Origin of the sequence: Amycolatopsis arida (assembly GCF_900115565.1) — a bacterium.
Lineage (GTDB): Bacteria > Actinomycetota > Actinomycetes > Mycobacteriales > Pseudonocardiaceae > Yuhushiella > Yuhushiella arida.
Genome location: NZ_FOWW01000002.1, coordinates 746869 through 804539 on the forward strand (window position 1 = coordinate 746869; position 57671 = coordinate 804539).

At 73.3% G+C, this 57671-nt stretch carries 52 protein-coding genes and 1 riboswitch (2 of these 53 only partly in view); of the genes, 28 read left to right on the forward strand and 24 right to left on the reverse strand.

The window, feature by feature from the left end; all coding sequences use genetic code 11:
* The 3 genes from BM051_RS08335 to BM051_RS08345 all read right to left on the reverse strand — a co-directional run.
* Positions 1–446, reverse strand: the 5' portion of a protein-coding gene (locus BM051_RS08335) for a DUF742 domain-containing protein (RefSeq protein WP_092529418.1). It extends 301 nt beyond the left edge of the window; only the first 446 of its 747 coding nucleotides appear in the window; it begins with the start codon at positions 444–446; its stop codon lies beyond the left edge, outside the window.
* A 45-nt stretch (positions 447–491) separates the two neighbouring features.
* Positions 492–944: a roadblock/LC7 domain-containing protein gene (locus BM051_RS08340; protein ID WP_092529419.1), complete on the reverse strand. Its 453-nt coding sequence runs from the start codon at positions 942–944 to the stop codon at positions 492–494.
* A gap of 66 nt (positions 945–1010) precedes the next feature.
* The gene (locus BM051_RS08345; RefSeq protein WP_424923224.1) at positions 1011–4139 is read right to left on the reverse strand and encodes a sensor histidine kinase; all 3129 of its coding nucleotides are present in this window, start codon (positions 4137–4139) and stop codon (positions 1011–1013) included.
* Positions 4140–4753: 614 nt separating this feature from the next.
* Between BM051_RS08345 and BM051_RS08350 the strand changes: the two genes are divergently transcribed.
* From BM051_RS08350 to BM051_RS08370, 5 genes are read left to right on the forward strand one after another with little or no spacing between them, the layout of a single operon-like run.
* On the forward strand, positions 4754–5755 hold the full coding sequence (locus tag BM051_RS08350; protein ID WP_424923235.1) for an ABC transporter substrate-binding protein: 1002 nt from the start codon (positions 4754–4756) through the stop codon (positions 5753–5755).
* 12 nt (positions 5756–5767) lie between these two features.
* Entirely contained in the window at positions 5768–6547 is a 780-nt protein-coding gene (locus tag BM051_RS08355; RefSeq protein ID WP_092529421.1) for an ABC transporter permease, read from the forward strand.
* On the forward strand, positions 6544–7353 hold the full coding sequence (locus BM051_RS08360) for an ABC transporter permease (protein WP_092529422.1): 810 nt from the start codon (positions 6544–6546) through the stop codon (positions 7351–7353). Before BM051_RS08355 ends, BM051_RS08360 begins: the two co-directional genes overlap by 4 nt.
* Position 7354: 1 nt before the next feature.
* A complete protein-coding gene (locus BM051_RS08365; RefSeq protein WP_092529423.1) occupies positions 7355–8221 on the forward strand; it encodes an ABC transporter ATP-binding protein in 867 nt (288 codons plus the stop codon).
* Between the two features lie 5 nt (positions 8222–8226).
* On the forward strand, positions 8227–9444 hold the full coding sequence (locus BM051_RS08370; RefSeq protein WP_092529424.1) for an acyl-CoA dehydrogenase family protein: 1218 nt from the start codon (positions 8227–8229) through the stop codon (positions 9442–9444).
* 124 nt (positions 9445–9568) lie between these two features.
* Here the strand turns inward: BM051_RS08370 and mdlC are convergent, their stop codons facing one another.
* The gene (gene mdlC / locus BM051_RS08375; protein ID WP_092529425.1) at positions 9569–11161 is read right to left on the reverse strand and encodes a benzoylformate decarboxylase; all 1593 of its coding nucleotides are present in this window, start codon (positions 11159–11161) and stop codon (positions 9569–9571) included.
* Positions 11142–13793 carry a sensor histidine kinase gene (locus BM051_RS08380; RefSeq protein WP_092529426.1) on the reverse strand — a complete coding sequence of 884 codons (2652 nt, stop codon included), beginning with the start codon at positions 13791–13793 and terminating at the stop codon, positions 11142–11144. The genes mdlC and BM051_RS08380 overlap by 20 nt, the downstream gene beginning before the upstream one ends.
* A 204-nt stretch (positions 13794–13997) precedes the next feature.
* Here BM051_RS08380 and BM051_RS08385 point away from each other — a divergent pair, with 204 nt between their 5' ends.
* From BM051_RS08385 to BM051_RS08405, 5 genes are all read left to right on the forward strand, one after another.
* Complete coding sequence (locus BM051_RS08385) at positions 13998–14969, forward strand: ABC transporter substrate-binding protein (RefSeq protein WP_092529427.1); 972 nt, start codon at positions 13998–14000, stop codon at positions 14967–14969.
* Positions 14970–14989: 20 nt separating this feature from the next.
* A complete protein-coding gene (locus BM051_RS08390; protein ID WP_092529428.1) occupies positions 14990–16627 on the forward strand; it encodes a DNA repair helicase XPB in 1638 nt (545 codons plus the stop codon).
* Between the two features lie 359 nt (positions 16628–16986).
* On the forward strand, positions 16987–17742 hold the full coding sequence (locus BM051_RS08395; RefSeq protein WP_092529429.1) for a DUF4253 domain-containing protein: 756 nt from the start codon (positions 16987–16989) through the stop codon (positions 17740–17742).
* Positions 17743–17781: 39 nt separating this feature from the next.
* Positions 17782–18657, forward strand: coding sequence for a DUF72 domain-containing protein (locus tag BM051_RS08400; RefSeq protein ID WP_424923225.1), 876 nt, complete (start codon positions 17782–17784; stop codon positions 18655–18657).
* Between the two features lie 299 nt (positions 18658–18956).
* Entirely contained in the window at positions 18957–19619 is a 663-nt protein-coding gene (locus BM051_RS08405; protein WP_208325847.1) for a nitroreductase family protein, read from the forward strand.
* A 78-nt stretch (positions 19620–19697) separates the two neighbouring features.
* On the opposite strand, the gene BM051_RS08410 is transcribed toward BM051_RS08405, so the two are convergent.
* Positions 19698–20270, reverse strand: a complete 573-nt coding sequence (locus tag BM051_RS08410) for a type 1 glutamine amidotransferase domain-containing protein (RefSeq protein ID WP_208325834.1) — start codon at positions 20268–20270, stop codon at positions 19698–19700.
* A 210-nt stretch (positions 20271–20480) separates the two neighbouring features.
* Between BM051_RS08410 and BM051_RS08415 the strand changes: the two genes are divergently transcribed.
* Both BM051_RS08415 and BM051_RS30475 read left to right on the forward strand, forming a co-directional pair.
* Positions 20481–22223 (forward strand): elongation factor G, encoded by a 1743-nt coding sequence (locus BM051_RS08415; RefSeq protein ID WP_341770752.1) that lies wholly within the window; start codon positions 20481–20483, stop codon positions 22221–22223.
* Positions 22156–22404: a hypothetical protein gene (locus BM051_RS30475; protein WP_341770753.1), complete on the forward strand. Its 249-nt coding sequence runs from the start codon at positions 22156–22158 to the stop codon at positions 22402–22404. Before BM051_RS08415 ends, BM051_RS30475 begins: the two co-directional genes overlap by 68 nt.
* On the opposite strand, the gene BM051_RS08420 is transcribed toward BM051_RS30475, so the two are convergent.
* The 3 genes from BM051_RS08420 to BM051_RS08430 all read right to left on the reverse strand — a co-directional run bounded on the left by BM051_RS08420 (position 22371) and on the right by BM051_RS08430 (position 26317).
* Positions 22371–23174: a transporter substrate-binding domain-containing protein gene (locus BM051_RS08420; RefSeq protein WP_092529432.1), complete on the reverse strand. Its 804-nt coding sequence runs from the start codon at positions 23172–23174 to the stop codon at positions 22371–22373. The two genes, BM051_RS30475 and BM051_RS08420, sit on opposite strands and share 34 nt — an antisense overlap.
* Positions 23171–24031: a nucleotidyltransferase domain-containing protein gene (locus BM051_RS08425; protein ID WP_243859228.1), complete on the reverse strand. Its 861-nt coding sequence runs from the start codon at positions 24029–24031 to the stop codon at positions 23171–23173. The genes BM051_RS08420 and BM051_RS08425 overlap by 4 nt, the downstream gene beginning before the upstream one ends.
* Positions 24032–24670: 639 nt before the next feature.
* On the reverse strand, positions 24671–26317 hold the full coding sequence (locus BM051_RS08430) for a M14 family metallopeptidase (RefSeq protein WP_243859229.1): 1647 nt from the start codon (positions 26315–26317) through the stop codon (positions 24671–24673).
* Positions 26318–26598: 281 nt separating this feature from the next.
* Between BM051_RS08430 and BM051_RS08435 the strand changes: the two genes are divergently transcribed.
* Entirely contained in the window at positions 26599–26826 is a 228-nt protein-coding gene (locus tag BM051_RS08435; RefSeq protein ID WP_092529434.1) for a PspC domain-containing protein, read from the forward strand.
* Between the two features lie 148 nt (positions 26827–26974).
* On the opposite strand, the gene groL is transcribed toward BM051_RS08435, so the two are convergent.
* The 5 genes from groL to BM051_RS08460 all read right to left on the reverse strand — a co-directional run bounded on the left by groL (position 26975) and on the right by BM051_RS08460 (position 32144).
* Positions 26975–28603, reverse strand: coding sequence for a chaperonin GroEL (gene groL, locus BM051_RS08440; RefSeq protein WP_092529435.1), 1629 nt, complete (start codon positions 28601–28603; stop codon positions 26975–26977).
* 296 nt (positions 28604–28899) lie between these two features.
* Positions 28900–30465, reverse strand: coding sequence for a serine/threonine-protein kinase (locus BM051_RS08445; protein ID WP_243859230.1), 1566 nt, complete (start codon positions 30463–30465; stop codon positions 28900–28902).
* Positions 30466–30542: 77 nt separating this feature from the next.
* Entirely contained in the window at positions 30543–30749 is a 207-nt protein-coding gene (locus BM051_RS08450) for a cold-shock protein (protein ID WP_092529437.1), read from the reverse strand.
* Between the two features lie 112 nt (positions 30750–30861).
* The gene (locus BM051_RS08455; RefSeq protein WP_092529438.1) at positions 30862–31455 is read right to left on the reverse strand and encodes an AIM24 family protein; all 594 of its coding nucleotides are present in this window, start codon (positions 31453–31455) and stop codon (positions 30862–30864) included.
* A gap of 14 nt (positions 31456–31469) precedes the next feature.
* Positions 31470–32144 carry a TIGR00266 family protein gene (locus tag BM051_RS08460; RefSeq protein ID WP_092529439.1) on the reverse strand — a complete coding sequence of 225 codons (675 nt, stop codon included), beginning with the start codon at positions 32142–32144 and terminating at the stop codon, positions 31470–31472.
* Between the two features lie 86 nt (positions 32145–32230).
* Here BM051_RS08460 and moeA point away from each other — a divergent pair, with 86 nt between their 5' ends.
* The 4 genes from moeA to BM051_RS08480 all read left to right on the forward strand — a co-directional run bounded on the left by moeA (position 32231) and on the right by BM051_RS08480 (position 37768).
* The gene (moeA, locus tag BM051_RS08465; protein ID WP_177216898.1) at positions 32231–33460 is read left to right on the forward strand and encodes a molybdopterin molybdotransferase MoeA; all 1230 of its coding nucleotides are present in this window, start codon (positions 32231–32233) and stop codon (positions 33458–33460) included.
* Positions 33461–33737: 277 nt separating this feature from the next.
* On the forward strand, positions 33738–34481 hold the full coding sequence (locus tag BM051_RS08470) for a phosphatidylserine decarboxylase (RefSeq protein ID WP_092529441.1): 744 nt from the start codon (positions 33738–33740) through the stop codon (positions 34479–34481).
* Between the two features lie 5 nt (positions 34482–34486).
* Complete coding sequence (pssA, locus tag BM051_RS08475; protein WP_092529684.1) at positions 34487–35458, forward strand: CDP-diacylglycerol--serine O-phosphatidyltransferase; 972 nt, start codon at positions 34487–34489, stop codon at positions 35456–35458.
* A 66-nt stretch (positions 35459–35524) separates the two neighbouring features.
* Positions 35525–37768: an AAA family ATPase gene (locus BM051_RS08480; protein ID WP_092529442.1), complete on the forward strand. Its 2244-nt coding sequence runs from the start codon at positions 35525–35527 to the stop codon at positions 37766–37768.
* A 202-nt stretch (positions 37769–37970) separates the two neighbouring features.
* Here BM051_RS08480 and BM051_RS08485 read toward each other — a convergent pair whose 3' ends face one another.
* Positions 37971–38633: a LytR C-terminal domain-containing protein gene (locus tag BM051_RS08485; RefSeq protein ID WP_092529443.1), complete on the reverse strand. Its 663-nt coding sequence runs from the start codon at positions 38631–38633 to the stop codon at positions 37971–37973.
* Entirely contained in the window at positions 38630–38956 is a 327-nt protein-coding gene (locus BM051_RS08490; protein WP_092529444.1) for a DUF3263 domain-containing protein, read from the reverse strand. Before BM051_RS08490 ends, BM051_RS08485 begins: the two co-directional genes overlap by 4 nt.
* Positions 38957–39140: 184 nt before the next feature.
* On the opposite strand from BM051_RS08490, the gene BM051_RS08495 reads away from it, so the two are divergent.
* From BM051_RS08495 to BM051_RS08515, 5 genes are all read left to right on the forward strand, one after another.
* On the forward strand, positions 39141–39695 hold the full coding sequence (locus BM051_RS08495) for a peptide deformylase (protein WP_092529445.1): 555 nt from the start codon (positions 39141–39143) through the stop codon (positions 39693–39695).
* Between the two features lie 318 nt (positions 39696–40013).
* On the forward strand, positions 40014–41675 hold the full coding sequence (thiC, locus tag BM051_RS08500; RefSeq protein ID WP_092529446.1) for a phosphomethylpyrimidine synthase ThiC: 1662 nt from the start codon (positions 40014–40016) through the stop codon (positions 41673–41675).
* Entirely contained in the window at positions 41672–42496 is an 825-nt protein-coding gene (thiD, locus tag BM051_RS08505; protein ID WP_092529447.1) for a bifunctional hydroxymethylpyrimidine kinase/phosphomethylpyrimidine kinase, read from the forward strand. Before thiC ends, thiD (BM051_RS08505) begins: the two co-directional genes overlap by 4 nt.
* Positions 42497–42568: 72 nt before the next feature.
* Positions 42569–43411 carry a bifunctional hydroxymethylpyrimidine kinase/phosphomethylpyrimidine kinase gene (thiD, locus tag BM051_RS08510; protein WP_092529448.1) on the forward strand — a complete coding sequence of 281 codons (843 nt, stop codon included), beginning with the start codon at positions 42569–42571 and terminating at the stop codon, positions 43409–43411.
* A gap of 67 nt (positions 43412–43478) precedes the next feature.
* Positions 43479–44303 carry an ion transporter gene (locus tag BM051_RS08515; RefSeq protein ID WP_092529685.1) on the forward strand — a complete coding sequence of 275 codons (825 nt, stop codon included), beginning with the start codon at positions 43479–43481 and terminating at the stop codon, positions 44301–44303.
* Between the two features lie 402 nt (positions 44304–44705).
* Here BM051_RS08515 and BM051_RS08520 read toward each other — a convergent pair whose 3' ends face one another.
* From BM051_RS08520 to thiO, 4 genes are all read right to left on the reverse strand, one after another.
* The gene (locus BM051_RS08520; protein ID WP_092529449.1) at positions 44706–45140 is read right to left on the reverse strand and encodes a MarR family winged helix-turn-helix transcriptional regulator; all 435 of its coding nucleotides are present in this window, start codon (positions 45138–45140) and stop codon (positions 44706–44708) included.
* 95 nt (positions 45141–45235) lie between these two features.
* Entirely contained in the window at positions 45236–46012 is a 777-nt protein-coding gene (gene thiG / locus BM051_RS08525) for a thiazole synthase (protein ID WP_092529450.1), read from the reverse strand.
* A 1-nt stretch (position 46013) separates the two neighbouring features.
* Positions 46014–46214: a sulfur carrier protein ThiS gene (gene thiS / locus BM051_RS08530; RefSeq protein WP_092529451.1), complete on the reverse strand. Its 201-nt coding sequence runs from the start codon at positions 46212–46214 to the stop codon at positions 46014–46016.
* Entirely contained in the window at positions 46215–47360 is a 1146-nt protein-coding gene (gene thiO / locus BM051_RS08535) for a glycine oxidase ThiO (RefSeq protein WP_424923236.1), read from the reverse strand.
* Positions 47349–47454, reverse strand: a riboswitch (TPP riboswitch). (Overlaps the previous gene by 12 nt.)
* 62 nt (positions 47455–47516) lie before the next feature.
* On the opposite strand from thiO, the gene BM051_RS08540 reads away from it, so the two are divergent.
* Together BM051_RS08540 and thiE are read left to right on the forward strand one after the other, a co-directional pair.
* Complete coding sequence (locus tag BM051_RS08540) at positions 47517–48506, forward strand: o-succinylbenzoate synthase (protein ID WP_092529452.1); 990 nt, start codon at positions 47517–47519, stop codon at positions 48504–48506.
* A 45-nt stretch (positions 48507–48551) separates the two neighbouring features.
* Positions 48552–49229 (forward strand): thiamine phosphate synthase, encoded by a 678-nt coding sequence (thiE, locus tag BM051_RS08545; RefSeq protein WP_092529453.1) that lies wholly within the window; start codon positions 48552–48554, stop codon positions 49227–49229.
* 165 nt (positions 49230–49394) lie between these two features.
* Here thiE and BM051_RS28955 read toward each other — a convergent pair whose 3' ends face one another.
* From BM051_RS28955 to BM051_RS08560, 3 genes are all read right to left on the reverse strand, one after another.
* Positions 49395–50351, reverse strand: a complete 957-nt coding sequence (locus tag BM051_RS28955; protein WP_092529454.1) for a hypothetical protein — start codon at positions 50349–50351, stop codon at positions 49395–49397.
* A 159-nt stretch (positions 50352–50510) separates the two neighbouring features.
* Positions 50511–51932 carry an MFS transporter gene (locus BM051_RS08555; RefSeq protein ID WP_243859264.1) on the reverse strand — a complete coding sequence of 474 codons (1422 nt, stop codon included), beginning with the start codon at positions 51930–51932 and terminating at the stop codon, positions 50511–50513.
* Positions 51933–52009: 77 nt separating this feature from the next.
* Positions 52010–52768, reverse strand: coding sequence for a GntR family transcriptional regulator (locus BM051_RS08560; protein ID WP_092529455.1), 759 nt, complete (start codon positions 52766–52768; stop codon positions 52010–52012).
* Positions 52769–52958: 190 nt separating this feature from the next.
* On the opposite strand from BM051_RS08560, the gene BM051_RS08565 reads away from it, so the two are divergent.
* Positions 52959–54008: an SIS domain-containing protein gene (locus BM051_RS08565; protein WP_092529456.1), complete on the forward strand. Its 1050-nt coding sequence runs from the start codon at positions 52959–52961 to the stop codon at positions 54006–54008.
* Positions 54008–54979, forward strand: a complete 972-nt coding sequence (locus BM051_RS08570; protein ID WP_092529457.1) for an N-acetylglucosamine kinase — start codon at positions 54008–54010, stop codon at positions 54977–54979. The genes BM051_RS08565 and BM051_RS08570 overlap by 1 nt, the downstream gene beginning before the upstream one ends.
* Here the strand turns inward: BM051_RS08570 and BM051_RS08575 are convergent.
* The gene (locus BM051_RS08575; RefSeq protein WP_092529458.1) at positions 54976–55638 is read right to left on the reverse strand and encodes a DUF3159 domain-containing protein; all 663 of its coding nucleotides are present in this window, start codon (positions 55636–55638) and stop codon (positions 54976–54978) included. The two genes, BM051_RS08570 and BM051_RS08575, sit on opposite strands and share 4 nt — an antisense overlap.
* A gap of 292 nt (positions 55639–55930) precedes the next feature.
* On the opposite strand from BM051_RS08575, the gene BM051_RS08580 reads away from it, so the two are divergent.
* A complete protein-coding gene (locus tag BM051_RS08580) occupies positions 55931–56743 on the forward strand; it encodes an SGNH/GDSL hydrolase family protein (RefSeq protein WP_092529459.1) in 813 nt (270 codons plus the stop codon).
* Between the two features lie 505 nt (positions 56744–57248).
* On the forward strand, positions 57249–57671 hold the 5' portion of the coding sequence (locus BM051_RS08585; RefSeq protein WP_092529460.1) for a DUF6932 family protein. 84 nt of this gene lie beyond the right edge of the window; 423 of the gene's 507 nt are visible here — the first part of the coding sequence; the start codon lies at positions 57249–57251; its stop codon lies beyond the right edge, outside the window.

Below are 57671 nucleotides of genomic sequence, written 5' to 3' on the forward strand. Positions count from 1 at the left end.
CCGCGGGTGCGGAAGTACGGCCGCACCAGCCCGGAACCCTCCTCGTACTCCTCGCTGGCCTGCCGCGGCAGCGCGGGGCCGGAGTGCTCGACGGGGGACTCGGCGTTGAAGGCCCGCTCGGCGAACGCGGTGAACGCACCGGTGTCGGCCAGCGGATCCTCCTCGGGGGCCCGGCCGCTGGACACGCCGTAGAGCTCCGCGGCGGGTCCGCTCAACAGCCGGTCCCGGTAGTCGGCGACGTCGAACTCCGCCGGGTCCTGCCCGTAGCCGGTCGGGTGCAGCCAGTCCGCGTCGTCCCTCACCGGCGGGGTCACCGGCGGCTCGCCACTGATCCACCTGGGTCGCCGCGCCCGCCGCCCTTCCCCCGAGTCGTGATCCGATTCGTTCGGCCACCGTCCGACGGAGTCGTCGAGCCACCGATCGCCGCTCGAACGCCCTGAGCCCACATCCGTCTCCTCAGTGCTCGAACCAGTGCTCGAACCGAGCTCGGGTCATCGCCGTACCGCTCCCTGCAGTTGCGCGCGCAGTTCCGGGGTCAACTGCTGCCCGACCCGGTCCACCAGCAGGGTCATCTCGTACACGACCAGCCCGATGTCGCTGTCCGGCGCGCCGAGCACGGCGAGGCACGAGCCGTCGGACACCGACATCAGGAACAGGAAGCCGTTGGCCATCTCGATGACGGTCTGCGCCACCGCGCCACCCTCGAACACCTGGGCGGCGCCGCGGGCGAGGCTGGTGAGGCCGGACGCGACCGCGGCGAGCTGGTCGGCGCGGTCCTTGGGCAGGCCCCGGGACGAGGCGAGCAGCAGGCCGTCCGCGGAGACCACGACGGCGTGCGCCGCACCGGGCACCCTGTGCACGAAATCCGTGAGGAGCCAAGCAAAACTGCCCGGGCCGCTCTGCGCCTTCGACCCGTTCGGCTGCGTCGAACCAGGCTTGGTCACCGTGTCCCTCCCCCGGCCCACACCCGTGGGGCCATCGCTTTCGCTACTGACCACGCTTGCCGCATCTCACTCCTCCACCCGGTTGTCGGCGGAACGCCCTTCCACGCCGTTTCCGCTCACGGCGTCGGACCGCGCCGACATTGTGCTCTCCCGCAGTGCGTGCCGGCCGCTCTGGTAGCCCTGTTGGAAGCTCGCCATCCGGTTGCGCGCCGCGGCCGCCGAGCGGGCGATGGCGCCCTGCCCCGGCTGCCCCGTGGTGGTGTCGGTGAACGCGTCCACCGAGCTGGACCGGACCGAACCCGGCACCAGGTACGCGTTGGGCACCCGCTTGGGCAGCCCGGCCGGGGTGATCTCCTCGGCCCTGGACTCCAGCAGCGCCTGCGCGGCCTGCCAGCCGCTGTCCTCGGCGCCGCCCCAGCCGGCCGCGCTCGCGGGGCCGGCCGCGCTCGCGAGGCCGGCCGAGCTCGTGGCGACGTCCGGCGAGGCCGCCGGCGCGGGCTCCTCGGCGTCCACCGCATCGGCCGAGTCGTCGCTGTCAACCACGTCCTCCGCCTCCGCCTCGCTGAACCAGCGGGACAACACCGACTGGTAGATCGGCAGCCGCCGGGTCGGAACCTCGTCGTCGAGCGCGCTCGCCTCGTCGTCCTGGTCGTCCCGCCGTGGCTCGCCCCGGTCGGCCACCGGGACGTATCGGGGCTCCTCCTTGGGCAGGCTCAGCGCGAAGGTCTGCTCCGCGTCGCTCGGCGGGGCCGGCTCCTGATGGGACCGGTCCTGCCGGTCCACCGCGGGCACCGCGGGCACACCGATCCCGGCGGGCTCGGCCGGTTCCTCGCTGGGCCACTGCCGCTCCGGCTCCGGTGCGGGCGCGGAGCTGAGGAACGGACCCGCCGCGCTGGCGGACCCGCCGACCAGGTCGTCCAGCCGGATCGGCTGGTCGAGCGGCACCAGACCGTTCGATCCGCCGCCGGCCGGGGCCGGTTCCGGCGACCGCGGCTCGGCCGCGGTCGGTGCCGGCGGCGAGTCCGGGACGGACGCGGACGACGTGGACGGCAGGGCCGGTGCCGCGACCGGCGGCAGGGACGGCGACGACGTCTCGGCCGCGGTCTCCGCCGGAAACCGCCGGGACGGGTCAGTGCGCTCGGTGCGGGTCGGCAGCGGGGTGAGCAGCTCCGCGGGCACCACGATCCGGGCGATCACGCCGCCCTCGATGTCCTCGTTCTCCCGCAGCCGCACCTCGATGCCGTGCCGCTTGGCCAGCCGGGCCACCACGTACAGGCCCATCCGCCGGGTCACCGAGACGTCGAGGTCCGGCGGGTTGGCGAGCCGGTCGTTGGCCTCGGCGATCTGGTCCTCGTTCATCCCGACGCCACGGTCGGTGATCTGGATCGCCAGCTCCTTCTTCCTGGTGACCACGGCGCGGACGCTGACCTTGGTCTCCGGCTCGGAGAAGTAGGTGGCGTTGTCGAGCAGCTCGGCGAGCAGGTGCACGAGGTCGTGGATGGCGAGGCCCTGCACCGAGACCTCGGGGACCACGCCCACCTCGACCCGCGCGTACTGCTCGATCTCCGACACGGCGGCACCGATGACGTCGGCGGCGGGCACCGGTCGGGGCACGGACTTGGCCAGGCCGGCGCCGGAGAGCACCAGCAGGCTCTCCCCGTTGCGGCGCAGCCGGGTGGCGAGGTGGTCCAGCTCGAACAGGCTGGCCAGCTGGTCCGGGTCCTGCTCGTGGGCCTCCAGCCGGTCGATCACCCCGAGCTGGCGCTCCACCAGCCGCTGGCTGCGGCGGGACAGGTTGACGAAGATGCCGTTGACGTTCTCCCGCAGCAACGCCTGCTCGGCGGCCATCCGGATGGCCCGCTCGTGCACGACGTCGAACGACCGGGCCACCTCGCCGATCTCCTCGCGGGTCCGCACCGGGACCGGCGCGACGGCGCCGCGCGAGGCCTCGATCGGGTCGGGAGCGTCCAGGATGCGCCGGACGGTCTCCGGCAGCCGGACGTAGGCCACCTCCAGCGCGCTGGAGCGCAGCACCCGGAGCGGGTTGAGCAGCGCGCGGGCGATCACCAGCATCAGCACCAGCGCGGCGACCAGCGCGGCCGCCATGATCGCGGTGAAGATCCAGGCCGCCTGGTAGGCGTTGTCGGCGAGCCCCTGGGCCTGCGCCCGCAGGTCGCCGAGCAGCTCGCTCTCCACCTGGCGCATCCGGTCGGTGACGGCGAGCCCGACGTCGGAGAGCTGCCGCTGGTTGATCTCCAGGCCGGTGTCGTTGGCCTGGGCGTTGGTGGCAGCGTTGGTGCCGTTGTTCCGGCCCTGCCCGGGTGGGGTCTCCCTGGCCCGAACGAAGGCCGCCGCCTTGATCCGCTCGCGGGCGTCGACCTCCTCGCCGCTGACCGTGTCGGAGTACAGCTGCTGCTGCTCCGGTGTGGCGTTCGCCACGAAGTTGGCGATCGCGGCCCTGGCGCTGGCCTGCGCGGCGATGGTCCGGTCCAGCAGGTCCGCGGGGAACTGGTCGCGCACCGCGGCGATCTGCAGCGCGGCGTTCTCCCTGGCCACGAACTCCTTCGCCTCGCTGAGCGCCTGGACCGTGGTGCCCTGCCGGAGCAGCTCCCGATCGGTGATCGCGGTGTTCACCTCGCGACCGAGCTGGATCAGCGAGTCGAGGATGTTGCGGTAGGTGACGAAGACGGCCAGGTCCGGGTAGGACGTGGTGTTGACGGCGACCCGCAGCGGGGTGAGCGCGTCGAGCCGCTGCAACCCCTGCCGATAGCGTTCCCGCGTGGCCTCGTCGGTGTGCAGGTGGTTGGCCGCCTCCCTCAGGTCACGCACCGCGGCGTCCACCTTGGCGGTCTGGGCGTCCAGCGCCGCCCGGTCCGGGGCGCCGGTGGGGCCCTTGGCGACCGCCAGCGAGCGCTCCGCCTGCAGCGCGTCCACCACGGCAGTCACGTGCCGGGCGACGTCGAGCTGGTCCACCGTCTGGTGGAACTCCTCGTACCGGGTGAACTCGTCCGCGGCGCGCAGCCCACCGAACACCAGTGCGGTCAGCATCGGGACCACCAACACCGCCGCGAGCTTGGACCGCAGCGGCCAGTTGCGCAGCCGCCATCGGGAGCCGCCCGGCTCCGCCGGCTCCACACCCTCGGGCTGCTCCACCGCGGGGACTTCGTCTACCGCCGCGGTCTCTGTCCTCGGCACCGCTCTACCACCATCGTGTTTTTCGAGCCGGCTGTGACCCCGGCGTGGTACACCGGGAATCCCCGTACCCTGCGTGACATTTTGCCGCGAGCCGTCACCCGGACGGTCTCGGTTCAGCGGAAGCATTGCGTCGTGACACGGGGGAGGTCAACCCAGAGTCGACCGGAGCTCCCACCCGGTGCGGGTCCGCCCGCGGGAGCCCCGTCACCACCGGGTGCGTGTCCGCCCACTCGGCCATTCGGTCACTCTCTTCGTGCTGTGTGGTGGTCTATACCACGGAGTGGGTACAGAAGGTAGCGGAAACCGCCGAATGACGTAACCGGCATTGGTCGGATCTGGCTAAATCTGCCACCCTTCACCACCCACCCGTGGTCACCCACTTCGGGTAAACCGACAGTAAATTAGAGCACAGCCCAAACCACTCGTTCGGGCGGGTGGCGACACCCTGGGCCCAGGGGTAGGCACGCATTGTGATGAGGGGTTGTGATTCTCTACAGTGGCCGCGGGCTCCTGGGCCACCGCATCTCCGGTCCACCCCGGAGGACCCGGACCACCGGGCCTCGTCCCAACTCATCCCACGAGGAGTTGCTTTGCTTCGACACGGCACCAAGAGCATGTGGCGCCGGCGCACCAGGCTCGGCATGCTCGCGACCTCGCTGGCCCTGCTGGCCTCGGTCAGCGGGTGTGGCCTGCTGGGCGGCTCCGACGGTTCCGACGACGCCGCGGCGAACGGCGGGCCGCTCGAGAAGTCCAAGATCAAGCTCTCGATCATGCCCACGATCGACCTCGCACCGTTCCACCTGGCGACGAAGAAGAACTACTTCGCCGAGGAGGGCCTCGAGGTCGAGACGGTCACCGCGCCCAGCGGGCAGGCCTCGCTCACGAAGCTGATCAGCGGCGAGGTGGACATCGCCTACGGCAGCTACGCGCCCTTCTTCGTGGCGCAGGCGCAGGGCGCGGCCGACATCAAGTTCGTCGCCGATGCCTCCTCCGCCGCGCCCAACAGCACGGTGATCGTGGCGCTGCCCGACTCGTCGGTGAAGACGGTGGACCACCTCGCCGGAAAGAAGATCGGCATCACCGCGCGCAACACCATCATCGAGGTCCTGGTCAAGTCGACCATGCGTACCCACGGGGTGAGCTACGACGACGTCCAGTGGGTCGAGATCCCGTTCCCGGACACCGCGGCGGCACTGCAGCGCGGTGACGTCGACGCCGCGTTCCTCACCGAGCCGTTCATCACCCAGGCGGCGAAGAGCATCGGCGCCGTCACCGTGGTGGACACGGCGACCGGCCCCACCAAGGACCTCCCGACCGCGGGCTTCGGATCGACGGCCGAGTTCACCAACGAGAACCCCAAGACCGTGGCCGCCTTCCAGCGGGTGATGCAGCGGGCCACCAACGAGGCGCTCGCGGACCGCAGCAAGATCGAGCCGTTGCTGGTCGAGTTCGCCAAGGTGGACGCCGACACCGCGGCACTGACCACGCTGCTGAAGTTCGAGTCCAAGTTGGACCCCACCCGGTTGCAGCGGGTTCCCGACCTGATGCACGAGTTCAACCTGATCCCGAACAAGATCGACGCCTCGACGATGATTGCCCAGCCTTCGTCGTCCTGATCACGTTCCGACGTGCGACAGCTGACGCGAAACCTGGCCGGCCTGCTCGGCTTCCTCCTGCTCTGGGAGGCAGCCGTCCGGGCCGGTCTGGTCCCGCAGAAGTTCCTGCCCCCGCCGAGCGTCGTGCTCACCAGGATGGTCGAGCTGCTCGGTCAGGAGGCGTTCCTGCGTGACGTGATCGCCAGCGCGCTGGCGTGGGCGATCGCGCTGGGCATCGCGACCGCCATCGCGGTGCCGGCCGGGCTGCTGCTCGGCAGCATCCCCGGCCTGCGACTGGCCACGAGGTCCATTGTGGAGTTCCTCAGGCCGATCCCGTCGGTGGCGCTGATCCCGCTGGTGATCCTGCTCGTCGGCGGCGGCCCGGAAGCCAAGATCACCCTGGCGGTCTACGCCGCGACCTGGCCGATCCTCTACAACACCATCTATGCCTTCGACGAGATCGACCCACTGGTCATCGACACCGCGCGGACCTGCGGCACCCGCAAGGCCCGGATCCTCACCTCGGTGGCGCTGCCGCACACGGCGCCGTTCATCTTCACCGGGATCCGGATGTCCGGGGCCATCGCGCTCATCGTCGTGGTGAGCACCGAGTTCGTCGCCGGCGCGGACCGCGGGCTCGGCAACTTCATCCTGGAGGCCAGCAGCGGTGCCGGCCGGATGGACCTGGTGCTGGCCGGCACGATGGTGGCCGGCGTGCTCGGCTACCTGATCAACGAAGGGCTCGAACGGCTGGGCCGGCGGCTGTTCCGCTGGCACGCGGCCACGGTGGCCACCACGGAGGCGGTGTCGTGAACGTACTGTCCGCCTTCGCCCGCCGGTGGTCGTTGTTCCTCGGTGCCGTGTTGCTGTGGGAGATCGCCACCCGCGTCGCCGGCGACGTCTACTTCCCGCCACCGACCGGGATCCTCGGCGCCGCCGCGGAGATGTGGTTCACCGGTCCGGCGGCCCAACTGTTCCTCACCGACGTGGTGTACGAGCACATCGTGCCGAGCGTCGGCAGGGCGCTCGGCGGCTGGACGATCGCCGTCCTGCTCGGGGTCGGGCTCGGCACCGTGCTCGGCCGGTCGCGGACCGGGATGGACTACGTGGGGCCGCTCTTCGCCTTCAGCAGGGCCATCCCGCCGCCCACGCTGGTCCCGGTGTTCCTGGTGCTGTTCGGCATCGGCACCGGCATGCAGCTCACCACGATCGTCTTCGGGGCGCTGTGGCCGATCCTGCTCAACACCGTCGACGGGGTCCGCTCGGTGGATCGGGTCAAGCAGGACACCGCGCGGTCGTTCGGCACCCCACGGCACTACTGGGTACTCGGCGTGGTGCTGCCCGCCGCGTCCCCGAAGATCTTCGCCGGACTCCGGCTGAGCCTGTCGATCGCGTTGATCCTGATGGTGGTGTCGGAGATGGTCGGTGCGGAGAACGGCATCGGCAAGGAGCTCATCTTCGCCCAGCAGCGGTTCGACTTCCCGGCCATGTGGGCCTGGATCGTGCTGCTCGGCGTGCTGGGCTACGGACTCAACGCGCTGCTGCTGACCGTCGAGCGCCGGGTGCTCGGCTGGCAGCAGAGCCGCGACCAGCCAACCGCCAAGACCACGGGAGCCTGACATGTCAACCATGCTGGAGGTCAGCGGCCTCGAGCACCGCTACGGCAACGGCCCGACGGCGCACCACGCCGTGCGCGACCTGTCGTTCACCGTCGCGACCGGGCAGCTCGCGTGCATCGTCGGCCCTTCCGGCTGCGGGAAGTCGACCCTGCTGCGCTGCGTCGCCGGGCTGATCGAGCCGACCGGTGGGGAGGTCCGGCTGCACGGCGACCTCGTCCGCGGGGTGCCCGACGACCTCGCCGTGGTGTTCCAGGACTACAGCCGCTCCCTGTTCCCCTGGTTGACCGTACGGCAGAACGTGGAGTTCCCGCTGCGGTGGACCAGGCTGAGCCGGGCGCAGCGCCGGGAGCGGGCCCACGAGGCGCTGGGGTGGGTGGGCCTCGCCGAGGCGGGCGACAAGCACCCGTGGCAGCTGTCCGGCGGCATGCAGCAGCGGGTGTCGATCGCGCGGGCGCTGGCCCGCCGCCCGGCGCTGCTGCTGATGGACGAGCCGTTCGCGTCGGTGGACGCGCAGACCCGGTTCGAGCTGGAGGACCTCCTGCGTCGGGTCCAGGCCGAGCACGGCAGCACCATCCTGCTGGTCACTCACGACATCGACGAGAGCGTCTACCTTGGCGACCGGGTGCTCGTGCTGTCCCGCTCGCCGACGTCGATCCTCGCCGACCTGCCGGTGGACCTGCCGGCCGAGCGCGACCAGATCGACACCCGCGAGTCGCCGAAGTTCGTCTCCCTGCGCGGCGAGGTCGCCCGGCTGCTGCACGGCGGCGAGCCAGCACACGGTGTGGTCGACAGTGCCGGATCCACCGACCTGGCCGCGGCGACCGCGAGCGAGACCGACCGATCCGGAAGAGCGGAACAGAAAGGCTGACACCCGTGCGGAGCCTGCCCACCCCCGAGCAACGGGAACTGCTGGACATCGCCGGCAAGCTCGCCGACACCTTCGCCGAACGGGCCGCCGAGCACGACCGGAACAACACCTTCCCGTTCGACAACTACGAGGACCTGCGGGCCGCCGGGCTGCTGCGGCTGTCCGTCCCGACCGAGCTCGGCGGGCTGGGCGCCGGCCTTCCGGACATCCTTCCGGTGCTGGAGCGGCTCGCGATGGGCGACGGCGCCACCGCGCTCGCGGTGACCATGCACATCTCGCCGCTGGGCCAGTGGGCCAGCGTGTGGCGGCGGACCGGCAACCCGCGGCTGGAGCAGCTGCTGCGGATGGCGGCGGAGGGCTCGCTCATCTGGGCTTCGGTGACCAGCGAGCTGGGCCTGACCAACGACATGACCGACGCGCGGACCAGGGCGACCCGGGTCGACGGCGGGTTCCGGCTGTCCGGGCGGAAGAGCTTCGCCACCAACACCGCGGTGGCCACGCACTGCTCGACCACGGCACGGTACGAGGAGGCCGAGGGCGGGCCGCGGCTGCTGCTCTGCCAGATCGCGCTGGACCAGCCGGGCGTGCGGGTGCACCAGACGTGGGACACGATGGGCATGCGCGCCACCCAGAGCAACGACCTCGAGCTCGACGACGTGTTCGTGCCCGACGAGCAGGTGGTGCACTCGCTGCCGGTGAAGCACCTCGACGCCAGGGTGTTCGAGACGGTGTGGGCGTGGGCGATGCCGGCGTTCGCGGCCGTGTACACCGGCATCGCGGCCGGGGCGGTGGCCTGGGCGGCGCGGCAGGTGGTGCGGCGCGGCCGCCAGGGCGACCCGCTGGTCCAGGACGCCGTCGGCGAGTGCCAGATCCTGGTCGAGAGCTCGCGCGCGCTGGTCCACCGGCACGCCGACGAGGTGACCACCCGGCGACTGTTCGAGTTGGACGTGCAGGAGGGCATCGCGCGCTGCGCGCTGGTGAAGTACGTGGCCAGCAACAACGCCGTGCGCGTGCTGCAACGACTGGTCGACGTGCTCGGCGGGGCGTCCTACACCCGTGCGCTGCCCTTCGAGCGGATGTGGCGGGACGCCCAGGCCGGCACGTTCATGCCGATGGGCAACGTCGCCGCGCGCAAGCTGATCGGGGCGAGCGTGCTCGGCCACCGCAGCGCCCCGGTGATCGACTTCGCCGAGACCGGCCCCGACAGCAAACCCAAACCCTGACCCAAGACGTGTGTCAGCGCTCCGTGTACGCGTGACCGCGTCGCACGGCGCGGACACGCGTACCCAGCACGCGGACACGTGATCGCGCCGCGCGGACACGAGAGTCACTGTTGGCCGGCCGCGGTCAGTAGGGGGTGCGGGCTCCCGGGTCCACCTCGACGTGCAGCACGTTCGGCGCGGGGTCGGCGAGCGCGGCGGTGAGCGCGGGCGCCAGCTCCTCCGGTCGGCTGACCCTGCGGGCGGCGCAGCCCATGCCGCGGGCCAGCGCACCGAAGTCGATGCCACCGAGGTCCACACCGGGCACCTTCGGGCTGCCCGCCGCCTCGCCGAGGATGCGCACCGCGGCGTACTGCGCGTTGTCCAGGATCACGCAGGTCAACGGCACGTGCTCGGTCGCGGCCGTCCACAGTGCCTGGATGCCGTACATGCTCGAGCCGTCGCCGAGCACGGCCACCACCTTGCGCTCCGGCCGGGCCAGCGCGGCGCCGACGGCCGCCGGCAGCCCGTAGCCGAGGGTGCCGCTGGCCACCGTGAGGAAACCGGTGTCGCGCGCGGTGATCGGCAGGTGGTCGTGCAGCTCCGGCCGGTGGCTGGGGGTCTCCTCGACCAGGATCGCGCCGGGGGGCAGCAGGTCGGCCAGGGTGGCGTAGACGTGGGCCGCCGTCAGCGGCGACTCCGCCGCGGGTCGCGGGGCGCGCTCGCGCGGTGCGGGGGCCGGCCGGTCCGCCGGCTCACCGTCGCCCACCGCGGCGGCGAGCCAGCGGACGGTCGGGGCGACGGTGGCCCGGATCCCGCGCCCCTCCGGCGCCCGCGCCAGAACCTGCTCGTCGTCGCTGACCAGGAACAACGGTGGCAACGAACGGTCCGGCTCGCCGCGGTACACGTGGTAGGTGAACGCCGGCGCGCCGAGCACCACGACCAGGTCGTGCGCGGCCAGCGCCTCGGTGGCCGCGACCCGCTCCGGCGCGAGCCAACCAAGGAACAGCGGGTGGTCCTCGGGGAACGAGCAGCGCGGCGACATCGGCGCCGCCCACACCCCGGCGCGGGTTCGCTCGGCGAGCGCGACCATGTCGTCCACCGCGCCCTCCGCGTCGACGGCCGGCCCCACCACGTAGGCGGGCCGCCGGCTGGCGTCCACCGCGGCGGCCAGCTCGCCCAGCGCGTCCGGGTCGGGCGCGAACCCGGCGATCGGCGGCCGCGCGACGAGCGGCTCGGTCTCGGCGTCCCAGTCGTCGGCGGGGACGGACACGAACGTCGGTCCCCGCGGTGGCTGCACGGCCACGCGGTAGGCGCGGGCCAGCGCGGCCGGCACGTCCCACGCGCGGGCCGGCTCGCAGCTCCACTTCACGTACGGGCGGGGGAAGAGCGTGGCGTCGGTCGCGCCGAGGAAGGGCTCGTCCGGGAGCAGCGCGCGGACCTGCTGGCCGGCCAGCACCACCATCGGGGTGCGGTTGCGGTAGGCGGTGAACACCTGGCCCAGCGCGTGCCCCACCCCGCCGGCCGAGTGCAGGTTCACCAGCACCGGTCGCCGGGCGGCCTGCGCGTAGCCGTCGGCCATCGCCACCACGACCGACTCCTGCAGCCCGAGCACGTACCGGAAGTCGGCGGGCCACTCGGTGAGGAACGGGATCTCCGTCGTGCCGGGGTTGCCGAACACGGTGGTCAGGCCGAGCTCCCGGAGCAGCCGGCGGGTGGCGTCACGGACGGTGGTACCCATCGAACCCCCCTGTCGTGGATTCCTGCGGGCTGGACTCCCACGGATCGGAGTCCTCCAGCTCACCCACGGTAGCCGGGTCCTGGTCCGGCTCGGTCTCCGGCCACCGGAGGACGGCCGACCGGCGGACCCGCTCCCTGCCCTGCCGCACCCCGTTCTGCAGGCTGCTCATCCGCAGCCGCACCACCTCCGGGGCCCGTGACACCATCCACTCCTCGTCCATCGCCGGGGTGTCCTCGGGTGCGGGGATCCGGTCCGGCCGGGGGATCCGCTTGGGCAGTCCGGCTTCGGTGAACCCGGCGACGTCGGTGTCGGTGGCCGGAGTGGGCGGCGGGTCCGGGGGCCGCTCGCCGGCCGCCACGGCGTCGAACCACTGGGACAGCACGGCCTGGTAGGCGGGCATTCGCTCGGTGGGGCCGTCGAAGTCGAACACCGCCTCGTCGTCGTCCTCGGTCGGCCACTCCGGTGGGGACTCCCACTCGACCACCGGTGCCCGCTTGGGCGGCTCGGCCAGGCGGGGCAGCGGCGGTAGCGGCGGTTGCGGCGGTTGCGGCGGTGGGTCGGGCTCGACGCTCGGCCATTCAGCCGGTGCCGGCTCCGCGAACCCGGTGGCCTCCGGCGCGCGCGGCTCGGGCTCGGGCGGCGGTGGCACCGGTGGAGGGTCGGTGACCAGCGCGGCCGGGACGACGACGGTCGCGGTGAGGCCCCCCTCCGGTGCGGGGCTCAGCCGGACGGAGATGTCGTGCCGTCGGGCCAGCCGGGCCACCACGTACAGGCCCATCCGCCGGGACACCTCGACGTCCACCTGCGGCGGCTCGGTCAGCCGCTCGTTGGCCCTGTCGATCTCGGCCAGCGGCATCCCCGCGCCCCGGTCGGTGATCTCGATCCGCCACTCGTCGGCCACCGTCGCCGAGCTGGTCAGGAACACCGGCTCCGCCTCCGGCGAGTACTGGGTGGCGTTCTCCAGCAGCTCGGAGACGACGTGCACGAGGTCGCTGACCGCCTCGCCGCGCACCGCGAGCTCCGGCGTCCCGGACACCTCGACCCGCTGGTAGTGCTCGACCTCGGACAGCGCGGCGCCGATGATCTCCTCGGCGGCGATCGCGCCGGGCAGCGGGTCGCCGACGTCCTGCCCGGACAGCACCAGCAGGTTCTCGCTGTTGCGGCGCATCCGGGTGGCCAGGTGGTCGAGCTCGAACAGCCCGCCGAGCGTCTCGGGGTCCTGTTCGTCGGCCTCCATCCGGTCCAGCACGGACAGCTGCCGCTCCACCAGCTCCTGGCTGCGCCGGGAGAGGTTGACGAACATCGAGTTGACGTTCTCCCGCAGCATCGCCTGCTCGCCGGCCAGCCGCACCGCCTCGCCGTACACCGCGTCGAAGGCGCGGGCGACCTGGCCCAACTCCTCGCGGGTGAACACCGGCACCGGCGAGACACCGCGGCGCTGGGTGGTGCCCTCGGGCCGGGGATCCGGATCGGCGAGGATCTCCTCGACGGCCGCCGGCAGCCGGTGCTCGGCCACGTCGAGCGCGGTGCGCCGCAGCATCCGCAGCGGGCGCAGCAACGAGCGGGCGACGATCGCGGCCAGCACGCCGCCGACGAGCAGCACGCCGAACACCACCGCCGCGTTGCGGATCGCCGCCTCGCGGGCCTGGCCGGCCAGCTCGTCGGTCCGCCGCTGCAGCTGCACCAGCAACCCGTCCTGGACCTGCTCGACGAGGTTGATCGTGTAGGTCGACGAGGTGTCCCACTGCACCGGGTCGAGCCCGGTCAGCGGCTGGTCGTCCTGCGCGAGCCCGAGCACCGACTCGACCATCGCGTTGCCGATGTCGACGACGAGCCCGATCACCGTGTCGTCGTACATCCGCTGCTGGTCCGGGGTGGCCAACTGGGCGAAGTCGTTGCGCGCCGCGGCCATCGCCGCCCGCGTGCCGAGCAGCGCGCGCTCGCCGTCGTCGGACAGCCGCCCCTGGGTCAGCGCCTCGGCCACGACGGCCCGCTCGACCGACATCCCGTCCTTCAGCCGGGCCAGCGCGTTGACCGCGAGCCGGGTGCGGGTGAGGTCGCGGTCGGTGAACTCGGCGGCGGCCTCGTCGCCGACGTCGAGCAGCCCGGAGATCAGCCCGCTGTAGCCGCGCAGCACGGCGTCGGCGGGGGCCTGGGAGTGCTCTCCGGTGAACCGCAGCCCGGTGAGCAGGCCGAGCCGCTCCTCCGCGGCACGGAACGCGTCGACGGCCCCTTCGGACAGGTTCGGCTCCGCGGCGGCGAACTCGCGGTCGAACGCCCCGACCGCGGCGTCCACCCGCTCGCGCTGGGCGCGCAGCTCCGCGATGTCGCCGGCCCGGCCGGCGGCGACGTGGCGGACGGTCAGGTCGCGCTCCCGCTGCAGGTGGTGCACCACCTCGGCGATCCGGTCGTCCACCCGCACCCTGGTGGCGGCCTCGGCGAAGTCGGTGGCGCGGTCGAGGTCGCCGTGGACCCGTAGGCCGACCAGGATGACCAGCGCCAGCGTGGGGATGATCAGGACGGCCAGCAACTTCGTGCGCAGCGGCCAGTTCCGCAGCCGCCACCGCCCGCCGGCGCCCTGCCCTGGTTCCGTCGCGTCCCCCGCGGGGGCACGGGTATTGCGACGGGTCACCTGGCTTCCTTCTCCAACCGCTGCGCCCTTGCGCGCCACACGACGCTCCGCCGGACACCGTGCCGAAACCTACTGAAGGGTAACGAGCCGGCGAATGATCCGGAAGGCGGTCCGACCCCGATCGGCCCGCCGGCGATGGTAGAGCCTGCCACCGCCTAAGCTCCACCACGAAACCACATTCTCTCGGTACATGGGAGCCACCGAATGAGGGCTGGGGCACGGCTCGTTCTCGCGCCCCTGATGGCCCTGGTCACGCTGAGCGGGTGCGCCCTCGTCGGCGGCTCCGCGCCGGCACCGCCGGCACCGCCGGAGCGGGACACCCTGCGGGTCGGGGTGGGCAGCGCGATCGACACGGCCCCGCTGCGGATGGCCGTGGCTGACGGGCTGTTCCAGCGCGGCGGGCTGCGCGTCGAGCTGGTCGAGCAGCCGAGCCAGGACGAGGCGCTGGCGATGCTGGCCGCCGGCCGGCTCGACGTCGCGTTCGCCAGCAACGTGGCGCTGTTCAAGGCCGCCGCCGAGGGCACCGAGCTGCAGTTGCAGGGCGAGGCGTACACGGCGGGCCGCACGACGATGGCGCTGATGCGCTGGCCGGGCTCCACCTACACCGAGCCCGACGAGAAGCGCTCGCCCCGGATCGCCGTCGACGCGCCGGACGACCTCGGCACGCTGGCGACCAGGTCGGCGTTGCACAGCTCGGGCGTCGACCCCGAGCGGATCCGGTTCGTGGTGCTCCCCGCCGACGAGCTGGTGCCGGCGCTGCGCGACGGCGACGTGGACGCGGCGTGGATGATGGAGCCGCAGATCACCCAGGTGCAGAAGGAGTTCGGCGCCAGGGTGTTGGTGGACTGCGCCCGCGGGGCGACGTTGGACTTCCCGGTGTCCAGCTACGCCACCACCGCGTCGTTCGCCCAGGCCAACCGGCGGACGATGGAGCTGTTCCGGGAGCTGCTCGGCCAGGCGCAGCGGTACGGCGCGGACTCCGTGGCGGTCCGGCGCGCGCTGCCCGGGCTCGCCGACATCGACGAGACCACGGCGGCGCTGGTGTCACTCGGCGACTACCCGGTGTCGCCGAACGGCGTGCGGTTGCAGCGGGTGGCCGACCTGATGCACAGCTCCGGCCTGCTCACCGAGCGGCTCGACGTGCCGGCCCTGCTGCCGGCGGCGGTGCCGCGATAGCGGCACGTATAAAGGTAGGCGTGACCGATGGCCCGCTGATCGTCCAGTCCGACAAGACCGTGCTGCTCGAGGTCGACCACGAGCGCGCCGAGGACGCGCGGACGGCGATCGCCCCGTTCGCCGAGCTCGAGCGCGCGCCCGAGCACGTGCACACCTACCGAATCACCCCGCTGGCCCTGTGGAACGCGCGCGCCGCCGGGCACGACGCCGAGCAGGTGGTCGACGCGCTCACCCGGTTCTCCCGGTTCCCGGTGCCGCAGCCGCTGCTGATCGACGTCGTGGACACGATGGCCCGGTTCGGCCGGCTGCAGATCACCAACCACCCCGCGCACGGCCTGGTCATGTCCACCACGGACCGGGCGGTGCTGGAGGAGGTGCTGCGGAGCAAGAAGATCAGCCCGATGCTCGGCGGCCGGATCGACCAGGACACCGTGGTGGTGCACCCCTCCGAGCGGGGCCGGCTCAAACAGGCGCTGCTGAAGGTCGGCTGGCCGGCGGAGGACCTCGCCGGGTACGTCGACGGTGAGGCGCATCCGATGGCGCTGGCCGAGGACGGCTGGGCGCTGCGCGAGTACCAGCGGCAGGCGGCGGACGCGTTCTGGGCCGGCGGCTCCGGTGTGGTGGTGCTGCCGTGCGGGGCGGGCAAGACGCTGGTCGGCGCGGCGGCGATGGCGCGGGCCCAGGCGACGACGTTGATCCTGGTGACCAACACGGTCGCCGGGCGGCAGTGGAAGCGCGAGCTGGTGGCGCGCACGTCGCTCACCGAGGACGAGATCGGCGAGTACTCGGGCGAGCGCAAGGAGATCCGCCCGGTCACCATCGCGACGTACCAGGTGATCACCCGCAAGACCAAGGGCGAGTACAGGCACCTGGAGCTGTTCGACTCGCGCGACTGGGGGCTGGTGGTCTACGACGAGGTGCACCTGCTGCCGGCGCCGGTGTTCCGGATGACGGCCGACCTGCAGTCCCGGCGGCGGCTGGGGCTCACCGCGACGCTGGTGCGCGAGGACGGCCGGGAGGGCGACGTGTTCTCGCTGATCGGGCCGAAGCGGTACGACGTGCCGTGGCGGGACATCGAGTCGCAGGGCTGGATCGCGCCCGCGGAGTGCGTCGAGGTGCGGGTGACGCTCAGCGACAACGAGCGGCTGACGTACGCGACCGCGGAACCGGACGAGCGCTACCGGCTGGCGTCGACCGCGGGTACGAAGACGTCGATCATCAAGTCTATTGTGGACAAGCATGCCGGTGAGCCGACGCTGGTGATCGGGGCGTACCTGGACCAGCTGGAGGAGCTCGGCGCGGAACTGGACGCGCCGGTGATCCAGGGTTCGACGCGGAACCGGGAGCGGGAGGAGCTGTACGACCGGTTCCGCCGGGGCGAGGTGCGGATCCTGGTGGTGTCCAAGGTGGCGAACTTCTCGATCGACCTGCCCGAGGCGTCGGTGGCGATCCAGGTGTCCGGCACGTTCGGCTCGCGACAGGAGGAGGCCCAGCGACTGGGCCGGCTGCTCCGCCCCAAGGGGGACGGGCGGCAGGCGCACTTCTACTCGGTGGTCGCGCGGGACACCGTGGACACCGAGTACGCCGCGCACCGGCAGCGCTTCCTCGCCGAGCAGGGCTACGCCTACCGCATCGTGGACGCCGACGCGTTCCGCTGAGCCTCCCGACGTCACCGGTCGCCCGCGGGCGGCACCAGGTTGCCGCCCGGTCGCGGCGTCGGCCCCGACCCGAGCCGTTCCACCACGCTGCCACCGGCCGCGACCCGACCTGAGCCACTGTCGGCGCCCACGACCTTCCTTGTCGGCCTTCGTCCACGTCCCCCGCCGGCCCACGTCCACCCCGTGCTCCACCGGTGTCGTTACTGCCCCGATCCGCGCTCACCGCCGCCCGTCGACGCCCGCGCTCGGCACTCACCATGTCCCCCACACGAGTGGTTCGTACCCGCCGCTGCTGCGCATCCCCCGAACTGTCAGACCCTCGAACTAACGTTCGACCCATCGTCAACGAAGGGGGTCACATGACAGGAACCATCGCCGCCGCGCCGCTCCGTCCGGCCGCGGCGTCCGAGCTCGATCTCCCGCCGGGTCGCTGGCACGGTGAGCTCTGGCTCACCGACCGGCCCCTCGACCGCCCGCGGTCGTTCCTCGCCGGTGTCGCCGCGCAGCCGCGGACCGCGCTGTGGCCACTGCTCGTCCCACCGGAGTGCAACGTGGGTGAGCTGTTCGCGGCACGGGCGCCGAGCCGGATCGACCGCGACCCGGGTGCCGTACTGGCCCGGTGGTGGGCGGGCGCCGGGGAGCGGCGGCACGGCCTCGGCACCTTCTCCGCATTCCCCGCCTTCCCCGGCCTCGCCCGGCCGGCCTGGATCCGGGCGGATCCACTGGCCGAGGCCGGTAACACCGGCTCGCTCCTGGCCGCGCGGGCGCCACACCGGCTCGGCCTCGTCCGAGCCTCCCGGCCGGCGGACGTCCCCGCCCTGCTCGGCTGGTGCCCGCCATCCGCCGGCGAGGAGGGCCCCGCCGGTGTCTCCGCCGTCCTCCGCAGCTGGGAGGACCGGTTCGGCGCGGTGCTGATCTCCCTCGGCCCCCGCGCGGTCGAGCTGTCCGTGGCCGCCCCACCCCGCACTCCCGACCGCGCGCTCGCGGTGGCCGCGGAGCACCTCGCGTTCTGCCCCGAGCCGGACCATCCGTCGCGGGACGAGCCCTGGGCGTTCGCGAACGAGCTCGTCGGCCGGCGTCGCTGGCGGTTCCGGTGGGCACCCGGCGGCGTTTAGCCTTCCGCGAGTGGGCTAACCCGTTCGCGGGGTGATGCGGTGGCCGAGATCCGGGTTGGCACATCGGGGTGGCGCTACCCGCCCTGGCGTGGCGTGTTCTACCCGAAGGGGCTTCCGCAGCGGCGCGAGCTGGAATACCTGTCGCGGCAGCTGGGCACTGTTGAGATCAACGGCTCGTTCTACTCGCTGCAGCGCCCCAAGCGCTATCGGCAGTGGTTCGAGCACACTCCCGACGAATTCCTGTTCGCCGTGAAGGGCGCCCGGTTCGTCACGCACATGAAGCAGCTGCGCGACGTGGAGACGCCGCTGGCGAACTTCTTCGCGTCCGGTGTGCTCGCGCTGGGCCACAAGCTCGGACCGCTGCTGTGGCAGCTGCCGCCGCGGCTGCCGTTCGACGTCGACCGGTTGGTCGGGTTCTTCGACCTGCTGCCCCGCAGCACCGGAGCGGCGGCCAAGCTCGCCACGCACCACGACGAACGGCTGCCGTGCGCACCGCACACCGATCCCGGTGACGACCGGCCACTGCGGCACGCGCTGGAGGTTCGCCACCCCAGCTTCGCGGTGCCGGAGACGGTCGACCTCCTCCGCGAACACGACATCGCGCTGGTGGTCTCGGACACCGCGGGGAACTGGACCTACTTGGAGGACGTGACTGCCGACTTCGTCTACATCCGCCTCCACGGCGACGAGGAGCTCTACACCAGCGGGTACAGCGACGCGGCGTTGGAGACCTGGGCGGAGAAGATCAGGAGCTGGCACGCGGGCCGGAGCCCGCGCACCGAGCACACCGTCGGACCCCCCGCTCCCCGCCGTCGCCGGGACGTCTACGTCTACTTCGACAACGACGCGAAGGTGAAGGCCCCCACCGACGCCATCGCACTGGCCACCAAACTCGGCATCGGCCCCACCCGCTGACCCACGAGATCTACGTTCGAAACGACGAGTTCTAGGTTCGCCGACCACGACTTCCACGTCCGGCACGGCGTACGCCCGGCCACGCCACCGACGTCAAGCCCCACGAGACTCTGACAAGTGAGCCGGTGCACCCCCCGCGGCTCGGCTCCCGCGAGCACTACTGTTCGGAGAGCGAACACCGGAGTACGAAAATCGGGTCACGGACCTTTGCCCGGCCTGGCCCGGTTGCCATACTCGCCGCCGTGACCAACCCCAACCCCACCACCAACGGAACCCAGCGGTGGAAGCCGATCCACGGCCTGCCCTACGAACCCGTGCCGTACCGGCCGCCGCGCCTGCCGTGGGAGGAGTCCCTGGCCAGGGCCGCCGAGCTGCGCCGGCGGATGAGCGAGCGCAGGACGGTGCGCATGTTCTCGCCCGACCCGGTCCCCGAGCAGGCCGTGCTGGATGCCATCGCGGTCGCGGCCACCGCACCCAGCGGCGCGCACCAGCAGCCCTGGACGTTCGTGCTGGTGGACGACCCGGAGGTGCGCCGGCGGATCCGGGAGGCCGCGGAACGCGAGGAGCGGATCTCCTACTCGGGGCGGCTCGGCGAGGAGTGGCTGGCCGCGCTGCGCCCGCTGGGCACCGACGACGTGAAACCCCACCTCACCGACGCCCCTCACCTGATCGTGGTGTTCCAGCAGCGCTACTACCTCGACGAGGACGGCGCCAGGCGCAAGCACTACTACGTCGACGAGTCGGTGGGTATCGCCGTCGGCATGTTGCTCACCGCGCTCCACCTCTCCGGCCTGGCCGCGCTCACCCACACGCCCTCGCCCATGAAGTTCCTCGGCGAGGTCCTCGGCCGGCCACGCAACGAGAAGGCGTTCGCGGTGATCCCGGTCGGCTACCCGGCCGACGACTGCGAAGTCCCGAACCTCACCCGCAAGTCACTGGACCAGGTGCTCGTCCGGGTGTGACACGGTGCAGTGCCGCCCGCCCCGAACGGCGTCCCGATGGGGCGGGCGGTGCATCGGATGAGGTGAGCGGCAAGCCGGCTATACGCTCGACGCCTGGGCGGAATGCTTGCCCTCGCGGATCTCCTCGACCAGCTTGGAGCAGAAAGCCGGAAGGTCGTCGGGCTTACGGCTGGTCACCAAGCCGGAGTCCACCACGACCTCCTCGTCGACCCACTCGGCGCCCGCGTTGCGCAGATCCGTCTGCAGGCTCGGCCACGAGGTCAGCCGCCGGCCGCGCACCACGTCGGCCTCGATCAGCGTCCACGGCCCGTGGCAGATCGCCGCGACCGGCTTGCGCTGGGTGAAGAACTCCCGCACGAACCGGACCGCCTCCGGCACGGTGCGCAGGATGTCCGGGTTGGCCACGCCGCCCGGCAGCACCAGCGCGTCGTAGTCGTCGACGGACGCCTCGCCGGCCACCTTGTCGACCGGGAAGGTGTCCCCCTTGTCCAGGTGGTTGAACGCCTGGACGGTGCCCGACTTGGTGGAGATCAACTCCGGCCGGCCACCGGCCTTCTCGACGGCCTTCCACGGCTCGGTCAGCTCGACCTGCTCGGTGCCCTCGGGCGCCACCACGAAGGCCACCCGCTTGCCCTGCAGAGTATCGGCCACGATAACCCCTCCTTTCGCCAAATCTCGTCCACGAACCGGCATACCCGCTGCTCAGGGAGGCCGAAACACCCCCGGGAAAATCGGCTGACCCGGGCCGCGGCCGCTGCTACCGTGCGCCGCGAACACGGTCCGTCCAGGAAAGGGGTTGCCGAATGCGCCGGTGGTCGTCCCACACCGCACCCCACCCGGCAGCCCACTCCTGGACGGTTCATGACCACGATCAACATCGGGATCCTCGCGCACGTTGACGCCGGCAAGACGACCCTGACCGAGCGTCTGCTGTTCGACGCGGGCGCGATCGCCGACCTCGGCAGCGTGGACGGCGGCAACACCCGTACCGACACCCTCGACATCGAGCGTCGGCGCGGCATCACGATTCGCTCCGGCGTGGTGTCGTTCGACGCGGGTGACCGCACGGTCAACATCATCGACACCCCGAGACACTCCGACTTCGTCGGCGAGGTCGAGCGGGCGCTGCGCGTGCTCGACGGCGCGGTCCTGGTGGTCTCGGCCACCAGCGGGGTTCAGGCGCAGACCAGGATCCTCGCGCGCACCCTGCGCCGGCTCCGCGTGCCGACACTGGTGTTCGTCAACAAGGTCGACCGGCTCGCCCGGCCGGTCGACCAGCTCCTCACCGATCTCCGGCGGCGGCTCACCCCCGACGTGGTCCCGCTGGTCGACCTCGACGCGGAGTCCGGTGAGGTGCGGGCGGCCGACTTCGCCGACCCGGCGTTCCTGGCGCGGGTGGGCGAGGTGCTCGCCGAGCACGACGACCGCTGCCTGCGGGCCTATGTGGACTCGGTGCTGACACCCGAGCTGGTGCGCCGGTGCCTCACCGGGCAGACCGCGGCGGGGCGGGTGCATCCGGTGTTCCTCGGTTCCGCCCGCACCGGGCTGGGCCTGCCCGAGCTGGTCGACGGGATCCACGACCTCGTCCCGGCGGCGCCCGGCGGTGACGAGCTGAGCGCCACCGTCTTCAAGGTCGAGCGGGACGCCGCCGGGAACCGGATCGCCTATGTGCGGCTGCACTCGGGCTCGCTGCGGGTGCGCGAGGAGATCACCGGTTACCGGCGGGATGACGCCGGCGACCAGCTGAAGTACCGCGGCAGGGTCACCGCGTTGCACGCCGCCACGCCCGACCGGTCGACCCCACGGGAGGCCGTGACCGCCGGGGAGATCGCGATGGTGCGCGGTGTGCCGGGAGCGCGGGTCGGCGACGCGCTCGGCAGCCCGGCGAGCCTGCGCGGCGACCGCCCGTTCCCACCGCCGTCGCTGTCCACGGTGGTCACCGTGCGCGACCCCGCCCACCGGCCCCGACTCCACGCCGCGCTGCGCGAACTGTCCGAACAGGACCCACTGGTCGGCCTGCGGATGGACGAGCTGACCGGGGAGCTCTCCGTGCGCGTCTACGGCGACGTGCAGAAGGAGGTGATCGGGACGCGGCTGCGCGAGGAGTTCGGGATCCTGGCCGACTTCGCGCCGACGCGGCCGGTGTACGTCGAGAAGCCCACCGGCACGGCCGAGGTGGTGCACAGGATCGACGAGCACGGGCCCAACGACGTCTTCGCGACGGTGGGGCTGCGGGTGGAGCCGGGGCCGCCGAGCTCCGGCGTCCGGTTCGCGGTGGAGGTGGAGCTGGGCTCGCTACCGCGCGCGTTCCAGACGGCGATCGAGGAGACGGTGTACCGCACCTCCCGGCGGCCCACACGGCTGGCAGGTCACCGACTGCGCCGTCACGCTGACGACGTCCGGGTTCGCCAGCCCGGTCAGCACCGCCGGCGACTTCCGGACGATGACCGAGCTGCTGCTCACCCGCGCACTGCGGCAGGCCGGCACGCGGGTGTACGAGCCGGTCGACCGGTTCGAGCTCGAGGTGCCGGAGGACGTGGCGGGCGCCGTGCTCGCCGCGCTCGCCGGCCTGGGCGGGATGCCGCGCGCGACCGGAGCCGATGACGCCGGCGTGCGGATCGTCGGCGTGCTCCCCGCCGCGCGGACCGCCGACTTTCGCCGCCGCTTACCCGCGCTGAGCCGGGGGGAGGGACTGCTCACCACCGAGCCCGCCGGCTACCGGCCGGTGCCGGACGGCGAGCGGCGGGCCGGTCAGCCCAGCCAGGGGCGGGCGAACCGGTCGTAGGTGCCGTCGTTGCGGGCGAGGTGCAGCCACTGGTCGACCCACTCCTGGAGCACCGTGTCGCCCCGGGGCAGCAGGTAGGCCTTCTCGGAGAACGTGAACGGCTCGTCCGGGTGCACGGCGCAGAGCTCCGGAAGCCGCTTGGCCTGCCAGCGCGCCTCGACGGCGTCAGTGATCATCAGGTCGGCTCGGCCCGCGATGATCTCGGCGAAGATGGTGTTGTTGTCCGGGTGCCGGACGATGGTCGCCCGCTCGAGGTGCGTGCCGACGAACTGCTCGTTCGTCCCGCCAGGGTTGACGATCACCCGGACGCCGGGCTGGTCGATCTGCTCCAGGGTGGCGAGCCGGTCGGCGTTTTCGCAGCGGGTGATCGGCGTCTTGCCGTCGCGCAGGTACGGCTCGCTGTAGAACGCGCGCGTCGCGCGGTGCAGGGTCACCGAGATCCCGCCCACCGACAGGTCGCAGCGCCGGCCGAGGTCGTCGAGCAGGGTGCCCCACGTGGTCTGGACCAGGGTGAGCCGCACGCCGAGCCGGGTCGCCAGGTCACCGGCCATGTCGATGTCGATGCCGCTCCACTCGCCGGTCGCCGGGTCGCGATAGGTGAACGGGCGGTAGTCGCCCGTGCTGCAGACCCGCACCTCGCCGCGGTGGAGGATCCGGTCCAGCCGGCTGCCACCGATCCCCTGCTCACCGGCGGGCGCGGCGGCGCTCGCGGTCCCCACCCCGAGCGCCGCCAGCAACACCAGCCCGATGGCCGCGATCCTCGCCCTCATCGCCCGCCGACCTCCGTTCCACAGGGGACACGCCGTGCCGGGACTCTAGGTCGGCCGGCGGGCCGGCGAAAGGGCTGATCCCTCGACGACCCGGTCGCGCCACGTCGACTCGTAGGCATCGACCAGCCAGGTGTTGGCCCGATCGAGGTCGGGCCGCTCGGGCAGCGGCGACGTGTCGACAAGTCGCTCCAACCGGCGCTCCAGTCGCCGGCCGCGTCGAGCGCCTCGGTCTTCGGGATCCGGCCCTGCCGCAGGTCACGCAGCCAACCCAGCCACGGCTCCGGCACCGGCAGGGTGAGCCGGCCGGTCTCCAGCAGCTCGACCCCCTGCACGCCGAGCCGCACCATGTGCATCGCGAACTTGGTGTCGAACCCGTGCGCCTCGACCAGCTCCGGCCGGTTCACCCGCCGGCCGCGCAACCCGAGCATCCGCTCGCGCTGTGCGCGGAGGTACCCGAGGAACCGCCGGCCGGCCTGCCGGGACACGATCCTCTCCGATCGCGCGCGGAGCTCACGGCCAATTTCGGTGATCGCGACGATCTCGCCGTCCGGCACGAACAGTGGCAGCAGCACGGTCGGGTTCCCGGTGAGCGCCAACCGCATCCACTTGCGCAGCGAGTAGACCACCAGATCCAGGTCGCCAGGGCCGGACCGAACACCGTCCGGCTGCGTCCGGTGGATGTACTGCTCGAACCGCCTCAGTCCGATCACGTACTCGGGCGGCTCGACGCACAGGCCCATCTCGTCACGGTCGTCCTGGCCGCGCACGGCCGTGCCGTGCAGGCCGGACCCGACCTGGCAACGCAGGATCGTGCCCTGCTCGGCGATGGCCGCGAACTCGGGGCTGCTGTGCTTCATCCGCTCTGTCTATCCGAGCCGGACTCCGCTCCGCAGCCGGTCTTCCGCCCGGCCGGCAAGCCAAGGCCATGAGGGCCGTCTTCATCGTCGACCGGCACCCGGCTGACGGCGACGAGCACGGCTGCCCACCGAGCATCGGTATCGTCCACACCGCAACACCGCCGGCACCCGTGGCAGCGGCGCCCATGGCACCACCGAACACACCGACCCGCCCTGCGGCACCAACGGGCACTCCGAACCCGCCCTGCGGCACCACCGAACACACCGACCCGCCCTGCGGCGCGAACGGAGCCGTGGGAGCCCAAAGTTGTCCACACTTTCGCCACGGCCCCTGACACGCCCCCACCCCCGGTAGACTGGAACAGGGGCCGGCCCCCGGGATCGGGTGGGGTAACTACAGAGCTGGCAACGACTTTCGTTTGGCGGTCTTCCTTCTGGCCAGCGCACGGTCAGCCGGAGCCACGCGCTCGGGTGGCCACCGGGCTCGGCGAAGCCGGGGCGGGTGCCGTCCGGCCAGCTGAGCGCGGACCCCCGGTCGGCAGTGGTGCGACATCACCGTGGCGAAACGGCGCGGCGAAGCAAGAACGTCCGCGCCGTGGGGCGGGGTGCCGCGCCGGCTGGCGCGGCACCCCGGTCCGCTCAGCGGCGGCGCCACTTCCGGTGGCACTCCGACAGGTCGACCGTCGCGCGCTCGCCGCGAGCGACCATGACCCGCACCTCCTGCAGGACCTTGCCGTTCGGCCGCGCGCACCGCAACGTCCACGACTCCGCGATGAGGTGCCCCGTGCGGTCCGGCCGCAGCGACGGGTTGACATCCCAGGTGAACGCGCCCGACGCGGTCATCGACGAGGTCAGCACGTTCGGGAACGGAAGCCGCGGGCCGGTGGTGCCGTCCGGCCGCAGCACCGGCGCCGTGTACTGGGTGAACGACTTCTCCACGGTCAGCCGCGCTCCCTTCGGCGCGGTGCCGGTGAGCACGGCGTGGTGCTCCCGGTTGGCCGCCACCTCGTACTGGACCAGCAGCGCCTCCCGCACCCCGCCGTCGGCGTTCTCCGCCGACCCGATGCCGAGGTACTGGTCGATCACGCCCTGCTGGTACGGAATGTGGAAGTTGTTCCCGCCCAGCTCGAACTCGAAGCTGAACGCGCCGGTGGTGAAGTACGCCCACTCACTGGTGCTGCCGCTGGTGTCGTACAGCTGGTAGGACGGGATGCTGCGGTACCCGGTCGCCTTGCCCAGTGCCTCACCGATCGCCGCGTACACCGGCTCGTCGACGGTCGGCGGCGTGGTCGACTGCTGCGGCGGGCGCAGCACCAGGCTGCCGTAGTTGTGCACGCTCTGCAGCGAGGTGACCTGCCGCGACGACACCAGCTCCACCACGTTGCGCACCTCGGGCTCGGAGAACGGCGCCGCGCCCCGGTAGGTCTGGCTGTTCGGGTTGGTGCTGGCGCCCACCCCGCCCCAGTTGACGCCGTAGTTGCGGTTGAGGTCCACCCCGACCTGCGCGTTGTCCGGGTCCGCGCACTGGGCCGGAGTCGCCCCGGCACCGTCACGCACGCGGCAGTTCTTCCGCTTGTACTCGTGGATATAGCTGCGCGAGATGTCGTAACCGTCCACATTGATCACCGGAACGACGATGATCCGCGCCTGCCGCAGCAACCCGGTGATCCGCGGGTCCACACCCTCGTTGCGCACCAGGTCGATGGCGAACTCCATCGTCACCTCGGCGGTCGGCCACTCGCGCGCGTGGTGCGTGCCGACCAGGAGGAACACCGGGCGGCCGTCGGAGGCGGCGACGTCGTGCGCGATCTCCACGCCCGACACGGTCTTGCCCAGCAACGACTTGTGCGGCAGCGTGATCGGCCGCACCAGGTCGGGCCGCTCGGCGACCAGTCCGGCCAGCTCGGTGCCGTAGTCGGCGTAGGTGCGGTAGGTGTTGCGCCCGCTGGGCAGCGGCGAGGGGGCCATGGTCCTGGCCCGGGCCTCGTCCTCGGCGAGCACCCGCTGGGTGTGCGCCACCAGGTCGGGGATCACCACCTGGTAGGTGAAGCCCGCCTCGCGCAACCGCCGCAGGTCGTCCGCGCCGTGCGCGAACACCTCGATCGAGCCCGGCTGCCGGTGCTCGCTCACGTCGGCGCCGGTGGCGACCAACCGGTTCACGTCCGCCGTCGTCGGCGTGTCCACCCGGACCAGCGAGACGACGTCGGGTGCCGGCTGCTGCGCCGTGGCACCCGGAACCCCGGAGAGCCCGCCGACCGTCAGCAGCGCCGCCAGCCCGAACGCCACGCCGACTCTTCGTACCCGAGACCGCATGTTCCTCCTCCCACCAGACTCCACCGGTCAGGGGAAACCTAGAACCTTTCGTTAGCGTCGCGAAAGGTCCATTCGGAGCCTTCCTCGGTGGGGTGACGGGAGGCGAACCGACCGGGTGACGAGGAGACCTGTCCAGCGGGCGCGACCACCGGGGCCGTCGCGCGATGCGGAACGCGCTCTCGGGGTCGCCGGATCCGGGGCGAGTCCGGGTTCTCCCCGAGGTGCCGGCGGCACGGGCGGTCGAGCATGGAGTCATGACTGAGACAGCGGAAACCACGGGGACAACGACAACCAGGAAGCTGCGCCGCAGCCCGACCGACAGGATGATCGCCGGGGTGTGCGGCGGCTGGGCCCGGATGCTCGGTGTCGACGCGGCGATCCTGCGCATCCTGCTCGTCGCGGCGACGATCTTCGGGGTCGGCACGCCGGTGCTGGTCTACGCCGTGTGCTGGATCCTGATGCCGGAGGACGACGCAACCTGACCCCAGCCGACGCTGCGGGCCAACACACGGACGCGACCGGCCAACACGGCGACGGAAACGGCGAACACGGCGACGGGAACGGCCAACACGGGAAGGGGCCCGGGTCGCTGGTGCGGCCCGGGCCCCTGTCGCGTGCGGGACTACTGGATCAGAAGTCCATGCCGCCCATGCCGCCGGACGGGTCGCCGGCCGGAGCCTTCTCCTTCTCCGGCTTGTCCGCCACCACGGCCTCCGTGGTGAGGAACAGACCCGCGATCGACGCGGCGTTCTGCAGCGCGGACCGGGTGACCTTGGCCGGGTCGATGACGCCGGCCTCGACCAGGTCCTCGTACTCGCCGGTCGCGGCGTTGAGGCCGTGCCCGGCGGGCAGGCCCTTGACCTTCTCCACCACGACGCCGCCCTCGAGACCGCTGTTCACCGCGATCTGCTTGAGCGGGGCCTCGATCGCCAGCTTGACGATGTTGGCACCGGTCGCCTCGTCACCCTCGAGCCGGAGGCTGTCGAACGCGGCCTTGGACGCCTGCAGCAGAGCGACGCCACCACCGGCGACGATGCCCTCCTCGACGGCGGCCTTGGCGTTGCGCACCGCGTCCTCGATGCGGTGCTTGCGCTCCTTCAGCTCCACCTCGGTGGCGGCACCGGCCTTGATGACGGCCACGCCGCCGGCCAGCTTCGCCAGCCGCTCCTGCAGCTTCTCCCGGTCGTAGTCGGAGTCGCTGCTCTCGATCTCGGCGCGGATCTGGTTGACCCGGCCCTGGATCTGGTCCGCGTCGCCGGCACCCTCGACGATGGTGGTCTCGTCCTTGGTGATGACGGCCTTGCGGGCCCGGCCCAGCAGCGAGATGTCGGCGTTCTCCAGCTTGAGACCCACGTCCTCGGTGATGACCTGGCCACCGGTGAGGATGGCCATGTCCTGCAGCATCGCCTTGCGGCGGTCACCGAAGCCGGGCGCCTTGACGGCGACGGACTTGAAGGTGCCGCGGATCTTGTTGACGACCAGGGTGGCCAGCGCCTCGCCCTCGACGTCCTCGGAGATGATCAGCAGCGGCTTGCCGGCCTGCATGACCTTCTCGAGGATCGGCACCAGGTCCTTGACGTTGGAGATCTTCGAGCCGTAGAGCAGGACGTACGGGTCCTCCAGGACGGCTTCCTGACGCTCCGGGTCGGTCACGAAGTAACCGGAGATGTAGCCCTTGTCGAAGCGCATGCCCTCGGTGAGCTCGAGCTCGAGGCCGAAGGTCTGGCTCTCCTCGACGGTGACGACGCCTTCCTTGCCGACCTTGTCCAGCGCCTCGGCGATCAGCTCACCGATGGTGCGGTCGGCCGCGGAGATCGAGGCGGTGGCAGCGATCTGCTCCTTGGTCTCGACCTCCTTCGCGTTCTTGTGCAGCTGCTCGGTGACGGCCTCGACGGCCTGCTCGATCCCGCGCTTGAGGGCGATCGGGTCGGCGCCGGCAGCGACGTTGCGCAGGCCTTCCTTGACCAGGGCCTGAGCGAGCACGGTGGCGGTGGTGGTGCCGTCACCCGCGACGTCGTCGGTCTTCTTGGCAACTTCCTTGACGAGCTCCGCCCCGATCTTCTCCCACGGGTCCTCGAGCTCGATCTCCTTGGCGATGGAGACACCGTCGTTGGTGATGGTCGGCGCGCCCCACTTCTTCTCGAGCACGACGTTGCGGCCCCGGGGGCCGAGCGTCACCTTGACGGCTTCGGCGAGGGTGTTGAGGCCGCGCTCGAGTCCGCGGCGGGCGTCCTCGTCGAACGCAATCAGTTTGGCCATTGCGGTGTGGTCCTCCGTTACTGGGCGCTGACTGGAGGTCCAGACGGCTTCCCCCTGAACCCCTCTGCAGCAGGACACGTCCTCGGCCGAGCTCGGTGCCCGCGACGGACGACCTGTTCGGTTCCTCGAACCAGGCCTCACCGTCCCGACCTTCAGGTGAGCGGTCGGGCGACCGCACACCTGGCACTCGACGGCGTCGAGTGCCAATGCCGGTTTTAGCACTCTCGGGGGGAGAGTGCAAGCGAGCCGAGTCCCGGCGCGGGAGGAGCGCGACCCGTCCGGACGCGCGGCCCTGGTCAGCGGCTCGGCACGACCGGGATCGAGGTCGGCGGCGGGTTGGGCCGGCCGGCCGAGGTGGACGGCGAGCCGGTGGCCGATTCGTCCGGGCCGCCCACCGGGATCTCCGGCGCCGGAGAGTTGCCGGCCGGCGGGGTGCCGCCACGTTCGTCGTCGCCGCCGAGGGCGAGGATCAGGACGGTGACCACCCCGCCGACGACGAGCACCGCGAGGCCCACCCAGAGCAGCCACATCTTGCTTCCCCGTGGCTCCCGCCCGAACGGCGCGCCGCCCGCAGGCGCCGGCGGCCGCACCCGCATCGGGTCACCGGGCGGCGGCCCGTAGCCCGCCGGTGGCTGCATCCCCGGCATCCCACCGGCCGGCGGGGTGCCCATGCCGGACGGCGGCGTGCCCATCCCCGGCGCGCCGGGTGGCACCGGCGGGCCGTACCCCTGCGGCGGGGTGCCCGGCCCGGGTGTCGGCGCCCCGTACCCCTGCTGTGGCTGGCCCTGCTGGCCGCCCTGCCCGTAGCCCGGCTGCGGTTGTTGCCCGTACGGCTGCACCGGAGTCCCCTCTCCCTGCCGTGCCGGCCGAAGCTGTGCCTGCTGTGCCTGCTGTGCCTGCTGTGTCCACTGTGCCTGCTGTGGATGGAGCGCCTGCCCCCGCCCGCCGCCGAACCCACCGCCGGCCACGACCGCGGCGGCCACCGGCGGCTCACCTGGCCGGCCGGCGGGGTCACCGGACCGGGCGGCGATCGCCTCGCGGGCCCCGTCGATCAACGCCACGCAGCTCGGGTAGCGGTCCTTCGGGTCCTTGGCCATCCCCCTGCGAATGACGTCGTCCACCGCCCCCGGCAGGTTCACCAGCCGCGACACCGGCGGCGGCTCCCCGCTGAGGTGCCCCTTGATCACCGTGGGCACGTCGCCCTGGTAGGGCGGGCTCCCGGTGAGGCAGGCGTAGAGCACGCAGGCGAGCGCGTACTGGTCGGTGCGGCCGTCCAGCGGCTCGCCGCGCAGGTGCTCGGGAGCGGCGTAGGTCGGCGAGCCGAGGAAGTCGCCGCCGCGGGTGCGGTGCCCGGTGGCGCCCCGCCGGGTGAGCCCGAAGTCGGCGACGTAGACGTGCTCGCGGACCGACTCCCGACTGGTCACCAGCACGTTGGCCGGCTTGACGTCGAGGTGCACCAGCCCGCGCGCGTGCAGCGTGTCCAGCGCGTCGGCGACCTGGTCGAGCAGCCGCAGCGCCCGGTCGGGGTCCATCGCCCCACCGCCGATGAGGCTGGCCAGGTCGGAGCCGTCGACGAGCCGCATCGCGATGTAGAGCATCCCGTCGAGCTCGCCGAAGTCGTAGAGCGGCACGACGTTGGCGTGGTCGATGGCCGAGGTGTTGCGCGCCTCGTCGACGAAGCGCTCGCGGAACTCGGCATCCGTGCCGAGGTGGTCGCCGATCACCTTCAGCGCCACCTTGCGTCCGAGGCGCACGTCGGTGGCCTTGTACATCACACTCATGCCGCCCCTGCCGAGCACCCCGTCGATCCGGTAGTTGCCCAGCCGGCGACCGGTGAGGTCCCCCGACACATCGCCTGCCACGCAGCGCAGCCTAACGTCCGCCCATCACCCCGCCCACCGCACCTGACGGCGTCGGCGCGGCGGGCGGGGCGACCCGGCTACGAGACCTTGCGGACGTCAGCGGCCTGCGTCCGTCCGTCGCGGCCGGCCTGGATCTCGAACTCGACGCGGTCGCCCTCGTCGAGGGTGCGGAATCCATCCGCCTGGATGGCCGAGTAATGCACGAACACGTCCGGGCCTTCCGGGGACTCGATGAATCCGTAGCCCTTTTCCGAGTTGAACCACTTGACCGTGCCGACTGCCACGGTGTCCTCCTTGCGAGCAACCAAAAGCGACGACTAGGCCCCGCCGTCGCGTCAAGCGTCGATCACGCTACCGGAATAACGGCGGCGCACAATGGTCGATTCGGTCGGAAATTCAGCCCGGCCGGCGCCGCGTTTGCATCAAGATCGTTCCCGGGCCGGCGAAATCCAGCGCGAGGCCCTCGCCGGTGCGGACGGACTGCGGCCCGGACGGGTCGACCGCCCGCAGCCGGCACTGCGCCGTGTCGGGGTAGGCCAGCAGAAACGCCGGGGTCACCGTGATCACCTCGCCGGCGGCGAGGGTGAGCGCGTCGACCGGTCCCGGCGTGGCGAGCAGCAGCGAGCCGGTCCCGCTGTGGTGCTCGAGGAAGCCGCTGTCCCCGCCGAAGAGGGCACGCAGCGCGGGCCACGGGTGGTCGGTGCGGACCGTCGCGGGCCGGGCGAGCACCGCGTCGCGGGCGACGCACCACCCGACCCGGCCGTCCAGCTCCAGCGGGTAGACGTCGCCGGGGTGGCCGGGGGCGAGGTCGAGCCAGCCGCCCTCGGCGGGCGCGGTGAACACCGCGGGCCCGCCCCTGCGGGCACGGGACTCGGTGATCCCGAAGCTGTTGGCGACCAGCGCGGCCGGGTCCGCCTGCACGGCCTCGCCGGGAGACAGCACGACGCGGGCCACCCCGAACGCGGGCGTGTGCCGGGTGCGCACCTCCACCTCGCGCGACCTCCTCAGCGGCTGGGCACCTGGGCGACCACCCACGCCGCGAGCGCGGCCGGGTTGCGCGTCTGGATCATCACCTGGCCGGGGCCGGCGAAGTCGAACACCAGCCCCTCGCCGCTGCGCAGCGACTGGATCACGCCCTGGGCCACCTTCCGGGTCTGGTACTGCACCGTCTCGGCGAACGCCACCACGTGCCCGGTGTCGACGGTGATCACCTCGCCCTGCTGGAGGGTGACCGTCTCCAGCGCGCCGAAGCAGGACACCACGACCTGGCCCTGCCCGGTGACCCTGCTGAGGAACGCGCCCTCGCCGCCCATCACGCTCTTCATCCCGCCGAACCGGGTCTCGGTCTGCACGCCGTGCGAGGAGGCGATCCACGAGGACGCCGTGACCATCCAGCCGACCCGCCCGTCCAGCTCGATCACCCGCAGGTCGCCGGGGAGCTTGTCGGCCACGTCCACCCAGCCGCCCTGCTGCGGCGCGGTGAAGGTGGAGATGGTGAGCGCCTCGCCGGTGAACATCCGGCCGAACGCCTTGCCGATGCCGCCGTGCATGCTCGCCTGCACGGCCACCCCGTAGCTGGTCGCCATCATGGCGCCCTTCTCGACCTGGGCCGGCTCGCCGGGAGCGAGCAGCAGCCGGGCCACCGCGAACGACGGCTGCTGGCGGATCTGGACCTGCATGGGCGCTCCCCTCGACCGTGGTGCCGGCGCGGCCCCACCCCGGGCCGCGCGGGGAGAGTCTTGCACGGCCGCCGACGCGGGGGAGGATGGTCCGCGTGATCTCCGTCGAACACCACCGCGCGAAGGTGACCGCGCTGCTCGACCGCCCGGTGACCCAGGATCGGCCGCTGGCCGACTGCGCCGGGCTCGTCCTGGCCGCGGACGTGCCGGCCGGCGTGGCCCTGCCACCGTTCGACAACTCGGCGATGGACGGCTACGCGGTGCGCTCGGTCGACGTGGTCGAGGCCGGCGAGCGGCACCCGGTGCAGCTGCCGGTGGCCGCGGACATCCCGGCCGGCCGCACCGACGTGCCCGCGCTGCTGCCCGGCACCGCGCACCGGATCATGACCGGGGCGCCGCTCCCGTCCGGCGCCGACGCCGTGGTGCCGGTCGAACGCACCGACGGAGGCACCGAGAAGGTGCGGATCTCCGCGCCCGCCGACCCGGGGGCGCACGTGCGGCGGACCGGGGAGGACATCGGGCCCGGCGCCGTGGCGCTGGCCGCCGGCACGGTGCTCGGCCCCGCGCAGCTCGGCCTCGCCGCGGCGATCGGCCGGGACCGGCTGCCGGTGCGGGTCCCGCCGCGGGTGCTCGTGGTGTCCACCGGCACCGAGCTCGTGCTGCCACCCGAGCCGCTGCGGCACGGGCAGATCTACGAGTCGAACAGCGTGATGCTCGTCGCCGCGCTGCGCGGCCTCGGCTGCCGGGTCGACGTGGTGCGCTGCGTCGCGGACGACGTGCCGGCCTTCCGCGCCGCGGTCGAGCCGAGGCTGGCCGGCGTCGACCTCGTGGTGACCTCCGGCGGGGTGAGCGCCGGCGCCTACGAGGTGGTGAAGGACGCGCTGACCGGCGCGGGCGTGGAGTTCGCGAAGGTCGGGATGCAGCCGGGCGGGCCGCAGGGCCGCGGGCGCTGGCACGGCGTGCCGGTGGTGGCGCTGCCCGGCAACCCGGTGGCCGTGCTGGTGTCGTTCGAGGTGTTCCTGCGCCCGGCCCTGCGGACCGCGCTCGGCCACCCCGACCCGGACCGGGCCAGGGTGCCCGCGCGACTCACCGAGGACCTGACCTCCCCCGCGGGCAAGCGACAGTTCCGCCGCGGCCACTACACGCCGCCGCGGCCGGGCGACGCCGACGCCAGGGTCGGCCTGGTCGGGCCGCGCGGCGGCCCGGGGTCGCACCTGCTGGCGGCGTTCACCCAGGCCAACTGCCTGATCGTGCTGCCGGAGGACACCACGGAGGCCCCCGCGGGGACCGTGGTCGACGTGCTCCTGCTCGGCTGAGCGGTCAACTCACGGTTTGTAACGGTTTTCCCACCAGGGGTTATTTGTCCTGCGCAACGGCGCTAACATCGCTCCCTCGAACCCCGCACCGCGGCCGGGCGCATGCGCCGTCGGGGGGTGGATGCGCCCGGCCGGACCGGGTGCCCCGCGGCCCGCCGCACCCCGACCGGTGGACGCGCCGGACCCGTACTGGCGTAGCGTGGGCGCCACAGCGAGTCGATCGACCTCGGTCGGCACTCGCCCCGGCGAACCACGACATATGGGACATTCCGACCAGATGAGCGCCGCTCCGCACGCGCCCGGCATCCCGGCCGACCAGGCACAGGCCGGCAACTCCCTCACCCACGCGCTGCAGCTGGCCCGCGAGGCCGTGCCACCGATGCACCCGGCCGGCCGGCCGTTCGTGCTCGGCGGCGTCGCCGCCACCCTGCTGCTGCGCCGGATCTCGCCGAGACTGGGCACGCTCGCCGCGCTCGGCACCGCGGCCACCGCGCTGTTCTTCCGCGAGCCGCGCCGCGTCCCGCCACCCCGGTCCGGGCTGGCGGTGGCCGCCGCCGACGGCACGGTGTCGCTGATCGAGGACGCCGTCCCGCCGGCCGAGCTGGGCCTTCCCGCGATCCCGCTGACCCGGATCAGCGTCTTCCTCTCCGTGTTCGACGTGCACGTCCAGCGCGTGCCGGCGACCGGGGTGGTCGAGCGGGTCGCCTACCGGCCCGGCAGGTTCCTCTCCGCCGACCTGGACAAGGCCAGCGACGACAACGAGCGCAACTCCGTGCTGCTGCGCACCGAGGACGGGCACCAGCTGGTGGTGGTGCAGATCGCCGGGCTGGTCGCGCGGCGCATCGTCTGCCAGGTCGCCGAGGGCGAGCAGGTGACCGTCGGCGACACCTACGGGTTGATCCGGTTCGGCTCGCGGGTGGACGTCTACCTTCCCGAGGGCAGCAGGGTGCTGGTCGCCGAGGGGCAGCGGACGATCGGCGGCGAGACGGTGCTCGCCGAGCTGCCCTCCCGGGAGGGCTGATGGCGATGGCGCGGAGCACCCCCGGTGTGCGGTTGCTGCCGAACGCGATCACGGTGCTCGCGGTGTGTGCCGGTTTGTCCGCCGTGCAGTTCGCCCTCACCGGTGGCCACATGCTCGCGATCGGCGCGATCGGGGTCGCCGCGGTGCTGGACAGCCTGGACGGGCGGATCGCCCGGCTGCTGGACGCCACCTCGAAGATGGGCGCCGAGCTGGACTCGCTGTCCGACGCGATCTCGTTCGGCGTCGCGCCCGCGCTGGTGCTCTACGTCTGGGTGTTCGACGGCGACCGGGTCGGCTGGATCGCCGCGCTGATCTTCGCCGTGTGCATGATCCTGCGCCTGGCCCGGTTCAACACCCTGCTCGACGACACCGAGCAGCCGCCGTACGCGGGCGAGTTCTTCGTCGGCGTCCCGGCACCCGCCGGTGGCCTGCTGGCCCTGCTACCGCTGGTGCTGACCCAGCAGTTCGGGCCCGGCTGGTGGTCGAGCGAGACGGTCGTGTGGATCTGGACGGTGGCCGTCGCCGGCCTGCTGATCAGCCGCATCCCGACGCTGTCGCTGAAGTCGGTGAAGGCCCCGGCCAAGGCGGTGGCGCCGCTGTTGGTGGGCGTCGGCCTGCTCGCCGCGGCGATCATCCAGTACCCGATGGTCGCGCTCGCCGTCGCGTTGCTGCTGTACCTGGCGCACATCCCCTACTCGATGCGCCGCTACCGCTGGCTGGCCCGGCACCCCGAGGCGTGGGACGTGCCGGCCCGCGAGCGCAGGGCCATCCGCCGCGCCGGCAGCCAGCGCCGGCTGCGGCTGCGGCCGCCACTGCGTCGCAGGGTGGCCGGTGCCGCGCGGCGCGCCGTGCGGCTGCCCCGGTACGAGGACCAGCACGTGGCGCGGATGCGGATGCAGCAGGCCACCGGCGAGCGCGGCCCGCGGCGGCGCAGCTGGCGGCGGATCGGGCTGCGGCACCGCGGTGGGGACAGGTAGGTCGCGCCCCGGCCGGGACCGAAGATCCTTCCGACCCGCCACGAGCCCACTCGCTACGGTGGGCCGGTGACCAACTCGCCGCAGCTCACGCTGACCGTCCGGCTCAACCCGTCCGCGCTCGACTCCCGCCGCGGCGTGGTCCGGCTGCATCCCGAGGTGCTCGACGCGCTGGGCCTGCGGGCCTGGGACGCGGTGCGGGTGACCGGCACCCGCGCCACCGCCGCGCTCGCCGCGCCGGCCGCCCCCGGCGGGGCGCCGGGCGTGGTGCTCGCCGACGACGTGACCCTGTCCAACCTGGGGCTCGCCGAGGGCGCGGAGGTCGTGCTGAGCCCGGTCGAGGTCGGCGCCGCGCGTACGGTCACGGTGGCCGGCTCGCGGCTGGCGAGCCTCTCGCTGCCGCCCGCCACGCTGCGCCTGGCGTTGATCGGGAAGGTGCTCACCGTGGGCGACGCGGTGTCGCTGCTGCCGCAGGACCTCGCGCCACCGCCGGGCGCGGACGTCCCGACCGCGCGCAGCCGGCTGTCGAACGCCATCGGCACGACCTGGACCACCGAGCTGCTCACGGTGACCGCCACCGAGCCGGCCGGACCGGTCGCGGTGGGACCGTCGACCGTGGTGAGCTGGCGCGACGGGGCAGGGAACGCGGGCGCACCGGCGTCCCGCCCCGCGGAGCCGGTACGCGCCGAGCGGCCGGCCGCCCCGGTGGCCCCCGCCGCGGTCGACGAGCCAGAGGAGCAGCCGCCACCGGTGTCCGACCTCGCCGGTGCGGAAGCCGCGGCGCGCAGCCTCGCCGAGTGGTTCGACCTCTCCTTCCACCGGCCCGACCTGCTGGTCCGGCTGGGCACGTCCGGCCGGCTCGGGGTGCTGCTGTCCGGGCCGGAGGGCGTCGGCAAGGCCACCCTGGTGCGCTCGGTCGCGCACGCCGAGGGCGCGCGGGCGGTGGCGCTGGCCGCGCCCGGGGTCGCCGTGCTGGAGCCGGACGCCGCGGCCGCGCGGGTGGCCGAGGCCATCGCCCGCGCCTCCGCCGGGGAGGACCCTGCCGTCCTGCTGGTCACCGACGTCGACGCGTTGCTGCCGGCGACCAGCCCGCCCCCGGTGTCGACGGTGGTGCTGGACCAGCTGCGGGCGGCGATGCGGCGGCCGCGGCTGGCCGTGGTGGCGACCACCGCCCATCCCGAGTCGGTGGACCCCCGGCTGCGCTCGGCCGACCTGCTCGACCGGGAGCTCGCGCTGCCGCTGCCGGACGCGCGGATCCGCACCGAGCTGCTGCGCGTCCTGCTCCGCGAGGTGCCGCTGGAGCACGAGATCGACTTCGGCGCCATCGCCGAGCGCACCCCCGGGTTCGTCGCGGCCGACCTGATCGCGCTGCGCCGGGACGCCGCGGTGCGGGCGGCGCTGCGGCAGCGGGACGCCGCCGAGCCGAAGATCTCCCAGCGGGACCTGCTGGACGCGCTGGCGACGGTTCGGCCGATCTCGATGTCCACCTCGGACACCCTGGCCACCGGGGGCCTGACGCTGGACGACGTGGGCGACATGGCCGAGGTGAAGCAGTCGCTGGCCGAGGCGGTGCTGTGGCCGCTGCGCTACCCCGACTCGTTCGCCCGGCTCGGCGTGGCGCCGCCCCGTGGCCTGCTGCTCTACGGCCCGCCCGGCGGCGGGAAGACGTTCCTGGTGCGCGCGCTGGCCGGCACCGGCGCGCTCAACGTGTTCTCGGTCAAGGGCGCCGAGCTGATGGACAAGTGGGTCGGCGAGTCCGAGCGGGCGGTGCGGGAGCTGTTCCGCCGGGCCGCCGAGGCCGCGCCCGCGCTGGTGTTCCTCGACGAGATCGACGCGCTCGCGCCGCGCCGCGGCCATTCGGCCGACTCCGGGGTGGCCGACCGAGTGGTGGCCGCGCTGCTCACCGAGCTGGACGGGGTGGAGCCGCTGCGCGAGGTCATGGTGCTCGGCGCGACCAACCGGCCGGAGCTGGTCGACCCGGCGCTGCTGCGGCCCGGCCGGCTGGAACGACTGGTGTACGTGCCGCCGCCGGACGCCTCGGCGCGGGCGGACATCCTCCGCGCGGTGGCGCGGAACACCCCGCTGGCCGGCGACGTGGACCTGGACGAGCTCGCCGCCGGGATGGACGGGTACTCGGCGGCGGACTGCGCCGCGCTGGTCCGGGAGGCCGCGCTGACCGCGATGCGCGAGTCCCTCGAGGCGACCGAGGTCACCGCGGAGCACCTGGCGACCGCCCGCACGGCGGTGCGCCCGTCACTGGACCCGGAGCAGCTCGCCGCACTGGAGGCCTACGCCCGGCGCACCACCCCCTGACCCACCCGCGTGTTCGCCACCCACGTCACCGTGTTCGCCACCCACGTCAGCGTGTCGGCAGGCTGCGGCGGCGTGTTCGCGGGTTGCGTGGGCGCGTTGGCCGTGGGCGGCACCGCGCCGGCCCGATTCCCGCGCCGACGTCCGGCGACCCGAGCCGTGGAACGCCAACACGGCGACGCGAAGGGCAAACACACCGGGTGGGTTACTTGCCGGTCTTGCCCTTGGGGGTGCTGCCGTAGTCGTTGGTGATGATGACGATCACCCCGGGGCTGGAGTCGGCGATGCCCTCGAACCGCGGCTCGACCCGCATGCCGAACTCGGCGCCGATGGCCCGCGCGGCGGTCTCCTCGTCGGTGCCGGGGCGGTAGTACACCGTGGTGGTCGGGATGATCCCGGACGAGTAGTTGCCCACCTCGGAGACGTTCCAGCCCTGGCTGCGCAGGTCCTGGGCGGCCTGCGTGGCCAGGCCCTTGGTCGTGCTGTTGTTGTAGACCCGCACGGCCACCCACTTGGCGGACGCCTGCTGGTCGCTCGGGGCACCGTCACCGGGCGGCCCGCCCGGCTGCCCGGGCGCGGGCGGAGTGCCGGGCTCGCCCGGCTGGTCGCCCGGTGAGGTCTCCGGCGGGGTGGTGTCGGTGGGCGAGGTCGGCTCGGGCTCCGGCGGCGTGGTGCCCGGCGGCTCCGTCGGGCTCGGCGGCGCGGTGGTGGCCGGCGGCGGCGGTGCGGCCGTGTCCTCGCCGTCGCCGTTGCCGGTCAGCAGGGTCACCCCGCCGATCACGGCCGCGGCGGCGGCCACCGCCAGCAGGCCGATGCCGGCGGCGCGGGCCGGCCGGGACAGCCCGGCGAATCCACTGGAAGTGCTCATGACAGCTCGATCCCCAGTCGCTTGGCCGCTCGTACCCGCTGCCGGCTCGTCCGTGACCGGCGCAGCCGCTTGACCAGCATCGGGTCGGCGCGCATCGCCTCCTGCTTCTCGAGCAGCCGGTTGAGCACCTGGTAGTACCGGGTGGGCGACATCGCGAAGATCTCGCGGATCGCCTGCTCCTTGGCGCCGGCGTACTTCCACCACTGCCGCTCGAAGGCGAGCATGGCCAGCTCGCGCTCGGAGAGACCTTCGGCGGGCGGATCGGCGGGCGGAGACGGCTGGCGCTGGTTGCGGCGGTGCGCCATCGACTCCGCGGCGTCCATCTGCGTCCTCGCAATCCGATCCGATGCTCGCTGCGTTCCGCGCGGTTGTTGTTCCGCCGCGTCATTAGATCACGGCGGGACGGCCCGGCCCCGGACCGCGCCCGGCGCGTCACGAGCCAACCACAGGGGTCCGACAATCGGGGCCCGGCTGACCCTCCGCGGCGCCACTTCTAGACTCGCCGAAGTGACCGTTCACCCCATCCGCATCGCCGGTGACCCCGTGCTGCACACCCCCACCCGCGAGGTGGAGCGGTTCGACGACGAGCTGCGCACGCTCACCGAGGACATGTTCGAGACCATGTACGCGGCGGAGGGTGTCGGCCTCGCCGCCAACCAGATCGGCGTCGACCTGCGGGTGTTCGTCTACGACTGCCCTGACGACGAGGGCAACCGGCACAAGGGCCTCGTGGTGAACCCGAGGCTGGAGACCTCGGAGATCCCGGAGACCATGCCCGACCCCGACGACGACTGGGAGGGCTGCCTGTCCGCGCCCGGCGAGTCGTTCCCCACCGGCAGGGCACGCTGGGCCAAGGTCACCGGCGTCGACCTCGAGGGCAACCCGATCGAGGTGGAGGGCACCGGCTACTTCGCCCGCTGCCTGCAGCACGAGACCGATCACCTGGACGGCTACCTCTATCTGGACCGGCTGGTCGGCCGGCACGCCCGCGAGGCCAAGCGGATGCTCAAGCGCAACAAGTGGGGCGTGCCCGGCAACAGCTGGCTGCCACCGGCGCGCTGACCCCACCCGTCCGAGTGGCGCCGGGGAGCGCGGTCGAGGGTTGAGGTCTCGCCGGTGCCGTGGCATGGTCGAGGCACAGCCGAATACGGCCGCGCGACGACCGGCGAGCACCGACCGAGCCCCGGCGAGGGAGGAGCGAAGGCGGGAGGAGCGCGGCCCGGAGAACATCGAGGAGCTGGCGGGGTCTGCCCGCCAGTACACCGCGGGAGCTCGCGCCTTGGCGGGCTGAGAGGGCGGCTGGTGTCCATCTGAGGGACACCCGGCGCCGCCGACCGCATGAACCTGACCGGATAATGCCGGCGTAGGGAGTGAACGTCTTTGACGACGCTGGAGAATTCCGCCGCGACCGACTCGACCGCCATCCGCCCGACGGTGACCACCGGACCGATCACCGGGTCACGCAAGGTGTACCACCAGACCGAGTCCGGCCTTCGGGTGCCGGCCCGCAGGGTCGAGCTGTCCGACGGCACGCACCTCGACCTGTACGACACCTCGGGCCCGTACACGGATCCGGACGTGGAGATCGACGTCCACAAGGGACTGTTTCCGACGCGGGCCGGCTGGATCGACGGCAGGGAGCACAACACCCAGCTCGGCTGGGCCAGGGCCGGGGTGGTCACCAGGGAGATGGAGTTCGTCGCCGCCCGCGAGCGGGTGGACCCGGAGTTCGTCCGGGCGGAGGTGGCCGCCGGCCGCGCGGTCATCCCGGTCAACCGGAGGCACCCGGAGAGCGAGCCGGCGATCATCGGGAAGAACTTCCTGGTGAAGGTCAACGCCAACATGGGCAACTCGGCCGTGTGGTCCTCCGTGGAGGAAGAGGTCGACAAGATGGTGTGGGCCACCCGCTGGGGCGCCGACACGATCATGGACCTGTCCACCGGCAGGCGGATCCACGAGACCAGGGAGTGGATCCTGCGCAACTCGCCGGTGCCGGTCGGCACCGTGCCGATCTACCAGGCGCTGGAGAAAGTCGGCGGCGACCCGGAGAAGCTGTCCTGGGAAGCGTACCGGGACACCGTGATCGAGCAGTGCGAGCAGGGCGTGGACTACATGACCGTGCACGCCGGCGTGCTGCTGCGGTACGTGCCGCTGACCGCGCACCGGGTCACCGGCATCGTCTCCCGTGGCGGGTCGATCATGGCGGCGTGGTGCCTGGCGCACCACAAGGAGTCGTTCCTGTACACGCACTTCGAGGAGCTGTGCGAGATCCTGCGCTCCTACGACGTGACGTTCTCGCTCGGCGACGGGCTGCGGCCGGGCTCCATCGCCGACGCCAACGACCGGGCCCAGTTCGCCGAGTTGGAGACGCTCGGCGAGCTCACCTCCATCGCCCGCACGCACGACGTGCAGGTGATGATCGAGGGGCCGGGCCACGTGCCGATGCACAAGATCAAGGAGAACGTGGAGCTGGAGGAGAAGCTCTGCGGGGAGGCACCGTTCTACACACTCGGTCCACTCGCGACGGACATCGCGCCGGCCTACGACCACATCACCTCGGCCATCGGCGCGGCGCAGATCGGCTGGTACGGCACGGCGATGCTGTGCTACGTGACCCCGAAGGAGCACCTCGGCCTGCCCAACCGCGACGACGTGAAGGCCGGGGTGATCGCCTACAAGATCGCCGCGCACAGCGCCGACCTCGCCAAGGGGCACCCGCACGCCCAGGAGTGGGACGACGCGCTGTCCAAGGCCCGGTTCGAGTTCCGCTGGACCGACCAGTTCAACCTGTCGCTGGACCCGGACACCGCGCGCTCGTTCCACGACGAGACGCTGCCCGCCGAGCCGGCGAAGACGGCGCACTTCTGCTCCATGTGCGGGCCGAAGTTCTGCTCCATGCGGATCACCCAGGACGTCCGGAAGTACGCCGAAGAGCACGGACTGTCCAGCGTGGAGGCGATCGAGGCCGGGATGCGGGAGAAGTCCGAGGAGTTCGGCGAGCGCGGCGGCAAGGTCTACCTGCCCGTGGTCGAGAAGCCGTGACGACGAGCCCACCGACGGCGCTGACCATCGCCGGCTCCGACTCCGGTGGCGGCGCCGGGATCCAGGCCGACCTGCGCACGTTCTTCGCCTGCGGTGTGCACGGGATGACCGCGATCACCGCGGTGACCGTGCAGAACTCGGTGGGCGTGCGGGGGTTCACCGAGATCCCTGCGGACGTGGTGACCGACCAGATCCGGGCGGTGGCCGAGGACATGGGCGTGCACGCGGCCAAGACCGGGATGCTCGCCACCGCGGAGATCATCACCGCGGTGGCGAGCACCCTCGACAATGTCCACATCGGACTACACGGTACCGCGCCGCTCGTGGTGGACCCGGTCGCCGCGTCCATGCACGGCGACGCGCTGCTGCGGGCGGACGCGCTCGAGGCGATCCGCACCGAGCTGTTCCCGCGGGCCACCCTGGTCACCCCGAACCTCGACGAGGTGCGGCTGCTCACCGGGATGGAGGTGACCGGGCCGGACAGCCAGCGCGCGGCCGCGGAGGCGTTGCTCGCGCTCGGGCCGCGGTGGGTGCTGGTCAAGGGCGGACACCTGCACACCGATCCGCGGTGCGTGGACCTGCTCTCCGACGGCACCGAGCACGTGGAGCTGGCCGGGCCGCGGTACGACACCCCGCACACCCACGGCGGTGGCGACACGCTCGCCTCGGCGATCACCGCCGGGCTGGCCAAGGGGCTCGACGTACCGGACGCCGCGGCGGCGGGCAAGCGGTTCATCGAGCGGGCGGTGGCCGAGTCCTACCCGCTCGGCGCTGGTGTCGGCCCGGTGTCGCCGTTCTGGCGGCTGGCCCCGGAGGACTGACCGGCGTCGGCCCCTCGGCGGGACCCGGCCGAGCACCCCGGGCCGGGCCGGCCCGGCGAGACACTGGAGGGCATGGCGAACGAGGCACCTCCGGCGGCGTTGACGATCGCCGGCTCCGACTCCGGTGGCGCGGCCGGGCTGCAGGCCGACCTGCGCACCTTCCTCACCTGCGGGGTGCACGGGCTGGTCGCGGTGACCGCGGTGACCGTGCAGAACACCCTGGGCGTGCACGACCGGGCCGACGTCCCGGCGCGGATCGTGGCCGGGCAGATCGAGGCGGTGGCCGCGGACATGCCGATCGGCGCGGCCAAGACCGGAATGCTCGCCTCCACCGAGATCATCTCCGCGGTGGCGGAGGCGTGCGACCGGGCCGACATCGGCAGGGACCGGGCGATCCCGTTCGTGGTCGACCCGGTGGCCGCGTCGATGCACGGCCATCCCCTCTTCGACGCCGGCGGGCTGGCCGCGCTGCGCGACGAGCTGCTGCCCAGGGCCACCGTGCTCACCCCGAACCTGGACGAGGTGCGGCTGCTCACCGGCGTCGAGGTCACCGACCGCGCCGGGATGCGCGCGGCCGCCGAGGCACTGCGCGACCTCGGCCCGCGGGCCGTGCTGGTGAAGAGCGGGCACCTGGTCGACGACCCGGAGTGCGTGGACCTGCTGCACACCGGCACCGAGGTCGTCGAGTTGGCCGGGCCGCGCTGGCCCACGCCGCACACCCACGGCGCGGGTGACGCGATGGCCTCGGCGCTCACCGCCGGGCTGGCCCGCGGCATGGCGCTGGTCGAGGCCGCCCGGTTCGCGAAGTGGTTCGTCGGCAACGCGGTGCGGCACTCCTACCCGATGGGTGCGAAGGTCGGGCCGGTGTCGGCGTTCTGGCGGCTGGCCCCGGAGCCGCCGAGCGAACAACGCTGAGCATTCACTGTCCCCCGATAGCATTTCGCTGGTTCGGGTTCAGCGGAGCGAGGGGGTGGGCTGCGGCGTGACGCGGCGTGACAGGGTTCGGAAGCTCGTGGAGCACCGGCGGTTCCAGCACTTCATCATCGCGGTGATCATCGTCAACGCCGTCACGCTGGCGCTGGAGACCTCCCAGCGGATGCTGACGGGGTACGGGCAGCTGCTGCACACCGTCGACTACCTGGCGCTGTCGATCTTCGTGGTCGAGCTGCTGCTCAAGTTCTACGCCTACCGCGGCGGCTTCTTCCGCGACTCGTGGAACGTTTTCGACCTGGTGGTGGTCGGCATCGCGCTGGTGCCGGCCGCCGGGCCGTTCGCCGTGCTGCGGGCGTTGCGGGTGCTGCGGATCCTCCGGCTGATCTCCGTGGTGCCGTCGATGCGCCGGGTGGTGTCCGGGCTGCTCGCCGCCGTGCCCGGGATGGCGTCGATCGCCGCGCTGCTCGCGTTGATCATCTTCGTCGCCGGGGTGATGGCGACGAAGCTCTTCGCCCCGATCGCGCCGGACGACTTCGGCGACCTCGGCACCTCGCTGTTCACCCTGTTCCAGGTGATGACCGGCGAGGCGTGGCCGGAGATCGCCGACAACGTCATGCGCGAGGCGCCGATGGCGTGGATCTTCTTCGTCGGCTACATCCTGGTGTCGAGCTTCGCGGTGCTGAACCTGTTCATCGCCGTCGTGGTCAGCTCGATGGAGGACCAGCTGCGCGACGACATGCGCGCCGAGGAGGCCAAGCAGGCCGCGGTGCAGGCCGACGCCAACAGCGAGATCCTCGCCGAGCTGCGGGCGTTGCGCTCCGAGGTCGCCGCCCTGCGCTCGCAGCGTTCCGAGCCGACCGGTGAGCCGGCTTAGCTTCCCGTCCTCTTCTGGCTCTGCCTCGCACGCGCCGGGTGGGTGCGCTCGTCCGGATCCTGGGCGCGCGAGAAGCCCGAGGCGTTGGCCTCCTGGGTTCTCCCCCGTCCCCTTCGTCCTTGCCGGCCTGTGCGGGGTGGGGCTCGGTCAAGGGTGAGCGAAGCGAATCGCGCAGCGACGCCGAAGGCGCCCTTGAGGCGAGCCCCAGCCCGTAAGACGATGCCGGCCAAGAAGGGGTCGGGGGTGCACCCGAAGCGGCGGTGAACGCGGCCGACGCGACCACCGGAAGCACCGCCCGCGACAGGTCCGCCAGCACTGGCGCGGTACGGGTCGCTGCTGTCCCCTGGGGCCGGCACCTTCCGGCGCGCTCCGCCCTGGCCGCACACGTGCCCTCGCGACCGCTCAGGCGTCGTCGTCGGTGAGGAGGGCCTCCAGCGCGGGCAGCGCGGCCTCCAGGGCCTTCCGGTGCTCCGGGCTCAGCCGGTCGATCCGCCTCGCCAGCTCCTGCACCCGGGTCGACCGCACCCCGGACAGCAGCCGCTCGCCCTCCTCGGTCGCGGTGGCCAGCCAGGCCCGCCGGTCCACCGGGTCCGACTCGCGGCGCACGTAGCCGGCCTCCACCAGCGCGGCGACGATCCGGGACATCGTCGCGGCGGCGACGCCCTCCTTCGCGGCGAGGTCACCGAGCCGGAGCTGCCCGTGGTTGACCAGCGTCGCCAGCGCGGAGATCGCGCCGTGCCCCGGCCCCGGCGTACCGGCCTGGCGCAGCGAACGGGACAGCCGGCCCACGGCGAGGAACAGTCTGCCGGACACGTCCTGCGACGGCGACGAGTTCACGTGCGCTCCTTGCGGTCGGCAATCGGCGGCGGGCCCACCGGGGGTGGCCGGGGCCCGCAAAGTGCCGTCAACCATACGGGCGCGCCCTCGCGGGCTCACCGCGGCGGGCTCGACGCCTGTGCCCAGAACCGGCGCGGGACCCGCCCGGCACCCCGGGCCAGTCGGCCGCCGACCACGGCCGAGCGCATCGCGTACGCCATCCGCTCCGGGTCCTGCGCGCGGGTCACGGCGGTGGACAGCAGCACGGCGTCGCAGCCCAGCTCCATGGCCAGCGCCGCGTCGGACGCGGTGCCGATGCCGGCGTCGAGCACCACCGGCACCCCGGCCCGCGCGACGATCAGCTCGATGTTGTGCGGGTTGCGGATGCCCAGCCCGGTGCCGATCGGCGAGCCGAGCGGCATCACCGCCGCGCAGCCGACCTCCTCCAGGCGCAGCGCGAGCACCGGATCGTCGTTGGTGTAGACCAGCACGGTGAACCCGTCGGCCACCAGCTGCTCGGCCGCGTCCAGCGTCTCCACCGGGTCCGGCAGCAGGGTGCGCTCGTCGGCATGCACCTCGAGCTTGACCAGGTCGGTCTCCAGCGCCTCGCGGGCCAGCCGCGCGGTGAGCACGGCTTCGGCCGCGCTGCGGCAGCCGGCGGTGTTGGGCAGCAGCCGGATGCCCAGCCGGCGGAGCAGGTCCAACACACCGGAGCGGCCCTCGGCGTCGGCCCTGCGCATCGCCACCGTGGTCAGCTCGGTGCCGGAGGCGACCAGCGCCCGCTCCAGCACGGCGAGGTTCGCCGCGCCACCGGTGCCGATGATCAGCCGGGAGCGGAGCTTGTGCTCGCCGATGACCAGGAGGTCGTCGGCGCCATCCGGATGGTCCGTCATGTCACCCTCCCTGCACCGCGGTGAGCACCTCGAGCCGCGCGCCCGGGGTGAGCGAGCGCTCCGCCCACTCGGCGCGCGGCACCACCTCGTCGTCCACCGCCACGGCGATGCCCCGCTGGTTGGCGCCCAGCTCGTCGAGCACCTGGGCCAGCGTGCTGCCGTCGGCGAACTCGCGTTCCTCGCCGTTGACGTGAATCTCCATTCAGACCCTCTCTTCACTACGCAGGGGGTGTGCGGCCGCGACGTGCGGGGGCGGGTCGCCGCCGGAGAGCAGGGCCAGCACGGCGTCGGCCGTGACCGGCGCCAGCAGCAGGCCGTTGCGGTGGTGGCCGGTGGCGGCGAGGACGCCGTCGGCGAGCTCACCGATGTAGGGCAGGGTGTCGGCACTGCCCGCGCGCACCCCGGCGGCGGTCTCCACCAGCTCGAACTCGGCGATCGCCGGGAACACCCGCTCGGCGGACTCCAGCAGCTCGCGCACCCCGCGCGCGGTGACCGTGGTGTCGAAGCCGGCCTCGTACTGCGTCGCGCCGAGGACCAGCTCGCCGCCGGCGCGCGGCACGAGATAGCACGGGCGGCCCTCGACCACCGCGCGGACGGTGTGCCCCGGCGGCGGCAGGGTCGTGCGGCGGGCGCGCAACCGCAGGATCTCGCCCTTGAGCGGGCGCACCCGATGGGCGAGCTCGGGGTGCAGCCGCGCGCTCCACGCGCCGGCGGCGAGGACCACGACATCGCCGCGGTGGGTGGCGCCGTCCGTGCGCACCAGGCCGGGCCCGACCTCGACGACCTCCTCGGCGACGAACCGGACCCCGCGCCGGGCCCCGGCGGCGAGCATGGCGGTGAGCAGCGCGCGGTTGTCGACGGCGAGGTCGCCGGGAACGAGCAGGCCGCCGCGCAGCGCCGGGCCGAGGCCGGGCTCGTGCCGGCGCAGCGCCCGGCCGGGCAGGCGGGTGACCGCTCGGCCGAGCGACTCCAGATAGTCGGCCAGCTCGGTGAGCTGCTCGGCGTCGGCGGCGTCGGCCGCGACCACCAGGGTGCCGGCGGTGGCCAGTCCGGGGTCGTGGCCCTCGGCCCGCAGGTCGGCGGCGAAGTCGGGCCAGCGGCGCAGCGACTCCTCACCCAGCCGCAGGGCCGCCTCCTCGCCGAACCACGCCTCGGTGACCGGGGCGAGCATGCCGCCGGCCAGCCAGGAGGCGTTCGGCGGCGGCGCGGCGGACCCCGGCGGGTGGCCGCGCAGCGCCGGGTCGAGGACGGTGACCCGATGCCCCGCGGCCGCCGCGCGCCAGGCCACGGAAAGGCCGATGACGCCGGCGCCGACGATGGCGAGGTTCGAGTTGTCGGTCACCAGGATCACGCTCCCTGCGCCGGCATGACCCGGATCAGGTTCCACGGTCGGAGCGGCAGCTCCCTCTCAGCCCGTGCCGCGGGCTCCCGTGCGGACGCCCTCCACCGTAGCGGGTGACCTCGCGGAGTGCGAGTTCCCCTCGCCGGCGGAGAATGGCACCCCGTGACCGAGCCGAGAAGCCCCGCCGACCACGTCGATTTCGCCGGCGCGCGCTGCTATGCCGTCCCCCTGCGCACGCGCTTCCGCGGGATCACCGTGCGGGAGGGGATGCTGGTCGAGGGGCCGGCCGGGTGGGGCGAGTTCTGCCCGTTCCCCGAGTACGCCGACCGGGAGGCGGCGGCGTGGCTGGCCACCGCGGTCGAGCAGTGCGCCGAGGGCTGGCCCGAGCCGGTGCGGGACCGCGTTCCGGTCAACTGCACGGTGCCGGCCGTGGGGCCGGACCGCGCGCACGACATCGTCGCCCGGTCGGGCTGCCGCACGGCCAAGGTGAAGGTCGCCGACCACGGGGACTCGCTGGCCGAGGACCTCGCCAGGGTGGCGGCCGCGCGGGACGCGCTCGGGCCCGGCGGCGCGGTGCGGGTGGACGCCAACGGTGCGTGGGACGTCGAGACCGCCGCGACCCGGATCCGCGCGCTGGACCGGGCGGCGGGCGGGTTGGAGTACGTCGAGCAGCCGTGCCGGACGGTGGAGGAGCTCGCCGCCGTGCGCCGGCGGGTGGACGTGCGGATCGCGGCCGACGAGTCGATCCGGCGGGCCGAGGATCCGCTGCGGGTGGCCGTGGCCGGCGCGGCGGACGTGGCGGTGCTCAAGTGCGCGCCGCTCGGCGGGGTGCGCCGCGCGCTGCGGGTGGCGGAGGCCGCCGGGCTGCCGTGCGTGGTGTCGTCGGCGCTGGAGACCAGCGTCGGCCTGGCGGCGGAGCTGGCGCTGGCCGGGGCGCTGCCCGAGCTGGGGTTCGCCTGCGGGTTGGGCACGCTGTCGCTGCTCGCGGGGGACGTCGTGGCGGAAGTGCTGCGCCCGGTGGACGGCTACCTGCCGGTGCCGCGCACGCCGCCCACGCCGGACCCCGCCCTGCTCGACGCCCACGCGCCGACCGATCCCGAGCGGGCGGTGTGGTGGCGGAACCGGTTGGCGCGCGTCCGGGGGCTGCGGTGAGCCCTTGACCGGTGCCCGGGCCGAACGCGAGATACCCTCGCGATCATGCCTGGCCTCAGTGGTGACCAGATCCGGCGGCGGCTCGCCGACGCCCGGCTCTATCTGTGCACGGACGCCCGGCGGGACCGCGGCGACCTCGCCGAGTTCGCCGACGCCGCGCTCGCCGGCGGGGTGGACGTCATCCAGCTGCGGGACAAGACCGGCGGGGCGCCACTGGAGGCGCGGCAGGAGATCGCCGCCCTGGAGGTGCTCGCGGAGGCGTGCGCGCGGCACGGTGCGTTGCTCGCGGTGAACGACCGGGCGGACGTCGCGCTGACCGTGGACGCCGACGTGCTGCACCTGGGGCAGGACGACCTGCCGGTGCACGTCGCGCGGCGGATCGTGGGCGAGCGGCCGGTGATCGGGCGGTCCACCCACACGGCGGCGCAGGCCCGCGCGGCGGCGGCCGAGGAGGGCGTGGACTACTTCTGCGCCGGGCCGTGCTGGCCGACGCCGACCAAGCCGGGACGGCCCGCGCCGGGGCTCGACCTGGTACGCGCCGTCGCCGACTTCACCCTCGAGGTGGCCGAGCCGCGGCCCTGGTTCGCCATCGGCGGCATCGACCTGGACCGGCTGCCCGAGGTGCAGGCCGCGGGCGCCGGAAGGGTCGTGGTCGTGCGGGCCATCACCGAAGCCAAGGACCCCCGAGCCGCCGCCGCGGCACTGAAGGAAGCCCTGACGTAACGCGCCCGGCGCCCGAGATCCGCCCGCCCCGCCGCCAGCCCCGTTGCGACGGCCGGCGAACACGGCGACGCGGCCGGCGAACACGGTGACGTCGAGCGCAAACACGTGTGCACAGCGCGCGGACACGTGTGCACAGGGCGCGGACACAGCGGCCCGTGGGACGGGTCAGGGCTGGGGGGCGGGGGTTCCGGGGGGGTGCTCGGCGCCGCCGGGTGGCTGGGTGGTCGGGGCGGTGGACTTGGTGCGCGAGGTGCCGCCGGTCGTCGGCGCCGTGGTCGTGGCGGTCGGCGACTCCGTGTCCTGGCCCGGTGCGCCCGGCTGCCGGGTCGGAGTCGGCTCGACCGTCCCGTCCTTCGGAGCGTCGTCCTGCCGGTTCTCCCGCTGCCGCTCCTCGTGCTGCTCGGCGCCCCCGCGGACGATCTGCCCCACGGTGCTGCCCTGCCCGCCGGACACCGAGGTCCCGGTGGCCAGCTCGAACCCGGTGAGCACCACCATGCCGATCACGAACGCCAGCACGCTGGTCCCGACGATCAGCGGCCAGCGCAGCCGCCGGTACCACGGGCCCCTCTCCTCCAGTGGACCCTCGGTGGCGCCCTCGACGGAGCCCGCCGCGTCGCCGAGACCGCCCTGGGCGCCCGCGCCATCCGACCCATCCGCACCGGCCGCTCCGCCGGCCGAGCCGTCCGCTCCACCGGCCGCCGCGCCGGCCGAGCCGTCCGCTCCGCCGGCCACCGCGCCGGCCGAACCGTCCGCGGCACCCGCCTCGCCGGCACCCGCGGCGGCGGCCGACGCGCCCGCGCCGGTGGCCCGGCCCGCGTCCTGGTCGTCCAGGGCGAGGGTCTCCACCTTGGTCTGCCGCGCGTCGGGGTCGATCAGCACCGCGGTCACCAGCTTCGCCCGCCGGGCCGCCGCCTCCTTGGTCCGCCGCAACGAGCGCAGGTAGACCTCGCTGCCGATGGTGGTCACCAGGCTCATGATCCCGGCGCCCAGCACGGTGCCGTACAGGCCGAGCCGCCCGGCGAGGAACGCCGCGGTCACCGCCGCCAGCGCCGCCGCGGACACCTGTGCCGGCTTCAGTCCCGAGCTCTTCTTCTCCTCCGGCTCGGCGGTCGCGTTCCTCACCCTTTCCGTTCTGTCGTTCTCCTCGCGCATGATGTCCGATCCGCTCGCACTCCCCGGGGATCTCCCCCACTCTCAACGGGTAAGGCGACTCAATCGCTCCCGGCGTTGCCCCGGAGTGACCCGCGCCACCCTCACTATCCTTTGTAGACGCACAGGGCTTCACGAAGGCTTGACGTGGCCGGCCCTTCCGGCGGCGCGCAGCTGAGTCGGCGGCCCCTCCACCGCGCAGTGCAGGCACTCCCTCGCGGGCGGCTCGGGCGGGCCGAGCACCTCGCGGCGCACGCCGAGCGCGAGCATCCCGCCGAGCACCGCCAGGCCCGCGCACACCCACAGGCTGGTCCGCCACGCCGCGGTGAGCGCGGCCGGGTCGGCGTAGGCCGCGCCGGTCAACCCGGACACCGCCGGCAGCACCGCGATCGCCAGCAGCCCGCCCGAGCGGGCCACGGCATTGTTGACTCCTGACGCCACCCCGGCGAAGCGGTCCGGCGCGGCGGCGAGCACGGTCGCGGTCACCGGCGCCACCACCGTGGCCAGGCCGAGCCCGAACACCAGCACCGCCGGCAGCACCGCGCCGGCATAGCTCGCGCCGGGTTCCACCCGCAGCAACAGCAGCATTCCGGCGGCGATCAGCACCGGGCCCACCACGAGCTGGAGCCGAGGGCCGATCCGCTGGGCCAGCGCGCCGGAGCGGCCGGAGAGCGCCAGCATGACCAGCGTGATCGGCAGGCCGGCGAGTCCGGCGGCGGTCGGCGAGTAGCCCAGCGACACCTGGAGTTGCAGCACCAGGAGCATCGACACCCCGGCCAGCGCGGCGTAGACGACGAACGTCAGCGCGTTGGCCAGGGTGAACGTCCGGTCGGCGAACAGCGCGGGTGGCACCAGCGGGTCGGCCAACCTCCGCTGGCGCAGGACGAACGCGGCCAGGCCCAGCACGCCGGCCACGGCGGCGAGCGGCACCAGCGGGTCGGTGAGCCCGCGCGCCGGAGCCTCGACCAGCGCCCCGGTGAGCCCGGCGAGGCCGAGCGCGCCCAGCGCGGCGGAGGGCAGGTGCGGCCGCCCGCCCCGCTGGCCGTCGCACGATTCGGGGACGAACCGGTGGGCCAGCCAGACGCACAGCACGACCAGCGGGAGGTTGATCAGGAACACCAACCGCCACGACCAGGCCTGCACCAGCAGCCCGCCGACGAAGGGGCCGGCCGCCGCCGCGATGCCGGACAGGCCGGACCACGCGCCGATCGCCCTCGGCCGGTCGGCGCGCGCGAACGACGCCTGCAGGATCGCCAGCGAGCCGGGGGTGAGGAGCGCGCCGCCGACGCCCTGCAGCACCCGGGCCGCGACCAGCAGCTCGGTGGTGGGCGCGAGGCCGCACAGCAACGACGCCGCGCCGAACCACACCACGCCCAGCACGAACACCCGCCGCCGGCCGTACCGGTCCCCGAGCGCACCGGCCACCAGGATCAGCGCGGCCAGCGCGAGCAGGTAGCCATCCATGATCCACTGGAGCCCGGACATCGTCGCGCCCAGCTCGGCGCCGATGTGCGGCAACGCGATGGTGACCACGGTGCCGTCGAGCATGGCCATCCCGGAGCCGAGGATGGTGGTCGCCAGCACCCCGCGGGCCGCCGGCGTGCCCCAGCGCAGCGCGGCGGCGGGCGTGGTCACGGCCGGTTGAGCGTGGTGACGAACTTGTACCGGTCGCCGCGGTAGATCGAGCGGGCGAACTCGACCGGCCGGCCGTCGGTGCCGAAGGAGTGCCGGGACAGCAGCAGCATCGGCATGCCCACGTCGGCGCCGAGCAGCTCGGCCTCCTGCGGTCCGGCCAGCGCGGTCTCGATGGTCTCCTCGGCGCGCTCCATCTCCACGCCGTAGTGGTCCCGCAGCACGGCGTACAGCGACGCGCCCGCCGAGAGGTGCTTGCGCAGGCCGCGGAACCGGGCCATCGGCAGGTGGGTGGTCTCCAGCGCCATCGGCTCGGCGTTGGCCAGCCGCAGCCGGCGCAGCCGGAGCACCTTGGCGCCGGCCCGAACGCCCAGCAGCTTCGCCAGCTCCGGCTCGGCGACCCGCTCCTCCAGCTCGAGCAGCTTGGACGACGGCTCGCGGCCCTGCGCCCTCATGTCCTCCGTGTAGGAGGACAGCTGGAGCCGCTGCGCCAGCTTCGGCTCCGCGGCGAACGTGCCCTTGCCCTGTACCCGGTGCAGCCGGCCCTCGACGGTCAGGTCGGCCAGTGCCTGCCGCACGGTGGTGCGGGAGACGTTGAACTCGCCGGCCAGTGCCCGCTCGGTGGGGATGGGCGAGCCCGCCGGCAGCGCCTCCAGCAGGTCGAGCAGGTGCTGCTTGAGTGCCCAGTACTTCGGCTCGCGCTGGGTACGCGAGCCGGTGGCCCCACCGGTCGCACCGGGTGGCGACGTCTCCAACATGACCGACTCCTCACGGCTCTCTTCGGCGGTGCCGGCGCCGTTGCCCCGCCCTCACCTGACAGCATGCCGCGTTCCGCGTCGCCGCGGACCACGCCGAGGAGAAAAGTACCCTTCGCAGGTAGCGGGCGAGCGGATAGCATTGGTCTAGACCTCATTGGGTGAATGTCGGCCCGGGAACGAGTGGAGCGAGATGACGAGCAGTGAGCAGCGCCCTGGCGCGCACATGAGCGCGGAGGTGGCCGAGCAGCCGGAGGTGCTGGCCGGCCTCGTCGAGCGGCGAACCGGCATCGCGGAGGTCGCCGAGCACATCGCCCGGCGGCCGCCCCGGTTCGCGCTGCTGGCCGCGCGCGGCTCCAGCGACCACGCCGCGCTGTACGCGAAGTACCTGATCGAGGTGCTGCTCGGGCTGCCGGCCGGGCTCGTGTCGCCGTCGACCGCCACCCTCTACGGCGCGGAGCCCGACCTGCGGGACGTCCTGCTGATCTCGGTGAGCCAGAGCGGCGGCTCACCGGACCTGCTCGAGGTCACCGAGGCGGCCCGGAGGCAGGGCGCGCTCACCGTCGCGGTGAGCAACACACCGTCCTCGCCGCTGACCCGCGCGGCGGAGCTGGCCGTGGACGTCGCGGCGGGGCCGGAGCAGGCGGTCGCCGCGACCAAGACCTACACCGCCACGCTGCTGGCGCTGTACCTGCTGGTGGACGCCATCCGCGGCGGCCGGGCCGAGCACGTGCGCGACCTCGGCGACCGGGCCCGGCGGACGCTGGACGGGTCGGCGGAGGCCGTCGAGCACGCCGTGGACCGCTACCGCTTCGTCGACAGGGTGATCACCACCGGCCGGGGCTACTCCTACGCGACCGCCGCCGAGGCGGCACTGAAGCTGGCCGAGACCAGCTACCTCGCCGCGCGCGCCTACAGCGGCGCCGACCTGCTGCACGGCCCGGTGGCCGCGGTCGACGAGGAGACCGCGGTGCTCGCGGTGACCAGCAGGGGCCGCGGCGGCGCGGCCATGCACGACGTGCTGGACGCCGTGGTCGCCCGCCGCGCCGACGTGCTGGCCGTCGGCTCGGCCGCCGCCGACGTGCCGGCCGCGCTGAGCGTCCCGGTGCTGGAGACGGCCGAGGAGGTCGCCCCGATCCTGGAGGTGCTGCCGATCCAGCGGCTCGCGCTGGGCCTGTCGCTGGCCCGCGGCGGCGACCCGGACCGCCCGCGCGGCCTGCGCAAGATCACCAGGACGCGCTGATGGCGCACGTCGTGGGGGTGGACGCCGGCGGAACGTCGACAAGGGCGGTGGCCGTCGCCGACGACGGGACCGTGCTGGGCCGCGGGCGGTCCGGCGCGGGCAACCCGAACTCGGTGCCGCCGGCGGAGGCCGCGGCACACGCCGCCGAGGCCATCGGCCGGGCGCTGGACGGGCTGGACCCGGCGGCGACGCGGGCCTGTGTGCAGGGCATGGCCGGGGCCAGCAAGCTGACCGACCCCGAGGTCGCCGCGCTGTTCGAGCGCGCGTGGGCGGGGCTGCGGATGGGCTGCCCGGTCCGGGTGGTCGGCGACGCGGAGGCGGCGTTCGCCTCGGCCACCTCCGCCCCGGACGGGACGGTGGTGGTCGCCGGCACCGGCTCGATCGCCGGCCGGATCCGCAAGCGCAGGATGGTCGCCACGATCGGCGGGTACGGCTGGCTGCTCGGCGACGAGGGCTCGGCGTTCTGGCTCGGCCGGGAGGCGGTGCGCGCGGCGCTGGACGTGCTCGGCCGGGGCGCCCCGGTCACCGGACTGCCGGCCGCGGTGCTCGCCGAGGCGCTCGCCGTCACCGACCCGACCGAGCTGACCGAGCTGACCGACTCCGCGCGGCACGACCTGTTCCGCCGGTTGATCACCGTGGTGAACGCCGAGCCGCCGATCCGGCTGGCCCGGTTCGCGCCGCTGGTGAGCGCGGCCGAGGCGGCCGGCGACCCGGCGGCCGACCGGATCGTGGAGCGCGCCGCGGAACTGCTCGCGGGCAACGCGCTGGCCGCGCGGGAGCCCGGCGAGGACACCCCGGTGGTGCTGGTCGGCAGCGTGCTGGGGGACGCAAGCCCGGTCGGCGTCAGGGTCAGGGCGAAGCTCGCCGGGCTGGACGTGCGCGCCAGCGTGGACGGCGTGCTCGGCGCCGCGTTCCTGGCCGCCGTCGACGCCTTCGGCGAGAACACCCCCCACCCGACCGCGACCGGCTAGCGCTGCTCGACGGGGCGGCGCAGGCCGGGGTGGTCCTTCGGCAGGGTCCGGTGCAGCACCCAGCCGCTCACCGCGATCGTGACGGCGACCAGCGGCCACGACAGCACCGTGCGGGCCACGCCGAGCGCCACCACCTGGCCGGTCCACCACAGCGTGCCGAACACCACCACGCGCAGCGTGTACTGCAGGAACACCCACACCCAGCTCGCCCGCGAGTACGCCCGCAGCAGCGCGGGGTCGCGCCGCCAGCGCGCCTTCTGCCCGAGCAGCACGCCCACCACGACGCCGAGCAGCGGCCAGCGCACCACGATGCTCACCGCCCAGAGCAGCGCGCTGGCCACGTTGGACAGCAGCTGGATAAGGAAGAAGTCCTCGGCCCTTCCGGTGTGCAGCGCGATCAGCGCGGCGGCGACCACGGCCGCGAGGCTGACCAGCACGGCGCCGATCCTGCGCCCCCTGGCCAGCCGCAGCACGCCGACCAGCACGCTCACCGCGATCGCCGCGGCGGCGCCCCAGCCGATGGAGCGGTCGGTGACCAGCCAGCCCACCACGAACGCCACCGGCGGCAGGCTCGCGTCCAGCGCGCCCCGCCGGCCGCCGAGCAGCGCGGCCAGCGACTCGCGGGGAGGGGCGGACTCGGTGACGGCCCGTTCGGTCACGCCCACTCCTCACTGCCGGCGGTCGGTTCGTCCGGGTCGTCCGCCCGGTCGGGGCGGGACTCCACACCACCTCCAGCCTGCCGGAAACCACCCGGAAGGTCGGTACCGGGCGAGACGTTGACCACACCCACAAGGCCCGGTGAGTAATGCGGATGCCCCGGCCACCGACTTAGGGAGACTATGACATCCGAGCAAACCGACGGTGGCGTAGCTGGGACCGGCCGGGGCATGCTCAAGGTTTTGATCAGGGGATTGCTGCTTCTTGGCACGCGCCGTTGGGAGGAGACGCAGCGTGAGCACATTCGACAGTTACGTGGCGCTCGGTGACAGCTTCACCGAGGGCCTGAACGACCTGCGTCCCGACGGCACCTTCCGCGGCTGGGCCGACCGGCTGGCCGAGATCCTCGCCGAAGGGCGCCCCGAGTTCCGCTACGCCAACCTCGCGCTGCGCGGCAAACTGCTCGGCCAGATCGTGGCCGAGCAGCTCCCGATCGCCCTGGAGATCAGGCCCGACCTCGTCACGCTGTGCGCCGGCGGCAACGACATCATCGTGCCGGGCGCCGACGTGGACACCGTCGCCGAGCAGTTCGAGCAGGCGGTGGCCGCGCTGCGCGCCGCCGGCATCACCGTGGTGATCTTCACCGGCCCGGACACCAAGTCGATGTCGGTGATGAGCGTCCTGCGCGGCAAGGTGGGGATCTACAACGCGCACCTGTGGGCGATCGCCGAGCGGCACGGCGCGAAGGTCGTCGACCTGTGGGCGATGGACCCGCTGCACGACCCGCGGGTGTGGAGCGACGACCGGCTGCACTTCACCGCCGAGGGGCACCGGCGGATCGCGCTGCGCACCGCCGAGGTGCTCGGCGTGCCGACCGAGGCCGACTGGCGCGCGCCGTGGCCGGAGCCCGACTCGCCCGCCAACTGGATCACCCTGCGCCGGTCCGACCTGGAGTGGACCAGGACGCACCTGCTGCCGTGGATCGGCCGGCAGCTGCGCGGCCGGTCCATGGGTGACGGGCTGCGGCCGAAGCGGCCGACGCTGGCGCCGCTGGTCGAGGCCCCCGCCGAGGCCGAGCCCGGCGGCGGCCTCGGCCAAGCCTGCTGATCCCCACCACCGGACGCGCTCGGATCGCGCGACCCGCGCATTCGGGCTTACCGTCCGGCTACGTCGCCCCGCCGTGGCTGGCCGAGCTCGCCCGGAGGGCACCAGGGCGCCCGAGGAGGTCGCCGCCCTGCTGGCCGAGGCACCGCCGGGCACCGTCGTCGCGGTCGGCGGGCCCGTCGCCCGCGCACCGGCGGCGAGGACGACCGCAGGTGGAGATCGAGGCCAGGGCGCCGTGCGGGAGGGGTCGCGACGCCGTGGCTGTTCGGGCAGATCTGGCTTTGGTTGCTGGTCGCGTTCACGCTGGGGCCGCGGTGACCGCGCTGCTGCTCGCAACGCGGCCCGCGCGGCCGGACCCGACCCGAGGAGCGCGAGCCGGGCTCGGGCCGTGAGGTGCGGAGCTGATAAGTTCGACCACCGCGGTGCGCGTTCCACCTGGCGCGTCCTTCCACCCTGGCAGGCCCTTCCCGGCCGGAGTCGTCCGCCACGAGCACGGCAAGGAGGCTGAATGCCGCTCCCGCACTGGACAGCGGAGAACCTTCTCCCGCCCGGGCGGCATCCGGCCGATCTGTCCGACCTGTACGAACGGTGCGTCTGGGACGCGCCACGGCGCAACGAGCGGGAGAACCTGTTCGGCGCGCTGAGCGGGTACCTCGGCGTGGTGACCCGGCTGGTCCCGACGGGCAGGGCGTGGATCAGCGGCGGGTTCACCACCCGGTACGAGGACGGCCCCTACGACGTCGACGTGCTGCTGCTGCCCGACGACTGGGGCAGCCTCAAACGGCTGGACGGCCCGGCCAGGGCGGCGTTCTACGGGCTGCTCACGCTGCGCGGGGTCATCGTGGAGCAGCCGGTGATGTACCTCGACCAGGTGCAACCGGTCGGCGGCCTGCTGGACGGCTTCCTCTGCCATCCGGGCGACGAGGAGGCG

What these genes read in the sequence shown, in the direction of transcription:
- BM051_RS08350 (WP_424923235.1), top strand. Translation starts at nt 4,754, where the DNA reads ATGTGGCGCCGGCGCACCAGGCTCGGCATGCTCGCGACCTCGCTGGCC.
- BM051_RS08365 (WP_092529423.1), top strand. Translation starts at nt 7,355, where the DNA reads ATGTCAACCATGCTGGAGGTCAGCGGCCTCGAGCACCGCTACGGCAAC.
- mdlC (WP_092529425.1), bottom strand. Translation starts at nt 11,161, where the DNA reads ATGGGTACCACCGTCCGTGACGCCACCCGCCGGCTGCTCCGGGAGCTC.
- BM051_RS08385 (WP_092529427.1), top strand. Translation starts at nt 13,998, where the DNA reads ATGAGGGCTGGGGCACGGCTCGTTCTCGCGCCCCTGATGGCCCTGGTC.
- BM051_RS08395 (WP_092529429.1), top strand. Translation starts at nt 16,987, where the DNA reads ATGACAGGAACCATCGCCGCCGCGCCGCTCCGTCCGGCCGCGGCGTCC.
- BM051_RS08415 (WP_341770752.1), top strand. Translation starts at nt 20,481, where the DNA reads ATGACCACGATCAACATCGGGATCCTCGCGCACGTTGACGCCGGCAAG.
- BM051_RS08420 (WP_092529432.1), bottom strand. Translation starts at nt 23,174, where the DNA reads ATGAGGGCGAGGATCGCGGCCATCGGGCTGGTGTTGCTGGCGGCGCTC.
- BM051_RS08425 (WP_243859228.1), bottom strand. Translation starts at nt 24,031, where the DNA reads ATGAAGCACAGCAGCCCCGAGTTCGCGGCCATCGCCGAGCAGGGCACG.
- BM051_RS08435 (WP_092529434.1), top strand. Translation starts at nt 26,599, where the DNA reads ATGACTGAGACAGCGGAAACCACGGGGACAACGACAACCAGGAAGCTG.
- groL (WP_092529435.1), bottom strand. Translation starts at nt 28,603, where the DNA reads ATGGCCAAACTGATTGCGTTCGACGAGGACGCCCGCCGCGGACTCGAG.
- BM051_RS08460 (WP_092529439.1), bottom strand. Translation starts at nt 32,144, where the DNA reads ATGCAGGTCCAGATCCGCCAGCAGCCGTCGTTCGCGGTGGCCCGGCTG.
- moeA (WP_177216898.1), top strand. Translation starts at nt 32,231, where the DNA reads ATGGTCCGCGTGATCTCCGTCGAACACCACCGCGCGAAGGTGACCGCG.
- BM051_RS08470 (WP_092529441.1), top strand. Translation starts at nt 33,738, where the DNA reads ATGAGCGCCGCTCCGCACGCGCCCGGCATCCCGGCCGACCAGGCACAG.
- pssA (WP_092529684.1), top strand. Translation starts at nt 34,487, where the DNA reads ATGGCGCGGAGCACCCCCGGTGTGCGGTTGCTGCCGAACGCGATCACG.
- BM051_RS08485 (WP_092529443.1), bottom strand. Translation starts at nt 38,633, where the DNA reads ATGAGCACTTCCAGTGGATTCGCCGGGCTGTCCCGGCCGGCCCGCGCC.
- BM051_RS08490 (WP_092529444.1), bottom strand. Translation starts at nt 38,956, where the DNA reads ATGGACGCCGCGGAGTCGATGGCGCACCGCCGCAACCAGCGCCAGCCG.
- thiD (WP_092529448.1), top strand. Translation starts at nt 42,569, where the DNA reads ATGGCGAACGAGGCACCTCCGGCGGCGTTGACGATCGCCGGCTCCGAC.
- thiG (WP_092529450.1), bottom strand. Translation starts at nt 46,012, where the DNA reads ATGACGGACCATCCGGATGGCGCCGACGACCTCCTGGTCATCGGCGAG.
- thiS (WP_092529451.1), bottom strand. Translation starts at nt 46,214, where the DNA reads ATGGAGATTCACGTCAACGGCGAGGAACGCGAGTTCGCCGACGGCAGC.
- thiE (WP_092529453.1), top strand. Translation starts at nt 48,552, where the DNA reads ATGCCTGGCCTCAGTGGTGACCAGATCCGGCGGCGGCTCGCCGACGCC.
- BM051_RS08555 (WP_243859264.1), bottom strand. Translation starts at nt 51,932, where the DNA reads ATGGCCATGCTCGACGGCACCGTGGTCACCATCGCGTTGCCGCACATC.
- BM051_RS08560 (WP_092529455.1), bottom strand. Translation starts at nt 52,768, where the DNA reads ATGTTGGAGACGTCGCCACCCGGTGCGACCGGTGGGGCCACCGGCTCG.
- BM051_RS08565 (WP_092529456.1), top strand. Translation starts at nt 52,959, where the DNA reads ATGACGAGCAGTGAGCAGCGCCCTGGCGCGCACATGAGCGCGGAGGTG.
- BM051_RS08570 (WP_092529457.1), top strand. Translation starts at nt 54,008, where the DNA reads ATGGCGCACGTCGTGGGGGTGGACGCCGGCGGAACGTCGACAAGGGCG.